Origin of the sequence: Advenella sp. FME57 (genome assembly GCF_014897675.1) — a bacterium.
GTDB lineage: Bacteria > Pseudomonadota > Gammaproteobacteria > Burkholderiales > Burkholderiaceae_B > Advenella.
In genome coordinates this window covers 57,672-104,476 of record NZ_JABUXU010000018.1, presented here as the reverse complement: position 1 = coordinate 104,476, position 46,805 = coordinate 57,672, and the positions used below count along the sequence as shown (strand labels likewise).

Annotated in this window: 49 protein-coding genes, 1 tRNA gene and 1 riboswitch (1 of these 51 only partly in view); of the genes, 22 read left to right on the top strand and 28 right to left on the bottom strand. The window is 51.5% G+C overall.

What is annotated here, in order from left to right; all coding sequences use genetic code 11:
- Nucleotides 1–127: 127 nt before the first annotated feature.
- Entirely contained in the window at nucleotides 128–823 is a 696-nt protein-coding gene (aqpZ, locus tag INT32_RS18440; protein ID WP_193090169.1) for an aquaporin Z, read from the top strand.
- Nucleotides 824–1,191: 368 nt separating this feature from the next.
- Here the strand turns inward: aqpZ and INT32_RS18435 are convergent, their stop codons facing one another.
- Entirely contained in the window at nucleotides 1,192–1,428 is a 237-nt protein-coding gene (locus INT32_RS18435; protein ID WP_193090168.1) for a hypothetical protein, read from the bottom strand.
- A gap of 259 nt (nucleotides 1,429–1,687) precedes the next feature.
- On the bottom strand, nucleotides 1,688–2,227 hold the full coding sequence (locus tag INT32_RS18430) for a lipocalin family protein (RefSeq protein WP_193090167.1): 540 nt from the start codon (nucleotides 2,225–2,227) through the stop codon (nucleotides 1,688–1,690).
- A gap of 512 nt (nucleotides 2,228–2,739) precedes the next feature.
- Here INT32_RS18430 and INT32_RS18425 point away from each other — a divergent pair.
- On the top strand, nucleotides 2,740–2,919 hold the full coding sequence (locus tag INT32_RS18425) for a hypothetical protein (RefSeq protein ID WP_041709350.1): 180 nt from the start codon (nucleotides 2,740–2,742) through the stop codon (nucleotides 2,917–2,919).
- Nucleotides 2,920–3,404: 485 nt separating this feature from the next.
- Here INT32_RS18425 and INT32_RS18420 read toward each other — a convergent pair whose 3' ends face one another.
- On the bottom strand, nucleotides 3,405–3,674 hold the full coding sequence (locus INT32_RS18420) for an I78 family peptidase inhibitor (protein WP_193090166.1): 270 nt from the start codon (nucleotides 3,672–3,674) through the stop codon (nucleotides 3,405–3,407).
- A gap of 137 nt (nucleotides 3,675–3,811) precedes the next feature.
- A complete protein-coding gene (locus INT32_RS18415; RefSeq protein ID WP_193090165.1) occupies nucleotides 3,812–4,450 on the bottom strand; it encodes a class I SAM-dependent methyltransferase in 639 nt (212 codons plus the stop codon).
- Nucleotides 4,451–4,798: 348 nt separating this feature from the next.
- Nucleotides 4,799–4,965, top strand: a riboswitch (FMN riboswitch).
- A gap of 169 nt (nucleotides 4,966–5,134) precedes the next feature.
- On the opposite strand from INT32_RS18415, the gene INT32_RS18410 reads away from it, so the two are divergent.
- Nucleotides 5,135–5,641, top strand: coding sequence for a 6,7-dimethyl-8-ribityllumazine synthase (locus tag INT32_RS18410; RefSeq protein ID WP_193090164.1), 507 nt, complete (start codon nucleotides 5,135–5,137; stop codon nucleotides 5,639–5,641).
- Nucleotides 5,642–5,705: 64 nt separating this feature from the next.
- On the opposite strand, the gene INT32_RS18405 is transcribed toward INT32_RS18410, so the two are convergent.
- Nucleotides 5,706–6,332 (bottom strand): glutathione S-transferase family protein, encoded by a 627-nt coding sequence (locus INT32_RS18405; RefSeq protein ID WP_193090163.1) that lies wholly within the window; start codon nucleotides 6,330–6,332, stop codon nucleotides 5,706–5,708.
- 514 nt (nucleotides 6,333–6,846) lie between these two features.
- Between INT32_RS18405 and INT32_RS18400 the strand changes: the two genes are divergently transcribed.
- Complete coding sequence (locus INT32_RS18400; RefSeq protein WP_193090162.1) at nucleotides 6,847–7,068, top strand: hypothetical protein; 222 nt, start codon at nucleotides 6,847–6,849, stop codon at nucleotides 7,066–7,068.
- A gap of 220 nt (nucleotides 7,069–7,288) precedes the next feature.
- Nucleotides 7,289–7,714: a GNAT family N-acetyltransferase gene (locus INT32_RS18395; protein WP_193090161.1), complete on the top strand. Its 426-nt coding sequence runs from the start codon at nucleotides 7,289–7,291 to the stop codon at nucleotides 7,712–7,714.
- 51 nt (nucleotides 7,715–7,765) lie between these two features.
- Here the strand turns inward: INT32_RS18395 and INT32_RS22435 are convergent, their stop codons facing one another.
- Together INT32_RS22435 and INT32_RS18385 are read right to left on the bottom strand one after the other, a co-directional pair.
- Entirely contained in the window at nucleotides 7,766–8,014 is a 249-nt protein-coding gene (locus INT32_RS22435) for a GFA family protein (protein ID WP_193090160.1), read from the bottom strand.
- An 18-nt stretch (nucleotides 8,015–8,032) separates the two neighbouring features.
- On the bottom strand, nucleotides 8,033–8,434 hold the full coding sequence (locus INT32_RS18385; RefSeq protein WP_193090159.1) for a GFA family protein: 402 nt from the start codon (nucleotides 8,432–8,434) through the stop codon (nucleotides 8,033–8,035).
- 274 nt (nucleotides 8,435–8,708) lie between these two features.
- Between INT32_RS18385 and INT32_RS18380 the strand changes: the two genes are divergently transcribed.
- The 9 genes from INT32_RS18380 (at nucleotide 8,709) to INT32_RS18340 (ending at nucleotide 15,830) form a co-directional block, all read left to right on the top strand.
- Entirely contained in the window at nucleotides 8,709–9,041 is a 333-nt protein-coding gene (locus INT32_RS18380) for a YciI family protein (RefSeq protein ID WP_193090158.1), read from the top strand.
- A gap of 146 nt (nucleotides 9,042–9,187) precedes the next feature.
- Nucleotides 9,188–9,556, top strand: coding sequence for a hypothetical protein (locus INT32_RS18375; RefSeq protein ID WP_193090157.1), 369 nt, complete (start codon nucleotides 9,188–9,190; stop codon nucleotides 9,554–9,556).
- A gap of 395 nt (nucleotides 9,557–9,951) precedes the next feature.
- Entirely contained in the window at nucleotides 9,952–10,281 is a 330-nt protein-coding gene (locus tag INT32_RS18370) for a hypothetical protein (RefSeq protein ID WP_193090156.1), read from the top strand.
- A 945-nt stretch (nucleotides 10,282–11,226) separates the two neighbouring features.
- The gene (locus INT32_RS18365; RefSeq protein ID WP_193090155.1) at nucleotides 11,227–11,871 is read left to right on the top strand and encodes a TetR/AcrR family transcriptional regulator; all 645 of its coding nucleotides are present in this window, start codon (nucleotides 11,227–11,229) and stop codon (nucleotides 11,869–11,871) included.
- Nucleotides 11,864–12,958 (top strand): Gfo/Idh/MocA family protein, encoded by a 1,095-nt coding sequence (locus INT32_RS18360; RefSeq protein WP_193090154.1) that lies wholly within the window; start codon nucleotides 11,864–11,866, stop codon nucleotides 12,956–12,958. The genes INT32_RS18365 and INT32_RS18360 overlap by 8 nt, the downstream gene beginning before the upstream one ends.
- A complete protein-coding gene (locus tag INT32_RS18355; protein ID WP_193090153.1) occupies nucleotides 12,955–13,938 on the top strand; it encodes an LLM class flavin-dependent oxidoreductase in 984 nt (327 codons plus the stop codon). The genes INT32_RS18360 and INT32_RS18355 overlap by 4 nt, the downstream gene beginning before the upstream one ends.
- A gap of 470 nt (nucleotides 13,939–14,408) precedes the next feature.
- Nucleotides 14,409–14,594 (top strand): type II toxin-antitoxin system HicA family toxin, encoded by a 186-nt coding sequence (locus INT32_RS18350; protein WP_193090152.1) that lies wholly within the window; start codon nucleotides 14,409–14,411, stop codon nucleotides 14,592–14,594.
- Nucleotides 14,595–14,671: 77 nt separating this feature from the next.
- Nucleotides 14,672–15,091, top strand: coding sequence for a type II toxin-antitoxin system HicB family antitoxin (locus INT32_RS18345; RefSeq protein ID WP_193090151.1), 420 nt, complete (start codon nucleotides 14,672–14,674; stop codon nucleotides 15,089–15,091).
- Between the two features lie 406 nt (nucleotides 15,092–15,497).
- Nucleotides 15,498–15,830, top strand: a complete 333-nt coding sequence (locus tag INT32_RS18340; protein ID WP_226817272.1) for a VOC family protein — start codon at nucleotides 15,498–15,500, stop codon at nucleotides 15,828–15,830.
- Nucleotides 15,831–16,026: 196 nt separating this feature from the next.
- Here the strand turns inward: INT32_RS18340 and INT32_RS18335 are convergent, their stop codons facing one another.
- Nucleotides 16,027–17,658 carry a Hint domain-containing protein gene (locus tag INT32_RS18335; protein ID WP_193090150.1) on the bottom strand — a complete coding sequence of 544 codons (1,632 nt, stop codon included), beginning with the start codon at nucleotides 17,656–17,658 and terminating at the stop codon, nucleotides 16,027–16,029.
- 757 nt (nucleotides 17,659–18,415) lie between these two features.
- On the opposite strand from INT32_RS18335, the gene INT32_RS18330 reads away from it, so the two are divergent.
- From INT32_RS18330 to INT32_RS18295, 8 genes are all read left to right on the top strand, one after another.
- Nucleotides 18,416–18,835 (top strand): tyrosine-type recombinase/integrase, encoded by a 420-nt coding sequence (locus INT32_RS18330; protein ID WP_370540256.1) that lies wholly within the window; start codon nucleotides 18,416–18,418, stop codon nucleotides 18,833–18,835.
- A 331-nt stretch (nucleotides 18,836–19,166) separates the two neighbouring features.
- Complete coding sequence (locus tag INT32_RS18325; protein ID WP_193090148.1) at nucleotides 19,167–20,429, top strand: integrase family protein; 1,263 nt, start codon at nucleotides 19,167–19,169, stop codon at nucleotides 20,427–20,429.
- A gap of 207 nt (nucleotides 20,430–20,636) precedes the next feature.
- On the top strand, nucleotides 20,637–20,852 hold the full coding sequence (locus tag INT32_RS18320; RefSeq protein WP_193090147.1) for a helix-turn-helix domain-containing protein: 216 nt from the start codon (nucleotides 20,637–20,639) through the stop codon (nucleotides 20,850–20,852).
- Between the two features lie 145 nt (nucleotides 20,853–20,997).
- Complete coding sequence (locus INT32_RS18315; RefSeq protein WP_193090146.1) at nucleotides 20,998–23,094, top strand: AAA family ATPase; 2,097 nt, start codon at nucleotides 20,998–21,000, stop codon at nucleotides 23,092–23,094.
- A gap of 279 nt (nucleotides 23,095–23,373) precedes the next feature.
- A complete protein-coding gene (locus INT32_RS18310; protein ID WP_100697216.1) occupies nucleotides 23,374–24,078 on the top strand; it encodes a hypothetical protein in 705 nt (234 codons plus the stop codon).
- Nucleotides 24,079–24,112: 34 nt separating this feature from the next.
- On the top strand, nucleotides 24,113–24,601 hold the full coding sequence (locus tag INT32_RS18305) for a DUF5681 domain-containing protein (RefSeq protein ID WP_197707272.1): 489 nt from the start codon (nucleotides 24,113–24,115) through the stop codon (nucleotides 24,599–24,601).
- 2 nt (nucleotides 24,602–24,603) lie between these two features.
- Nucleotides 24,604–24,993 (top strand): hypothetical protein, encoded by a 390-nt coding sequence (locus INT32_RS18300; RefSeq protein WP_193090145.1) that lies wholly within the window; start codon nucleotides 24,604–24,606, stop codon nucleotides 24,991–24,993.
- Nucleotides 24,990–25,163 (top strand): hypothetical protein, encoded by a 174-nt coding sequence (locus tag INT32_RS18295; RefSeq protein ID WP_193090144.1) that lies wholly within the window; start codon nucleotides 24,990–24,992, stop codon nucleotides 25,161–25,163. Before INT32_RS18300 ends, INT32_RS18295 begins: the two co-directional genes overlap by 4 nt.
- A gap of 446 nt (nucleotides 25,164–25,609) precedes the next feature.
- On the opposite strand, the gene INT32_RS18290 is transcribed toward INT32_RS18295, so the two are convergent.
- The 20 genes from INT32_RS18290 to ispG all read right to left on the bottom strand — a co-directional run.
- Complete coding sequence (locus INT32_RS18290) at nucleotides 25,610–26,221, bottom strand: hypothetical protein (protein ID WP_193090143.1); 612 nt, start codon at nucleotides 26,219–26,221, stop codon at nucleotides 25,610–25,612.
- Between the two features lie 102 nt (nucleotides 26,222–26,323).
- Nucleotides 26,324–26,587 (bottom strand): hypothetical protein, encoded by a 264-nt coding sequence (locus INT32_RS18285; RefSeq protein ID WP_193090142.1) that lies wholly within the window; start codon nucleotides 26,585–26,587, stop codon nucleotides 26,324–26,326.
- Between the two features lie 121 nt (nucleotides 26,588–26,708).
- Complete coding sequence (locus INT32_RS18280; RefSeq protein WP_100697222.1) at nucleotides 26,709–27,695, bottom strand: hypothetical protein; 987 nt, start codon at nucleotides 27,693–27,695, stop codon at nucleotides 26,709–26,711.
- 252 nt (nucleotides 27,696–27,947) lie between these two features.
- Nucleotides 27,948–28,024, bottom strand: a tRNA-Ile gene (locus INT32_RS18275).
- Nucleotides 28,025–28,193: 169 nt separating this feature from the next.
- Nucleotides 28,194–30,689: an RNA polymerase sigma factor RpoD gene (gene rpoD, locus INT32_RS18270; protein ID WP_226817271.1), complete on the bottom strand. Its 2,496-nt coding sequence runs from the start codon at nucleotides 30,687–30,689 to the stop codon at nucleotides 28,194–28,196.
- A gap of 157 nt (nucleotides 30,690–30,846) precedes the next feature.
- Nucleotides 30,847–32,739 (bottom strand): DNA primase, encoded by a 1,893-nt coding sequence (gene dnaG, locus INT32_RS18260; protein WP_193090139.1) that lies wholly within the window; start codon nucleotides 32,737–32,739, stop codon nucleotides 30,847–30,849.
- A 9-nt stretch (nucleotides 32,740–32,748) separates the two neighbouring features.
- Complete coding sequence (gene rpsU / locus INT32_RS18255; RefSeq protein WP_014750883.1) at nucleotides 32,749–32,961, bottom strand: 30S ribosomal protein S21; 213 nt, start codon at nucleotides 32,959–32,961, stop codon at nucleotides 32,749–32,751.
- A gap of 70 nt (nucleotides 32,962–33,031) precedes the next feature.
- Nucleotides 33,032–33,574, bottom strand: a complete 543-nt coding sequence (locus INT32_RS18250; RefSeq protein WP_193090138.1) for a phosphoribosyltransferase — start codon at nucleotides 33,572–33,574, stop codon at nucleotides 33,032–33,034.
- Nucleotides 33,575–33,587: 13 nt separating this feature from the next.
- Nucleotides 33,588–34,892: an adenylosuccinate synthase gene (locus tag INT32_RS18245; RefSeq protein ID WP_193090137.1), complete on the bottom strand. Its 1,305-nt coding sequence runs from the start codon at nucleotides 34,890–34,892 to the stop codon at nucleotides 33,588–33,590.
- 60 nt (nucleotides 34,893–34,952) lie between these two features.
- Complete coding sequence (locus INT32_RS18240; RefSeq protein WP_193090136.1) at nucleotides 34,953–36,116, bottom strand: ATP phosphoribosyltransferase regulatory subunit; 1,164 nt, start codon at nucleotides 36,114–36,116, stop codon at nucleotides 34,953–34,955.
- Nucleotides 36,117–36,254: 138 nt separating this feature from the next.
- Entirely contained in the window at nucleotides 36,255–37,175 is a 921-nt protein-coding gene (gene hflC / locus INT32_RS18235) for a protease modulator HflC (RefSeq protein ID WP_193090135.1), read from the bottom strand.
- A gap of 11 nt (nucleotides 37,176–37,186) precedes the next feature.
- Nucleotides 37,187–38,512, bottom strand: coding sequence for an FtsH protease activity modulator HflK (hflK, locus tag INT32_RS18230; RefSeq protein ID WP_193090134.1), 1,326 nt, complete (start codon nucleotides 38,510–38,512; stop codon nucleotides 37,187–37,189).
- Nucleotides 38,499–39,587 carry a GTPase HflX gene (hflX, locus tag INT32_RS18225; RefSeq protein ID WP_193090133.1) on the bottom strand — a complete coding sequence of 363 codons (1,089 nt, stop codon included), beginning with the start codon at nucleotides 39,585–39,587 and terminating at the stop codon, nucleotides 38,499–38,501. Before hflX ends, hflK begins: the two co-directional genes overlap by 14 nt.
- Nucleotides 39,588–39,653: 66 nt before the next feature.
- A complete protein-coding gene (gene hfq / locus INT32_RS18220; protein WP_193090132.1) occupies nucleotides 39,654–39,896 on the bottom strand; it encodes an RNA chaperone Hfq in 243 nt (80 codons plus the stop codon).
- Between the two features lie 128 nt (nucleotides 39,897–40,024).
- Entirely contained in the window at nucleotides 40,025–41,098 is a 1,074-nt protein-coding gene (hisC, locus tag INT32_RS18215) for a histidinol-phosphate transaminase (protein ID WP_193090131.1), read from the bottom strand.
- 3 nt (nucleotides 41,099–41,101) lie between these two features.
- The gene (gene der / locus INT32_RS18210) at nucleotides 41,102–42,565 is read right to left on the bottom strand and encodes a ribosome biogenesis GTPase Der (protein WP_193090130.1); all 1,464 of its coding nucleotides are present in this window, start codon (nucleotides 42,563–42,565) and stop codon (nucleotides 41,102–41,104) included.
- Nucleotides 42,562–43,719, bottom strand: coding sequence for an outer membrane protein assembly factor BamB (gene bamB, locus INT32_RS18205; protein ID WP_193090129.1), 1,158 nt, complete (start codon nucleotides 43,717–43,719; stop codon nucleotides 42,562–42,564). Before bamB ends, der begins: the two co-directional genes overlap by 4 nt.
- Before the next feature lie 2 nt (nucleotides 43,720–43,721).
- The gene (locus tag INT32_RS18200; RefSeq protein ID WP_193090128.1) at nucleotides 43,722–44,363 is read right to left on the bottom strand and encodes a tetratricopeptide repeat protein; all 642 of its coding nucleotides are present in this window, start codon (nucleotides 44,361–44,363) and stop codon (nucleotides 43,722–43,724) included.
- Between the two features lie 73 nt (nucleotides 44,364–44,436).
- Nucleotides 44,437–45,699: a histidine--tRNA ligase gene (gene hisS, locus INT32_RS18195; protein ID WP_226817270.1), complete on the bottom strand. Its 1,263-nt coding sequence runs from the start codon at nucleotides 45,697–45,699 to the stop codon at nucleotides 44,437–44,439.
- A gap of 59 nt (nucleotides 45,700–45,758) precedes the next feature.
- Nucleotides 45,759–46,805, bottom strand: the 3' portion of a protein-coding gene (gene ispG / locus INT32_RS18190) for a flavodoxin-dependent (E)-4-hydroxy-3-methylbut-2-enyl-diphosphate synthase (RefSeq protein ID WP_193090127.1). The gene runs 255 nt beyond the window's last position; the window shows 1,047 of its 1,302 coding nt (coding positions 256–1,302); its start codon lies beyond the right edge, outside the window; the stop codon is at nucleotides 45,759–45,761.

The following is a 46,805-nucleotide window of genomic DNA, read 5'->3' as shown; positions in this document are numbered from 1 at the left end:
TGCTCATAATAATCTCCATCTGTGAGTATTATGAGGCTTAAAAGTGTCTAGTAAACCCTGGCCGATTCACTGGTTAGCCAATTGATCGCATAATTTGCTCACAACCCATACAACAAAGGAAAGAGAAATGATTAAGCAATGTAGTGCAGAAGCATTTGGAACATTCTGGCTGGTCTTCGGCGGTTGCGGCAGCGCGGTGCTTGCTGCAGGTTTTCCGGAATTGGGGATAGGATTTGCCGGCGTAGCGCTGGCTTTCGGTTTGACGGTACTCACAATGGCCTACGCAGTAGGCCATATTTCTGGCGGTCACTTTAATCCAGCCGTTACGCTGGGCCTCTTCGCTGGCGGACGCATCCCCTTCAGCACTGTGGTGCCATACATTATTTCTCAAGTGATAGGCGGCATTATTGCCGGCGGCGTGCTGTATCTGATCGCCAGCGGCAAAGCAGGATTTGATGTGTCTGCAAGTGGATTTGCTTCCAATGGCTATGGCGAGCATTCCCCGGGGGGCTACTCACTAACGGCGGCAATCATTGCCGAATTCGTACTGACGGCGTTCTTTCTGATTATTATTCATGGCGCCACCGACAAGCGTGCACCGGCAGGATTTGCTCCGCTTGCCATCGGCCTGGCGCTGACACTAATTCACCTGATCAGCATCCCGGTAACCAACACGTCTGTAAATCCGGCTCGAAGCACTGGCGTTGCCGTCTTCCAGGGAGATTGGGCGCTATCACAACTGTGGGTCTTCTGGCTTGTGCCAATTGTTGGCGCCATTGCCGGCGGCCTGATCTACCGTTGCCTTCTGTCCAAGGATGAATAGTAAATACTAGTTGGGTAGTCCACGAGATCCAGAAACGTCCCAGGCTCTAACGACAAGACCCGCTACGGCGGGTCTTGTTGGTTTTGCCGAACGAGACACTGCCCCCGCGGGTATTTGTAACGGTAATCACAACCATTTTTGCCTGGCCTTGGAAGGCCTAGGCCGAAATGAAATTCTCGATTTCTACGACAGGGAGAACGGCTATCGACAGAATGTAAACGGATCACGCAACATGAAGGACTATTTTCAGTAAGGCATTACATTTGTTATGAAGGCCCACGCAGCATCTGCCCCTGCGGCAATGCCGTTGTTACCAACACGCCGCGTAAGCGCCGGATGATGGTGAGAAAAACCTGACTAGCAACTACTTACCAGAACCAGCCGCCGCCCAGCTGCGAAGACTGGGCTCTATTCAGTCTTGCCGCTTCCTCTTCGGCGTAGTCTTTCTCATCGGCATCATAGGGCCCTTCATAGGAACAACTACCACGATACCAGGCGCACTCGCCACCTAAGGCAGAACCGATACCACCGCCTCCTGAACACCCCGAAACAAACACGGCCAAGCACATCATTAGGCTAAGTCGACAAAGACGGTTGATAGGCATTGGGCGCACTCCTGCAGAATCAAAAAAAACCATTTTATAGCAGGCTCACCGAGAGCGGGCGCACGAAATCACGAAATCACGAAAACATGAAAACATGAAACGCGAAAATCGGCTGCGCCTATAAAGGACGTTGCGGCGCCGGTATCTCTTTTATGTTGAATGCAATTTGGCACCGAAATCAACGCGTTGAGGTCAGGCAACACCTTGCCTGCTTGCTGGCAAGCCGGGGTTCAGGATATTTGCGGATCGCCTTAATCAATTACTGGGATGTTCTGGTGATATCCTGAACAGCAAAGCCATGGTTCGCAGCATACGCAAGCAGCTCGTTGACAACACGCTCATCTGCCTGCTTTTCCCGGGAAAGAACCCACAAAAACTGACGATTGGGCGTGCCCACCAGTGAATATTTATAATCCCCATGAATTTTCATTATCCAGTAGTCGCCCCACACCATTGGAAGCCACGACGTCCACTTGGGCGCAAATCGCACCTGCAATTTTGAAAAATCTGGGGCCGTTGCATTGGCAGCAAGTCGCCCTTCTGCCTGTGCTGTTTTCACGCTGCCATCTTTTTGTTTGCACTGGTTAACCACTTTGATTGTATTGCCCGGCAGCAACGTGTAATCAGCACGTACATCGCTTACGCAGTCTCGCTGAAAGCGGTTCGGTAACCGTGCCTGTTCATACCACGTCCCCATGTATTTATTCAAGTCCACATTCGCTTGAGTCGGCAGTGCGGGATCCGAGCTTGCACATCCTGACAATGCAGCAACGCTGGCAATATAAAAAATGATCTTCATGAGTATTTCTTCCTTATTATTGACATCCAGAATAACCTGATTCGCCCCGCCGTAACCGGTTTGGGAAGAAACTTAAAAAAGTGCCAGACTATGCAAATGGCAACCTGGGTAATCACTAGCAGGAGAGGACCGCTTGCTGGCAAGCATTGCCTTTCCAAGCGGAATCTGTCGGAAAACAAAATATCCATATTGCATGTGCGATGACGGCTATGAACGCCTCCATCATTGTGATGCATATGCCAGCGGCGGCGGCTGAATCCTCTTTGCCGAAAAGAAATATTGTAATAAATTGTATTAATATTTGATACTGTCTGCTCAAATTTGGCGTTGCTGCCGGCATTTCATTTGTATTATGCAGTCAGGCTGGCGCACTACGATTAGTTGAAAAATTACGACCTTAGGTAACCGAATATGTATTTTGTTAGATAAATGTTATATTCACAAAAGGAAATTTACGCAAGGGTTCCTTGCGCCTTGATGCTGTACCGTGAACCGCCCACAAGGAGGCCAGGATGGACGATTTAAGTCAACAAAATATACATTATCTAAAAACCTTAGAGAGCGACTTTCAACGCGAGGAGGCGGAGCTGCGCAGGTGGCTGGACACTAATGTCACAGACTTGGCATCGCGCAAATGGTACCTGGAGCGCCAGCGCGAAGATCATGCCGCACGGGGCAGAAAGTACGTTTGACGGGTGCAGAAAGCGCGCGCAAGCGAAGTAGGATTTCTCGTACTTCGCCAATTAGAAATGCTGCGCTAGTATTCACACTTGTGATGCTTTCCAATTTGGCCATGTCGCCGGCGCTGGCTCGAAACCATCCATCCTTAGGCGCCAAAGGCGACATATCCCATTGCCAGGGAAAAACGTTTATATGCAATGACGGGTCTGTGAACGGGCCAAAAAAGTATTGCTCGGCATCACACGGACATGGCAACACATCCGCCGCACAGCTATTTTCCAATAATCGCAATATGAGCCCTTCTGTCAAAAAAGACGCCGGGTGTCGTTGTCGCAGCGGCAATTATTGCACCGGCCCCAGAGGCGGGCAGTTTTGCTACAGCGATTCCGGGCGCAAGAGTTATTTAAGAAAATAACCCGTTGCTACTGAGCGAGGCTCACCCCCTGCCCCGCCGAACTACGTAATGAAGCAGCATAGCCGGCCCGTGCTGTAGCCCCTAGCCGCAAGTCACACGACTGATCTTCCCGTTCTTACCCACATGTATATTCAAGCGTTGTGCCGAATAGTCCATAGTGACGGCTGAATCTGGATGAATGATACGGGTAGCCTTGGGTAAGGTGGATTTGTTCAGAGCCGTTTCCTGTGTTCCAACCAGGCTTTGACGGCTACTGGCACCGCATTGATCTTCTGTCTGGGCCTGCCCAGGTGTTGGCGTCTGGCAGGCAGCCAGCACAACTAGCGGGATGGCGGCGATAAGTTGTTTCATAAAGGCTCCTTTGAATCGACCCCTACATTTATACACTAATTGGGCCTTTCACTTTGTCAAAATATATTATTCGGGTATGTTTGCAACCCGGTCGACAAGCCAATCCTTGCGTTACTCGGCCAGTGTTCCAAGCCTGCTCAAGGGATATGCAAAGTGTACTCAAGCGCCCAGAAATACTCCCACTCCAGATAATTGCAAGACTCCGAATATAGCGACACCGCGGCAAGCAATTGTTCACGAGTCGGGAAATTTTTGAGTACCCGATGCATTGAACCATCATCCAGCGTACGAAGTTGATAGGTGTTGCCAGCACTGTCGCAGTTCGCTATGGGCGTGCTGCTACCGGGCACAAAACGATTATCAAGAAAGACAATCCTGGCGCCTGGCTCCAGCGCCTTATGAAGGCCGGCGAGAAACCCGGCGAGTTGTTCATGTGGAATATGTGACCACCAAAACCCGGCAAAAGCGGCATCGAAAGGCGCATCGAAAACGGGCAGTTCATATGCATCCCCCTGCATCAGCTGGACATTGTTCGTGGTGATACGCCCAGCAGCAATGTGCAGCGTCTCCTTTGCAGCATCGAGCGCCATGACCCGCTCTGCCAATGGCGCATAAAATTGAGTCCAATAGCCGGTGCCACAAGCGATCTCCAGAACGGACCGGTCAGCAAACAAGGCAGGCAGCCATATTTGCAGTTTTCGAAGGTCGGCCTGTCGTTCAGGCTTTGAATAGATTCTGTCGTACTCGTTAGCGCGCGCTCCGTAATAGTCTTTCATCCACTGTCCTTTTCAAACGCCACATGTAAATTACGCTCGATTTTAATGCCGATTCTTGATTTAATCGGCTGTTGCAGCGATAGCGCAAACAATGGTGTTCTCCCAGGATCATATCGTCGGTAAGGTCAGTGACCGCCTGATCGCCACCTATGTTTGCGCTTCCCTGTTGAACGCCAAGGCAAATTAGGACATTGTTATAGAGTGGCTCTGTGAATACAGGGGTGCCCGAGTTTCGTACATAGCCCCCCGGATTTCTTAATACACGCTCCCCGCGTAGCCCTCCACACACGCAAACCTGGTGCTACAATTCGTGCGCGGACTTTTCTTCGGCACTGCCGACAAAGCGCCGCACGTTCTCAGGGCGGGGTGTAATTCCCCACCGGCGGTAATGGCGTACTAGACGCTAAGCCCGCGAGCGCTTGCCTGTGCAGCAGTTCCTCACGCATCGGCAAGGTCAGCAGACCTGGTGTGATTCCAGGGCCGACGGTCATAGTCCGGATAAAGAGAGAGCGGGATACCGCTGGCCATGCCAGCGTGCCTGGCTTTGCATTCGTTGCAGCCGGTTTGCTCTGTTGTGCCGGTCCATGATTTGGCATGCAAACCCAAGATCTTGCAATGCGCACGCCATGCATCTCCTGTCTATCCATGCCCTGTTTTTATATGTTCAAAAACAGGAGTTTTACCATGCTCACAAAAGTTATCAACCAGCCCCTTCCGGTGCTCGCATCCCGTCGTATCGCCTTCATTGAAGCCGGTTGGCACGGCGATATCGTGGAGCAGGCAAGGCTGTCATTTCTGGAAGAAGTGTCGTGCCTTGGCCAGGATGCATCCTGCGTCGACATCGTCAGTGTCCCCGGCGCCTTTGAAATTCCGCTGCATGCCAGGCTGCTGGCTGAAAGTGGCCGCTACGCCGCAGTGGTTGCTGCCGGGCTGGTGGTCAACGGTGGCGTCTATCGCCATGAGTTTGTGGCCCAGGCTGTCATTTCAGGACTGATGCAAGTTCAACTGGAAACGCGCGTACCGGTATTGTCTTGCGTGCTCACACCACGTGAATTGTTTGAAGGCGAAGATCAGCATCGATTTTTCTTCGAGCATTTCCGGATCAAAGGCAAGGAAGCGGCGCAGGCGTGCATCGCAACCGTCGCTTCCCTGGAGAGCCTGAGCCGTTCAGCGCTTTCACAACAACGGTAAGGCACGGCAACGCCCCCTTGCTTTAGCGAAATGCAGTCCACTGCCCTGCCTTTGGACTGCACTATTAAAAAATCTTCTGCAATCCCTCGTCCTGCAACGCTTTCTGCACACCAGTATCCTGCTCCATTTTCCCCATAAAGCCGGTCAGATTGGGCAGATCATCAATCTTCACGCCCACGTTCTTGGTCCAGCGCGTCATGACATACAGAAGCGGATCGGCGACAGAGCGTGTGCCAGTGACCCAGTCCTGCCCCGTCAGCTGCGCATCCATTATTTCAAATAGAGTATGCACTTTCGTGCGTGCATTGGCCTTGGTCATGTCAATCGCAACCTCGTCACCCAGATAAGAAGTCGTGCCAAATAACGGTTTGAATGTCGGATGAATATCCGAGGTCGCTATGCCCAAAGCATAATTGATCTGCGCACGGCTCCTGGTACTGCCATCGCCATTGAGCTTCGATTCTGGAAAGCTGTCAGCAAGGAAATTCAGAATCGCTACGTTCTGCGTCAGCACCCAATCATCGATTTCGAGCACCGGGACCGCACCGGCAGGAGTCAACTTTCTGAATGCCGGCTCTTTACGTTCGGCGCCGGAGTAATAAGCAATGTCATATGGCGCACCGATCCATTCCAAAACAATATGGCTGGCTAGCGAACAGGCACCTGGGGACGCGTGTAATTTAAGCTTCATTGTAAATAATCCAAATATAAAATTGAAATAGAATAGACAACTGCGAAATAGCGCATCAGTAAAATAGTTCGAGAGACTACAAGACATACAGGACGTACTTATAACACCTGGATACGCCACAAAATTGACTTTTTTCGCTACAAAATCAATTTTTCAGTTGCGCCGGAATAGACGCAGCAAAGGATAAAGCCCCTCAGCAGGGAACCAGGAACATTTATTGCTGGCCTGTTTATCTTCGTCAATGCAGACCCTACCTCCAGTGGCATGCTATCACCTTCAATAGTCATTAGAACAGAAAACCCTTCTTGCATCAGGACGGTTTGCGCAAAAGATACTGGATATCGTTGTTTCGGACAGTCGGCAAAAGCATCGATTTATTGCAGTTGTAAAACGTGTCTTACCTGGCTGCTTCAGAAAGGCGCGAGCGCCGACCGCGGTTACGGTGTCATTTCTTTGACTGTTACTGTTTAGGCCGAAGTACAATGAATCATCAATCCAACCAGGAGGATTCTTTATGGACATCACATATTCAAAGGTCGGCGGGCCACCTGAAATAATTAACGCCGATGAAGATCTAGACGATGCCGAACCATTAACCTTGAAAAAGGAACTTGTGTTCGCATTGAGACTACCTATGGCGGACACGAAGGAAGATAGCCTCACGTTGGAGCAGAAACTTGATGCGATACTGAAAGACGCAGGCATCGATCCCGCATCTGTTAAATTAATCGGTTGACTACTGCTGAATGCAAGATCGGGTTGCAAAGGTAAGCAGGTGAGGCAGGTCGATACGGTCTAGTGAGATGCCGTGTCCACACTGATACGGGTCTTACTTTGCTGCGTGTCGTCTGCCAGGCACATGTGGGCATTTAAGTTGCGCCCTCCTTCTGAACGACTTAATCGTGTTTATTGATGTAGCTCCCTCTAAACCTCAAACTGAATATTAGCAATAGAGAATGACTAAGCACACCGTAGAAATCACCAATGAAATTACAGAAGAAATGAGCGAAATAATCGGCGCTGGCCTAAACGCCTACAACGATGAAATAACAAAATACAACGACAGAAAATCGCTCGCTATTGTTGTCAGAGATAAGCAATCCGGCCAATTGATTGGTGGAATGCTGGGGCGATCATCATTGGGATTGTTATTCATAGAGCTGGTTTATCTGCCAGAGGAATTACGAAACAGCGGGCTAGGCTCCACGATACTGAAGCAGTTTGAACAGGAAGGACGCAACCGAGGCTGTTCTGCCGCCGTTCTGTACACCATCAGCTTTCAAGCGCCGGGCTTTTATGAAAAACATGGGTGGGAGCGGTTTGGAGAAATCCCGTGCAGTCCTCCTGGTACCAGCAGGATATTTTTGACTAAGAAGCTCTAAAGAGAGTGTTAGAAATTTTGTGTCATTCCAGGCGGATTGTCCAGAATTCAACTATGGTCCTTCCTGGTGCTGCGGTAACCCATCATCGAGTAATAGCCATGGCTGCTTGCTCGACATCCAAATATGGCATGTCGGATCAAATCGCTCGGGATTATCTAAGGTTCCGAGCGAAACACCAACTACGTTTCTACTTTTGCGCTCTGAAAATAATGTAGACCCGCACTTAGTACAAAACCCGCGTCTTAATCCACTTTTCTCTGTTATTCCTAATGCGGCGGCTCGTAAGTCCTCCTGCCTCATTTAGACGAGTTTTCGCCACTATAGGCCTTCGTCATATTTCGGTAAGCGATCGGTAATATCGTGCCATGGTGCTTTGTCACTGACGTACACATGCAACTCAGGTTTGATACCTGGATCAGCATCCAAGCCTCCTAGCGGCAAGCCATAGCAAGACTTATCGTCATCGAATTTGCTGAATATGGGAGAGCCGCAGATGCTGCAAAACCCGCGATGAGTTCCTGGCGAAGATTCGTAAAATTTCACCAATTCCTCACCTTGCAAAAATTGAACATCTCGCGCCTTCACCCTCGCCCGACTTCGAAAAGCCGACCCATGCGCCTTACGACACATAGAACAATGGCAATTCAGTGCCCCTGTTAACGGCCCGTTTATTTGATATCGAACACCGCCACAGAGGCACCTTCCTTGAAGCTTGGTCATTTGGTCCTCCTGCCAATTAATTAATAGTAGCAGGCTAATAGGAACCAGTGTCGATCAGGCCTGACATGTACTGTCTGATGTGCTGACGTTCAATCCGCAACCATCGCCCTTGTCCACCAGCTACCGACCGGTACAATCACCTGCTCATCAGAGCATTCAGCGTGCGCCAGTGATTGCGCGCGTTGGATCGGATGCGCCGTTGGTGTTGATGTATGATTTATGGTACGCGGCTTGTAGACAAGCCCATACCTTAGCTAACTACAGGAGACGACCTATGCCCAAATTTGTAACGATCGGATATGGGGATCGGGAAGGCTACGATCGCACCGCAGTTGAAATTCGAAATGCAGCCCACGCACACGACGCGAAATTGCAGGAAGCCGGCGTATTGATGGGTATCGCGAGCCGCCCGGTGCAAGTTCGCAACGCCGACGCGACCCAGGTCGTGACAAAGAGTGAGCCGTTCATGAAATCATCCATGCCGGTGGCCGGGTTCGCCATTATCGAGGCTAAAGACATGGCCGAGGCCATAGAGATGGTGTCAAGAACCCCCTGCGCTGTCGCACATGGTGTCGTAGAGGTCTGGCCACTGGAACAGCCGTCGTAACCCAGGCTCGATGACGCAGGAAACGTTCAGACACGATTGCGTGCGCTTGGGCCGGTATCAGATATATGATGGCATACCGTTTGCTTTAACTGCGGGTCGCATATAAAATCTCGGATCTTTACCCTTCCCCACCAGATGTTAAAGCGATGAGTGCATTTTGTGTATTCGGCATGACAGATGTCATTGCCAGACAATCGGCAAGCAAGAAATCTCCTCCTCCCGAATGGAATGCCTCCACACAGGCTTTCTACGACGGCTATGAAGAACAGATATACAAGACCGGCGCCCATCGGCAGGTATCGCTCACCTTTGATGCCCCGCAGTTTTGCCAGGACTGGATCGATCTTGCCAAGAAGCATATGCGCACACGCGGCCTTAAAATCATGTATCGCGGCCAAGTGACCGACAAACATGGCGCGCCCCGAATCAATAAGAAAACCAATGAGCCGGTTATGGGCTGGGTGCCTTATGATGGGAGTTGGGAAACGCGCCCAAAAACAGGTGCCTTTTTATAACCTGGCGACTATTTACCATCATCAGGAAAAAATGCATTTATTTTATGCGATTGCTTTAGTTAACGGCACAACAAAATCATGCCTGATTTGCTCTGCTTGCCATAGATTATAGTCAGACTGCATACCTGCTCATAACCCACTGCTCGTTCCAAGCAGAATAGAAAGACGCACAACCATATCTGCCGAAATTGCTGCCTTGCCAGTTCCCGTTGATTCTAACGCTCCACTGACCTCACTCAGATAATTAACAATCCTTGAATATCCCCTATCCTGCCAGGCTTTATAATTGACCTGTCTCCTCACCTGCTATTTGGGTGATTTACCAGCCTTGACGGCTGGTTTTTTTTGCCTATAGAGAACGGTGTATAGTGGTTACTTAAACAAGGAGATATGCGGTGAATTTCTTTCAATGGGCGAATCAACAGTTGACCCGATCCCCTAACCTGTATGTGGGGAGATATCGGAAGGGGCCTCAATATACAATGCCGTCGGTGCAAGGAGATATATTCAAGTTTTATCTCAACAGTGGCGGAACTGTCACGGTCTATGAATCAGCGTTCGAAGCTGACACTTTCGCCCTCGATGCAGCATTCCTGAACCTGTGCGAGCAGAATAATTCCCAACATTTCAAAATCAATGATGAAGGCACGTCATTGGATAAACTTCCAAATGGCGGGAGCCGGGCGATATCGAGCAGTTATCGTGAGACCCATGAGTTGGGATAGATAGCAAATTAAGACCCACCATCAGTTGGCGGGTTTTGATCGGTCTCTCAGCGATGTTTCCACTTTTCTCGTTGGTTTTTTCTCATTTTTCCCTGGTTGATATCGTGCTCGCGATTGGAAGCAGTCCAATATAATCTGAATTTTCGCCATTCCAGACAACAAAAGCCGCTTAATAAAACGGCTTTTTTTATTGATTCTAAAGGCTTTCTTTGGTCCCCGGCTGGACTCGAACCAGCGACCAAAGGACTATGAGTCGTATTTATTGCAAAGCGCTGTAAACCATTATCCATTTAAGTTTAATGACCTACAAATTAACGCACTGATGCGATATGCAGCATTTTTGCGATCAATTTCCATTGTTTTCAGCCACTCATGACACACTTATGCCACACCTGTTTTGTCGTGCTTACTGACAGTTACCGAGTCATTACCGGAATTCACGAAGGATTACGCACTCATTCTTTGACCTTACCCAACGCCTTCTCGCAACCCCTACTCACTCGAAAGCCTGAAAAACATCATAGTGAACGAAATTGGTCCTTTTTTCATAAAGAACTTTAGCATTTTTAGTCCACTACCTGAGACTGTTTTTTGGACCATGGGGCAGGTCGAAACAATAATGAAGCAGTTTAGGTCTCAGAAAAATACATTGAATGGCTGAATACAACGCCTGTTTAGGAGAGACCCATTAAAAAATCCTACGGTTTCACGTCGATGGAAAGGACTGCAAGGAGCGTCTTACAAAACTTGGTGCGCCACAGAATTAGCTATCGGCGTTAGTCAGGCCTATACAGTTCCGTGCCGTCGGCGTTCACTCCCTTTGATTGCATCAGATTGACACGGAGGTGGTCTCCGTTTATTATACGGAGACTATCTCCATATAATAAACGTGCTGCCTGGAGCATGTCTCTATTTACCTGCTAGAGTGTCGAAAGGGACCTACCTATGATCACGAATCGGCCCGAAGAGAAGGGCTCACTGCGCGCAGATGCGCGGCGAAATCGCGACAGCATTCTCAAAATTGCGGCGCGGCACTTTGCTGCGCATGGCGTGAATACGTCGCTCGACGAAATTGCGCGGGAAGCGAAGGTTGGACCCGGCACGCTGTATCGCCATTTTCCGACGCGCGAACACTTACTGTGCGAGGTGCTGCATCAACGGCAGGAGGAGCTCCTGTCCCGTCGCGATGAAGCCTCAGCGAAGCCGTGCGCGCAGACTGCGCTTCGCGCCTGGATGATAGCGCTCAAGGACTATCTCAGTGCCTTCAACGGTCTGCCTCAACCGTTAATAAACGCCTTCGAAGCCCAGGCGTCGCCTTTGGCCGTCACCTGTAGCACACTCGTCTCGATAACGGCCGAGTTTCTCTCACGCGCCCAGGCCGAAGGCGCAGCCAGGCAGTCGGTTTCCGCACCCGCGCTGTTTCTAAGCGCAGTGGGCTCGGCTTTCGTCCGCGATAAGGCCGGCAAATATGGCGCAACCCCGGAGCAAATAGAGGAGATCCTCGCCTTCGGTTATCTCAATAGCGGAACGGTCCAGGATGCGGCCAATCTGCCCTACCCCATTAGCAAAGCTGGAGCACCACATGACTGACAAGCCAATCCGTGTTGGATTCATCGGCCTTAATCCGGGCATTCACTGGGCCGCCACGGCCCATATTCCGGCGCTGAAGGCCCTACCGAACGACTTTGTCGTCGCTGGCGTCGCGAACACCAGCCTTGCCAGCGCCAGGAACGCCGCCGAAGCATTCGGCCTGCCGCATGCATTTGAGAATGCACAAGCGCTAGTCAATTCGCCCGAGATCGACCTGGTCGTCGTCACCGTCAAGGTACCGCATCACCGCGAACTGGTGGCAGCGGCGTTGAACGCGGGTAAGCACGTTTATTGTGAATGGCCGCTAGGCAACGGCCTTGCCGAGGCGCGGGAATTGGCCGATCTTGCAGAAACCAAGGGCGTTGTCGCGGCAGTCGGTACACAAATGCGCGTCGCCCCAGAGATTGAGTACCTTCGCCAACTCATCGCTGACGGTTATGTTGGCGAGGTGCTCTCGACGACGCTTGTGGGCAGTGGTCGCTCATGGGGCGGCGAAACCGACGCAGCCCATGCCTATCTTTATGATAAGAGCAATGGGGCAACCCTGCTCAGCATCCCCTTGGGACATACGCTTGCCGGTATGCGCGAGGTACTGGGTGGTTTCGGCGGCTTGTCCGCACGCATGATCAACCGCCGCAATACAGTGTATGTCACCGATACGGACAAGATGATTCCCTCAACCTCGCATGACCAGATCCTCGTACATGGCGCGCTTGAGAGCGGCGCGGCATTCTCGATCCATTATCGCGGAGGCATGTCCCGCGGCACCAACCTGCTGTGGGAGATCAACGGCACGGAAGGCGACATCCAGGTAACAGGCGCTAATGGCCACGGACAGATGGTTCAGTTGACCATCCGCGGCGCCAACGGTGATACGAGCGAGCTTGCACCGTTGACGCCGCCCGCCTCGGCCTATAGCGACTGGCCAGATAACTCGGTCGCCCGCAATGTCGCCCGCGTCTATGCCTTGATCGCGCAGGATATACGTTCCGGCACACGCTCGGCGCCCAGCTTTAGCGACGCCGTCGCGTTGCATGAGACAGTCGATGCGATCGAGCATTCCGCTGCCGGGAAGGAGTCGAAATGACGGCCCTCTCGCTACTGGAACTTGTCCGAGTCACGCAGGACACCGACGCCCGGATGGCGCTCGACAACGCGCGAGACCTTGCATCTCATGCGGAGAAATGGGGCTACAAGCGCATCTGGGTCGCCGAGCACCATAACATGGTGGGGATTGCCAGCGCCGCAACCTCGATAGCCATCGCCCACATCGCCAGCGGCTCCAGGACGATCCGGGTCGGCGCCGGCGGCATCATGCTGCCGAACCACGCGCCCTACATCATCGCCGAACAGTTCGGCACGCTGGAGCGACTCTACCCTGGACGCATCGATCTGGGACTGGGCCGCGCGCCGGGCACCGATCAGATCGCAGTGCGAGCGATGCGGCGCTCTGCCAGCGCCTCCGAACAGTTTCCGCAGGATGTGCAGGAACTCCAGGCGTTTCTTGCGCCTGCCGCTCCAGATCAGCGCATTATTGCCGTGCCGGCGGCCGGAACCAACGTGCCGCTGTGGATACTGGGTTCGAGCAATTTCGGGGCGACGCTGGCGGCCGAACTCGGCCTGCCTTACTCCTTCGCTTCGCATTTTGCACCGGACATGCTGCGACCTGCCCTCGACATCTACCGCAGCCGCTTCAAGCCTAGCAAGCAACTTGACCGGCCCTATGCAATGGTCGGCATCAACGTCATCGCCGCCGATACGGACCACGAAGCAAAGCGGCTCGCCACCACCCAGCAGATGTCGTTTGCCGACATGTTCCGGGCTCGGCAAGGGGTCAGCAAGCCGCCCATCGACGATATCGAAACCTACTGGTCGCCTCAGGAAAAGGCACAGGCCATGCGCATGCTGGCGCGTTCGGTTGTCGGTTCCGCAGATACCGTGCGCACAGGTCTGCAAGCGTTTATTGCCGAAACGAGTGCCGACGAGTTGATGATCGTCTCCGACCTCTACGACCATCAGGCGCGACTGCGTTCAGTCGAACTGATCGCCGAGGCGATGAAGTCATAGACCAGGATTGCTCGCAGCAGCCGAACTGGCCGGGCGTTGGCTTAAATTCATGCGGGATGCCGAGACTTCCACTTTCGTGGGTCGAGCGGCCCAATCAAACCGCCGGTGCTCTGCCGGCCCTTCCTGCTTCTTTGGGGCGTTCCGCCGCGTCCTGATGACGGCTTTGGCTGGCCCCTTAGTATGAAACGCCAATTCTGGGGATATGCCCCGTCCCAGGTACAAACGATTACCAGTGAGCAACGCTCGCATGGACAAGGCGCTGAATAACTCCCTATCCTGGAAACGCTGACGGTACACGGACGTATGGGTGTGCCTGCCGACGGCTGGCTTGAATGGACGGGCGCGAAAGGCTACCAGCAGCCCGTGGATATAGACAACGCCCGAAAAACACAACATATTTATTTAATTTTATATTAAATTATATTACATTTTTGTTGTATAATTTGTTTATCAAATCATACAGAGCGACTATGAAGTACAGCGAGTTCCGAAAGTGGTTAGAGAAACAAGGTGCAACTTTTCAAATGCACCGCTCCGGATCTAGCCACCTCAAGGTAACGCTTAATGGGAAAACAACGATTTTTCCAAATCATGGATCAAAAGAAATCGGTACCGGTTTGGTTCATAAAATTAAGAAGGATCTTGGAATTAAATAGTACTTGAGAGGCTCGAAAGCGCCTTCTACGATCGGACATAGCCCTGGAGTTTTTAGAAATAATTGTAGGAGTTCACCATGCTAATTTATCCAGTCACGCTCACGCCAGACGATAATGGCACTTTACTGGTCGGATTTCCCGATATACCAGAAGCAAACTCTGTCGGGGACGATGAACAGGAAGCGTTATTGAACGCTGAGGAAGCGCTGGTAGCAGCGCTTGAAATCTATTTCGACGAAAAACGTCAGATTCCAATGCCTTCCAAAGTAAAAAAAGCTCAACCTGCAGTCACCCTGCAGGCTTTGGTAACTGCCAAAGTTTTGTTAATGAACGAAATGCTCGGCCAAAAAGTACGAAAAGCAGAATTGGCACGTCGCCTTGATGTTCATATGCCCCAGGTGGATCGCCTTTTTGATTTACAGCACTCGACAAAATTGGAGTTCATCGAATCTGCGTATCACAAACTTGGAAAGCAGATAAGTATTAGCATCGTATAGAGATGACCCGCCTATAGGGCGGGTTTCTTTTTAGAACAAGCCGACCAGTTCACGCCAACCGAACTAGGAAAGGCTCGAAGTCTGAGTGGACGCGCCATGAACCTGTTGTTAGCTGAAGCCGGGTGACAGCACAAAATAGGGACTCACTGGACGCCGTGGTTTCTCACTTTTGTTACGGCCCGTGAAATTCAGTCACGATTTAGCCACGGTGGCGAAGTAGCCCCCTCCTCACTCGAAACGAGCTGTTAAAGATCCGGGACGCTATTTATAGCGGGTAAGCTCTGGCACTTTCACTATATATTTACGCAGGGTCGGCTGCACTCAACTCAGGTATATTTCGAATTTTGGAGCAATGATGGTGAGTACAAATTTTGGCAAAGCTATACCGGTCCTCGCGTCGTTGGACATGAAACGCACTCGTTCATTCTACAAATCGGTGCTCGAATTTAAGACCTCTCAGATACGCGATACATGCGACATTGCGGCTCGAGGAGAAACTGAACTCCGTTTTTGGAACTGTAGCGACAGAAATATTGCAGAAAATACTTCCTGCTATCGGCGTGTTTCAGATATTCAAGCAGTTCATAGTGAATTAAGCGCCAAGCTATCGTCTTTGGGAGACATTGTAAACACTGCGTGGTGTATGGATGAACTTTACGTTTTCGATCCCGACGGCAACCTGATTAAATTTGGACAAGAACGAGCGGATCTGACCCAGCGTATTTCAAACCCAGAATAGCGGATAAGCGGCACCGCGCGAAAAGAATGTATAACAAAACTTGAGGATATGCTTGATGTGCTGAAGAATCAGCCAGAGCCGTGAGTCGGATCGATATTCTGCGACGAGATCCAAGGATATGCGTGGCCTGTATGTGTAGAAAAAGCTGCACAAGAGTGCGGCTCTCCTTATAGCCGATTGCTAAATGCGTCCACTGTCAGGCTGCTTTTCGTGCTTTTAGCTGCTCGCCGGACGTCCAGTACATATTTGTACGCAAGACACTCAATTCCAAGACCATAGAACCTTTTGATGCCGGCACTAGGTTTGCCGGAATTACTGCCTCGCCCGTCGTCCAGCGCATATTTGTGTTGTTCACCTCCTGAACATCGTGCAAGCCCGTAAGGTACTTATCTGTAATATCAATTTGATGACGAATACCATCTACAACCAGAACGATCTCGTTCAGACCAACACCAACTATGCGCATATCGCGACGGCTGTTGAGCGATGTCTCACGTATGACAGTTGAGTTCGATAGGATGCGGATGTCAGATTGCAGTCCTGTGGGGAGCTCGAAACGATACACTCCGCGTTTAGCGCATGGAGTCAGTGAAGCGATCATTACACCATTTGCCTCAATACGCAGATTGGCGTCACCTGAGCGCGTTGCACCAGTCAATGCCTGTACACGACCGAACAGTTCCTGGCGAATGGGTTGAATGATTTCAGGTGTAATTTTCTGAACGTAATCAGGCAGAACAACACGCTCAGGCGCAGGCCCGAAATCAGGATGCGCGGCAACGGTATGGGCGTTTTCAAATGATTGGCGATAATCGCCAACGTCCAGATAGCTTTCTGCAGCAGCGCCTTCGGCAAGTAGCATGTCGAATTTTTCCAGCTCAACGTGATAGTACTCGAACTGCTGAACATCGAAGTCCTGGATGATTGTCAGGCCATTGACTAGGGACAGGGCGGGAACCAGGGCACCATCAAAGTTGAACCGGTGGCCAGGAGAGACGGTCAGATCACGGTGGGGAGTATTTTCAGCGAAAGCGCCTTTACAAATACGAATTGGAGAAGCGCGTAAAACGTGAGATTCGGGGATGCGGTTTCTGTTCAGTTTGCGAAAACCCAGCCATTTGACTGTGGCAACACCACCAGTAGCGGTCAGTACTTTATCACCCGCTTTTAAGGTTTCGACTTTGACTTCCCCGTCGGGTGTCGCGATGTGTGTTCCTTTTAAGTAACATGTGATTGTCAGTATGTCACCTTCCAATTCCATAGGGTCATTCAGCCATGGGGCTTTGAAATTACCAACGATTTCACCATCACTGTTTTTGAAAGTAAGCACATCATCGATATAACTATAACTATCAGCGCCGATAACCTGTAATTCGGAACCAGGCTCCATAACATCTAAGTGAATCACTGAGCTGGACTGATCAATATTGGTTCCTGTCGAGTCATATATAAGCTTGCTGCTCCCCAAAACCCGAATATAAAAAGGGACTTGCCCACTGGATAGCAACTCTGGGGTAAGTTCAAGCGTGGAACCATTATCAATCCTTAGATAGGGCTCAATATCCGTCGATGCATCATACGCAACAAGTTTGACATTAGCACCATCGTCTAAAAATAAATTGGTAGGCTGGATCAGGTGAAGCTCGGGGTCTTCCTTCAAGACTGTCAACTTGAGCGCGTCAGGAGAATCGGACGAATTTGTGATTATTAAATCGCCAAGATAAAGGCTCCTAACCCCCACCTGCACATTAAGCGTACCGTCTACTTCGTAGTCAGCTTGATCAACTGTCAGTTGATCTATGGAATCATCAATATATATATCTGCCATGGTTCACCTATCCTGTTAATTGGTTTATTTGATGGGTGACTTAGCTTATTCACCCTTACGTTTGTAAATAATTGAAATATTTTATAGACAAATTATTAACAGATGTCAGTAGAAAATCAATGATTTTTAAATAAAAACAATGGCATATGAAAAATATTGAACTAATTGTCAGCGTAGACAGGAATCGGCGACAGTCTGTGCAATCACTATTGGGATAGTGACTCAAGTTGGCTGGCGGTAAGAAAAGCGTCACACGACAGGTCTACGATGTCTGTTACCAAATTATGACCGATCAGAGGCATGCGCTATGTGGACGTGTGTAAATTGCGGCTTGGACATCATGTTTCAAGCTGTTGAGGTGGAAATAAACAGGGACGGCTGTTTTTTCATCTGCTCGGGATGCCAGGAGCGAAACAAGCTGATTAATGTGGCTCAGCACGGCGATGAGGCTATTTGCCTGGCGCAGCCGTCTGGTCCGTCGTAACTATTTCTGCCCAGTCCTGCAGCGCATTCAGCTGCCGGAGCGCCTGATCCCCCTCAATAACTATTCCGATAAGATCTTGAGAAACCTGTCCGTCAATGTCGGCCCGTGTCGTTCCATTGTCTATGCTGGCGCTTTATGGAGCGCGTACCCTACACATAAGCTGCTGAGAGGGCTTATGATAAAAGTGCTACTAGCGAAAACTCTTCCAATTGTCATGGCTATCTTTTTGTCGACCATAATTCATTTTCAAATGGGTACCGTCCGATCAATTTTGTGGAAGCATTTCCTAGGTGGCACCGTCCTGAAAATGGCCGATCACGCCCTATGCCGTTGAACAGTGAAGCAATCGCCCTCCTTGAGGAAAGAGAAGCGGCCGGGACTGAGCATTGTTTCACACGCGAAAGTGGCATGCGTGTGACTCAAGTAGACAAGCGCACGCTAGATCGCGCGGCCATTTTATCGAGCATCAAACCGCTCAAATTCCATGACTTGCGTCATACCTGGGCAAGTTGGCATGTCCAATCGGGCACGCCGCTCATGGTGCTCAAAGAATTGGGGGGATGGGAAACGATCGAGATGGTGCAGAAGTATGCCCATTTGGATGCTGGCCATTTGGCAAATTACGTCAATGCGACGGAATTTACGCCACACTTACGCCACACCAAGGACTCAGACAAGAAAAAAGCCGCTTGACGGAGCGGCTAATTGCTTGATTCTAAAAGATTTCTTTGGTCCCCCCGGCTGGACTCGAACCAGCGACCAAAGGATTATGAGTTACCTGTATAGGGTATTTAGGTAGCAATGCTTGCATATGTTTCGACATATTAAACTATAATAATCAATGTCTTATGGCGAAATACCCCTATATTGAAATATGCATAACTATGTTTGTACTGCTTACAACGACGCTTACATAAAATTTTTCGCCATATTTGAGCATACGAGTGGTGATAACCATAGCGATGTCAGGGCGAATATGTGCCAACAATCCTATGCACTTTTATAAGAAAGGAATCACCCCAAAATGGCAACATTCAAAGCGCTTACCAAACTGGCAATTGACGCCCTGCCCGTGCCAGAATCTGGTCAACAATTTTACTGGTACGAGGGGTTAACGGGTTTCGGGGTCCGTGTAACCGCCAACGGTGCCAAGAGCTATATTGTTCAGGGTCGCGTCAAGGGCAAGACCTGCCGCTATACCATAAGCAACTGTAAGAAAATGGAGCCTCGTGTAGCAAGAACTGAGGCCCAAGGCAAATTGAATGAAATGAACTCGGGAATTAACCCGTTTGCTAAAGAAAAAAAAGAGAAAGCAGAGGAAATGACCCTTCGGGCAGTGATGGAAGACTACATCAAGAACAAACGTACAAAACATGGCCCGCTACGACCCAGCAGCAAAGCCGACATCGTTAAGTGCGTGACAAAGACGCTGTCAGATTGGGCCGATAAACGGGTAGCCAACATTACACGTGAGGCATGTGTAAAACGCTTTCGGTTGCTATCGGACACCGCACCGACTACAGCTAACCAGACCTTTCGTAACCTGCGGGCCCTGTGCAATTGGGCTCGTGAGATAAATGTCGCGCCAGATGGCAGTTACCCTATCCTCCCGGTCAACCCTGTGGTCCAAGCCTTCAAAATCGTTCAATGGAATAAGGAAGAAACCAAAGAGGAATTTGTGCCGTTAAACAAAATCGGGGAAGTGTGGAATCTATTGGTTGGGCGCACCAGTACCGAGCGCTTTGTGCCTGCTGACAATGCGGCTGCACACCTTGTCATGTTCCTGATCCTGACTGGTGCTCGCATTGGCGAGGGGTCAGCGCTGCGGTGGTCAGAAGTCCACTTGGATGAGGAGCCGCCCTACTTTGTATTGAAGGAAACGAAGAACCATAATGTGGTCACGATCCCCATGAGCACACAGTTAAAATCGCTGCTTGATGCCCGTCTTGCATGCCGTAGTAAGAACGAAGAATATGTGTTCCCGTCCCGCGCTGGGTCGAAGGTCCCCCACATGCAAGATGCGCGGGGCACTATGGGGCAGGTCAGTGAAATTGCTGGCATGCACCTTCACAATCATGATTTGAGGAGGACCTTTATCGCCATCTGCGTTCAATGCAAAGTCGAATTATGGAAGGCAGAGATATTAACGAATCACCTCCCTGCCACTGTTACCCTTAAGCACTACACACAGACTCGCGACCTCCGATATTTGCTGCCCGAAGTTCAGGATGTTGCGGATTGGATAATCAGGCAAGCCCAGGAATTTAAAACCCAAAATAGTTCTTGATCCTAGCCTTGTGACAAATAAAAATTTCCGCTATGCTTAAGTATACCCAGCCAGTAACAACACTGGTTGTCACTCAGCTTCTCCGCTGCGCAGGCCGTTTTCTTCCTAGCTTCCTGGCCTCCGTCATAAAAATAATCGTAGGGTCGCCCTTCTTTCACTGCCAATAACATAACCAGTGCAGTGAAAGAGATTCAGGAGCCGTACGTAATGTCAAACCTGTCAACACTCACCCCTTCCGACCGTATCAATCGTCGTCAAGCTGCCGAATATCTCGGTATCTCATTCAATACCCTTACCTGTTGGGCCAGCGAACGCAAAGGCCCCGCCTTCTACAAGCCCGGAAAGCAGTGCATGTACAAGGTTGCTGATCTGGATCAGTTCCTGGAATCGCGGCGTATTTCGTTCGAACAGGTTCCCCTGTAGACCATGTTCACTCCGAAAATAATCCAAGCGCATCACGCACTTAGCTATTTCGAATACGTGACGTGTACTTGCGTCGTAAGCACTACCAAGAAAAAGCCCCGACATAAGCCGGGGCAAGAATGAGCAACCACATTCAGGACAAAATATGATTGAACCCAGTGTAGCGCATGGGACAGAACCCGTGCAGCAGTTAGATAGTGAATATACTGACCACAATGTATTACCGCCGACACAGGCCACGCAAGGTAGCGATCAATACCCACGCGACACCGACAGTACAAACGTGGCCCCTGCCGTCGCACAGCCCGAGCTGCCCACCTTCTCGCAAATGAAAAAAGCGAAGCGCTGGCTTCTTGCTTCTCCAAAGAAAATACCGTACTACATCAATGGGCAGAAAAGGAGTGGAACACTTGATTCTAACGATGATCGGACGCAATTCGCTTCCTATGATGAGGCCAAAACCGCACTAACGACACGTGGGGGAAATTGGTATCTTGGTTTTGCTCTTGGGCCTGACGAAAATGGCGGGCACTGGCAAGGCATCGATCTTGACGATATTCCAGATAATGAACTCTCAGATGTAGCAAATATAGTCCCCGGCTATGTTGAAATAAGTCCTAGTGGCACCGGGGCACATGCAATCGGATACGGGCGACACTTTCCTACTCTGGGATCGAACGGTACCGGTATTGAGGCATACGCTGGCGGCAGATTTTTCACAGTCACCGAACGCCCTATCCGGGATAAAGGTTTTACCTGCCTAGCTAACTTCATTGGACAGAAGTTAGCACCTCGTTATGACAAAATAAGCAGCCCGGCATTGCCTGCAACGGCACCCGAAATTATCTCGGTTGATGCTAAGACCGTAACAGAGTTGCGTTCCGCTCTTTATAGCCTTCGCTCTGATGACTATCACCTTTGGACTAACATGGGAATGGCACTACGTGAACTTGGTGACGTTGGTCGCGGACTCTGGCTGGATTGGTCTGCCACCTCTGAAAAATATAACGCTCAAGAAGCGTCGAGAAAATGGGACAAACTGGGCGGGAATAGAAGCAGCTACCAATCTGTATTTGCACAGGCTCAAAAACACGGGTGGGCGAATCCTGCAAGCAATGCAGCCCGTATTGATAGCATCAACAGTCCACGTAAACTTGTCGGACGCTCTCTTAATGGGGTTTTACCACGTGCAATTGATTGGCTTTGGACCGGATGGATTCCAAAGGGTTATATCACCATTTTTGCAGGTGAAACAGGAGCCGGAAAATCTACTGTGCTCGCTGACATAACCGCCAGGGTTACAACTGGTCAGTGCTGGCCGGGTGAATTTAGCAATACCCATACTCGTCCAGCCGGTCGTGTTCTCTGGTTGGGAAGCGAAGACGGTATCGAAGAAATGACTGTCCCACGGCTTATGGCTTGTGGAGCAAATCTGCACAATGTCATCGAAATCCAAGGCATCGCCCAGCAAGGAAAACGCAATACATTTTCAATGCAGGACGATCTTGATGGTGTGAACGAATGGCTTAAAAGTGCCCAAAACGAGGGGCAACCTTTCGAAATGCTTGTTATTGATCCAGTGACAAGCTACCTCCCCGGCCAAAAATTGAGAAAGGTTGATTTAAACGATGCGGGACAGCTACGCACAATTCTAGAACCATGGCTCGCCCTGGCGCAGGAGCATCGAATTGCTATTGTCTGCGTGACCCATTTTGCAAAGGATACTTCACGCGCTATGCTTCATCGTGTTGTCGGCTCTGCCGCCTTTGCTCAAACCTGCCGCAGCCTTTGCGCCGTCATGGAAGATCCGACCAGCAACGATAACGGGCAAGGAGTACACGAAAAAGTGCTTATGCAAGTAAAGGTTAATTTGCCTGAACATCCGGGCGGAGCATGGAAGTTCCGAACAGAAAAGGTCGACGTTGACACTGACCCACACAACGGAAAGATCATTACCGCCACACGTCCGAAATGGGATGAACTCGATAGCGCCTTAACCCCGAAAAGCGTAGTCGGCAGCGCTCGTGGTCCAGTCGGTAAAAATGAGCCAGCATTTGGCATCTGGCTGAAAGCACAGTTCGAGAATGTACATCCGGGATATACATTGCCACTAAGTCAGATTAAACAAACTGCTTTATCGGCCGGATTCAGCGAACGCTGGTGGGCCGAGCACAGCGGCAGATACATTGAGAAGCAGAATATCAGCGGAGTTTGGTACTGCCGTCCCAAGACGGTTAGTTAAAAACTACGTAGTGTGGGGATACTCCGTATGGTGGGTATAGTGGGGAATGTGGGCACCAGTGCCCACTATACCCACCCACCCACCATACGGGGTTTCGTGCAGCGCTCTGCCCGGCTCTTCACCTCCGTATTCAAATATTAATTACAGATAGCACTCGACCATATAAGTATGAACTACCTGTTCAGCGGACGTATGTAATTGATCAAATTGCGGAATTTGCTTGTTTTTCCCATAATGCAAGCAGTATGTAACTAACAAGTCAACTTTGGAGATAAAGCAATGTCCCTTGAAATCAATACCGCCGTCAGCCCCTCATTCCATCCAGAGAACGTTAAGAAGATTGACGGATACAACGAAACCAGCGCTCCCTATTTGGGTCCAGCAGAAGAGTTGATGCAAGACACCTATAACACCCTCGGCAAGCTGCACGAAGCTCGCAAGGTAGCATCAAAGAACCCAACATGGAACGAACAACAGCAAATCCTTCACGTCAGTGATACTGCACTTTCGCAGCAGCTTCGTCTTACCAAAAAATTCGATAGCGCGGTCGCCACGATGGATAAGCAGATCAAGAGCATGGACGAGATGCTCACTTCACCTTTAGTGCAGAAAGCAGGCACGGGGAATTTGAACACAGAGATTCGCAAGCATGTGGCAAGCATGGATATTAATGGTCGTTATAAATTCTTGCGACAAGCAATTGACAAGAATGACGTAACGACCCTTACCGCTCTGCTCGGTGCGCCCTCATACCTAAGCGGCATGTCTGATACCGAGCATTCAATTTATACCCGTCAATATCATGAAATGGTAAGCCCCGATACTGCCCAGCGGTTAAAAGCCCTTCGTAATGCTAAAGACTACCTCGAAAAACGTGGCTCCGCTCTTTTATTGGAGATTGAAAAAGCAATGGGATCAAACTGGAGACAGGTAGCTTCAATTCGAGAGGCGCATTCAAAAGCAACACAAGCGCTCAACCTGTGATCGCACAAAGACAGACACTTATCACAAGGACGACATGACCAGCACGAAGCCAAAACCTCCCAATAACGACCTCGTACAGCCGGAGTGGTTGAAGAATTTCAAACCAGTTCCCGTCACCGGCAATGAGCAGTGGCAAAAGGGTATGCGGTCGCCGAACCCAAAAGGTAGGCCCAAAGGCGTTATCGACAAGCGCGCCAGACTCGCATATCGAATGATGGAAAACGCTGGTGGCATTGTAGATAAGATGGTGGAGCAGGCACTGGAAGGTGACGCGCAAGCGGCGGCGCTGATCCTGACCCGTGTAATGCCTGCCCTGCGTGCGCAGACTGAACGGGTTGAATTTAATCTGAACGTAGCAGCACCCATTGCGAAACAGGTAGAGCAGGTACTGGATGCTATTTCCCGTGGATTAATCGCCTCAGATGTAGCAAAGCAGATTATCGACGCGATTGGCACATTGGGGCAAATTCGATCCACTGAAGAACTTGAAGCCCGTATTGCGGCATTGGAAAACAAGGAATAATTATGATTAACGTGTGGTCAAAAAACAAAACGAACCGTGTGACACTATTTGAAGCACAACCGACCGATAGTGTGGTTATGGTACAGGTGGACGATGATCGGTCGTATATGCATATCTCACAACACGCTGACGCTATTAAAGAAGCGTTGCAAATCGCCGATCAAAGAACGAGACACCAGATAAACGTCATACCCTTAGACGTAGACCGCTTTATAGAATTAAAAACGGGCAAGCCCGCAAAAGATTTCCAATTGTCCCTGACGGCTGATGAGCGCGAAGAGCTGCGACTTTTGGCTATTGATGCATGCAAGGACGTGCTTAAGAATTGCCCGGACCAAGACTTGCGAGTTAAAGCGGCAAACGCTCTTATTGAACTTGGAGTTTTCCAATGAACGAAGATATTAAAAACGCCCTTACCGAATCTGATCGCAAAGCGCTAGTACAGCGGCATTTTGACGTAGCGTATGAACAACTGATTATGCGCGAACTAAATTTTTTAGCCGCCCTGGAGCTTGGACAACGACTGACAGCGCTGGACAGCACAGAGCATGAACACAAGTAATATCCGCACTCTGCTCGCTCGCGTCAAACGATTGGAACATATTGCGAATCCAGTTTCGGAGTCCATGTATATGGAAACTGCCCACAGTTTTGACGAAGCAATTGCCAACGGCAGTATGTGTGCAACGGATGGACCTATTATCCGCGACTGTGTGCTTATGTGGTTACGGGACCCTGCCAAGTACGGCTTGATAGGAAGACGATTCAGTTAAAGGCACCAACGGCACCGACGGCCGCCAACGTGGTTAAGCACACCGACCCACGCTAAATATATCGGGTGCAGCTCGGGCAAAGAACCCCTAGTTCTATCTCCTTTCTTTGTGACCCAGCCTTCAACGCCCTGCAATTTTCATTCCGGGGCGTTGTCGTATATACGGCTGCAGGGCGATAGCGGGCGGCACAGGCCGCGATCACCACAGGGTCAGTACGTTGCGTTAGCTAACCCTTTCAAGTATCGTAACTTCGTTTACGGCCAGCATCAGCCTCACTCAAAAGCTTCATTGCTGTTTCGCATACATCGTGAACTTGCTTTGCGAATTTAGCCGCATCATCTATGTCACCATTGAGCTTTGATTTTAAATATATGCTGATTAGATCAGACCAAAGACTTTTTTTAACTTCCAAGTCGATCAATTGTATATGCAATTCTTCCGGTATCGACTTTAGGTGCGGGCCGAGATCAGACGGGATAAGCAACAAGTTCAAGCGCTTGTACAGTGGGAACAACCCATTATTAAATTTCACAGCTTCTTCAGCATCGTCGTTTGCCATGTGGAGTTTCTCTAAAAAACCACGGGCATAATTTCGAATATGATTAAGCTGGGTAACTAAATAAAAATTTGCTACTCTTTTTTCAGTGTCGATACGATCTTGCTCTCGTCTATCAGCACTGAACGAGAAATACAAAGCGACAACAACCGCACCTACAGTGCCAATTGCAGTAAATAACGCTATAAGTCGATCTTCGAAATCCGAATGGTTATTAATAAACAAAATATTAATAACCATCGCAACCGCCACGCCAAATAAAAAATAGAGTACTTTGCCGTTTTTACCCATTTTTATTGATCTCCAAGAGCCGGAGCTATTTTCCGCGAACAGCTACGCATTAATAAAACCAAGATATCAATCTCAAATAATTGCCACCCCGCGCTCGGCATTTCAAGATAGAACCTCCACCGGCCATTTATAGTAGCTATAAAGGTACTGCCCTCCATCCTCTCGGTCGGTCAGAGTGGCGCGAATCTTGAATCGTGTTCCAACAGGATAGTCGGCAGATAATTTTTTCGAACATTCAACGTGCAGGAGAGTGGAATACTTGCCACCTACTACTGGCCTGATATGTACTTTACCGCGTAAACCAGAAGTCGACTTCGGCAAATAACTTTCAACCTCCACTATTTCATACGGATTGTCCTGAGCCATCAGAAACTCCTTTTCGCGAACAGGTAACATCAAATTAGTTCGTCTTAAATGCTAACCACATGAATTCAAGGGAATTACTATTTCCAACATTAAATATGTACTTGATATGTAAGCAAAGCGTTCAGAACGGTATATCTTCGTCAAAGCTGAATGCGTCCTTCACCGGAGGTAATGCACCGTTCGGTAAGGGTAAATTAGTCACAATAAAAAGATTAAGTATGTCGTCACGATCCATGAACATGATCTGTGATCGTTTAGTCGCATCGAGGTGATTTCCCAACCAATTCCTTGCCTGTTTTGTTATCTCACCTCCAGCAACGATAAATGCGTGATCAACCAATACGCGACGGTTAAATTCGGGGTCGAATATTTCATGCCCCAACATCATAGTAACTTGGTTCAAAATCTCACCAATATTCCTAGACCCTTCTTTACCCATGCCCGCAGAATCAAGTTTCCCCTTCTTGGCTTGAATACCAAAATACAAGACATGTAGAGTTGGTAGCGTATATTTCATCCATATATCTTTACCATATTCTAAGGCTTTGTCCTTGTGACCAGCAGCGGTAATCCGGTGAAAACCCAGTTGCCGAAATAGCGGCAGCAATATTTCTTCAATTAGTTCGTCTTCTGAACACTTTTCAAGATACACAATTAGTTGATCACGGCGAGTCGACTCTGCCGGTGTCAACGGGCGATGTGGGTTAGCAGGCTGAGCAATAGTGTTCGTAGCGATGTGACGTAGCTGCCCTACTCCGTGATTATCATAAAAGGCCTCCCAACCTTCACGAGCAAGGACAATATTAATTGCTGAAAGAGCAGCACTTCTGTCTGGATCGCCATCTTGAGCCTCCCCTTTATCCAGAACCGAGCGTATTATTCGCACGAATGCATCGGGAGGACTTGAAGGCCCCGTATGGGGCATCGCCAACACCTCCTCCAACCTCTCTGCTACCCATATTCGCCGAGTGGAGCCATCATGAACAAACTCAAGATCGCAATCCTGAAAAAACTCGGTAATATAGGTGCTCGAACGATAGTGAAAGTGGTCCGCATCGCCACATATAATGTTCGCCAATTCTCGAAGGTTCCTACTTTTCCATTTCATAGCCGCGAGCCCGCTCTAAACACGAATAGCTCTATTGTGACATCTGTTTGCTAACGAAACTAGATATTACTGTCAATAAGTATGCATCCCCGATTTTTATATGCATCGAGCATAACGGTCGTGGCATAAATACACAGGTTTAAACCCTAGCGACAGCAACAAAACGGCTTACATAGTGCTTACTTACAGGCTAGGCAAAGAAAAAGCCGCTTATGTGAGCGGCTTTAACATACTGATAAATAAGGTATTTTTTGGTCCCCCCGGCTGGACTCGAACCAGCGACCAAAGGATTATGAGTCCTCTGCTCTAACCAACTGAGCTACAGGGGGTATCCATTATTTTGGCCGCCTGTCAGACTATCTTGTGTATAAAACACCTGACAAATGCGGCCAATTTCCGGCTTTTTTCTTGCTAACTACATTTAAATTTGGCCTGCGCTTAACGTCTAACTAACGCCAAGTATTTCTTCAAATACCCACGCGCGATCGGCAAATTTAATTACTGGTTTTCAAGAAAGCTTTTAAGTTTATCAGCTCTGCTTGGATGACGCAACTTGCGCAGGGCCTTGGCTTCTATCTGACGGATCCGCTCGCGAGTCACGTCAAACTGTTTACCCACCTCTTCCAGCGTTTGGTCTGAACTGATGCCGATACCGAACCGCATGCGCAGCACTTTGGCTTCACGTGGCGTCAGAGAGTCAAGCACTTCCTTGAAGGCATCGCGCATGGAGCCATACAGTGCATTGTCTGATGGCGCCAGGGTAGCGTTGTCCTCGATGAAGTCGCCCAAATGCGAATCGTCATCGTCACCAATCGGCGTTTCCATGGAAATGGGCTCTTTGGCAATTTTGAGGATTTTGCGAATCTTCTCTTCCGGCATATCCATTTTCTGCGCCAGTGTTGCAGGATCGGGCTCGGTGCCTGTTTCCTGCAAAATCTGACGATTAATACGGTTCATCTTGTTGATGGTTTCAATCATGTGAACCGGAATACGGATCGTGCGCGCCTGGTCGGCAATCGAACGCGTAATGGCCTGGCGAATCCACCATGTGGCGTACGTAGAAAACTTGTAGCCTCGACGGTATTCGAATTTGTCCACGGCTTTCATCAGGCCGATATTGCCTTCCTGAATCAGATCAAGGAACTGCAGCCCGCGGTTGGTGTATTTCTTGGCAATAGAGATAACCAGCCGCAAGTTGGCTTCGATCATTTCGCGTTTGGCTTTCTTGGCCTTGGCTTCACCGGTGACCATGCGCTTATTCACGTCTTTCAGGTCTTTGAGGGGCAGAACAACGGCATTTTCCAGGTCTATCAGTTTTTGCTGAATTTCATGGATATCAGGAATGGAACGCTCAAGCGTTTCTGCGTAGGCAGCGTTCTTGTTCACTTCATCCTGCACCCAGTTCAGATTGGTTTCCTGGCCGGGAAATACTTTAATGAAGTAAGAGCGTGGCATGCCGACACGATCGACGCAGGTGTGCAGGATGGCGCGTTCCAGCTGACGCACTCCTTCAACCTGGCTGCGCAGCGTGTCTGCAAGGCGCTCGACCATTTTGGCTGTAAAGCGCACGCCCATCAGTTCCTCAAGAATGGCTTCCTGAGAGCGGATGTAATCGGGCGTACGATAGCCACCTTGCTCGTAAACACTGCGCATTTTGCCGAACCATTTTTCAACGGAATCGAATTTTTCCAGCGCCTGTTGACGCAGCATTTCCAACTGCTTGCTGCTCATGCCGCCGGCCGGGCCGTCGTCACTCTCGTCTTCTTCCTGCACGCCTGAACCGGCATATTCTTCGCCGTCCTCAGTGACAAGGCCATCGACGACTTCGTCAATCTGGGCCTGACCATCGCGAACACGCTGGATGTGGTTCAAAATTTCCTGGATCGTAGTCGGGCAGGCAGCAATGGCCATAACCATATGCTTGAGCCCTTCCTCAATACGCTTGGCAATTTCAATCTCGCCTTCACGTGTCAGCAACTCAACCGTGCCCATTTCGCGCATATACATGCGGACTGGGTCGGTGGTGCGCCCAAAGTCGGAATCCACAGTGGTGAGCGCAGCTTCAGCTTCGTCTTCCACGTCGTCGTCGGATGACGCTACGGGTGCGTTGTCGCTCAGCAGCAGCGCTTCTGCATCGGGCGCCTGGTCGTAGACAGAGATGCCCATATCGCTGAAGGTACTGATGATGCCGTCAATAGCCTCTGCATCCACCAGATCATCGGGAAGATGGTCATTGATTTCGCCGTAGGTAAGGTAGCCCCGTTCCTTGCCCAGTTTGATGAGCAGTTTAAGACGGTTACGCCGCGCTTCCTGTTCTTCAGGCGAGACCGGGCCGCGACTTGATACCTCTTTGGTATCTTTCGCACCACGTTTGCCGCGCTTGGCTGGTTTGAAATCTGGCACCTCTTCTACTTCGCCGTCTTCGGCTTCGAGGAATTCATCATCTTCGTCATTGCTCTTGTTTTTTGACGGACGACCAGGCTTGCGGCCAGTTCCTACTTTGGGCTTGCGTTTACCGGCTTTTTCCTGATCCAGATCGGTGTCGTCCAGATCGAGGTCCGTGTCATCCACGGCAGCTTTTGCCTGCGCTGTTTTGGACGCAGCCGTTTTGACTGGAGCCTTTTTGGCAGCCGGACGGGCCGATGCCGTTTTGGCACCTGCCTGGGCAGCGACAGTTTTTACAGTTTTGACTTCTGCCTGCGCAGCTGTCGCCGTTTTGCTGGCCGGTGCCTTTGTCCCGGGATTAGCCGAAGGCGCTGACTTGGTTACTTTTGCAGCAGTATCTTTCACATTCATTTCCGGTTTGGCGGCCTTACTGACTTTGCCTGAAGCCGCCGTTTTTTTCACTGAAGGACTTGCCTTGGTCTCTGCTGGCACCGTCTTGCCTTTTTTCAGGGCAGACCTGGCTGGTGCTATGGTTTTAGAAGAAGACTTTGCGGTCACTTTCTTAACTGCTGTCTTGGAAGGAGTTGGTTTACTACTGGATTTGGTCATAGTCAGTTCCGGCAATCTCAGATCAACACAAACAAAACAAAAACAACAAAACCACGCACTGCTTCGCCGCTTGTTATTTTTTATTTAAGCAGCAAAAGGAGGCGCATATATAGAGACGAGCAAACTTTACATTATACACGAGTAATTTATAAAACCCTTATTTTAACAATCTGATACGGGCATTGATGGCCTTGTATCGTTCGCGATCCACTGCCGTTGTCAAACCGCCAGCAACCAGGTTTTCCTTATCCTGGTTCAGGCGTTCGAATTCAATTTTGCGCAGCGCATCATTCCACTCTGCGGCGGGGTCGGGTAAGGCATCCTCGTCGAAAGAGTCAATTGTCAGACCAGTCAGCATATTGGCTATTTCGGATCCAGGTTCGGCGCGCTGTATGAGCGCCGCAAGGTGTGTTGCCTGAGTGGTCTGAGCAAATGCAATAAATTCCCTTACATAAGCAAACTGGGGGCTAAACCCCAAAACTTCAAGCTGCTGATCGGTTATTTTATGAACTAGCTCCAGATTGGATGCCAGCAACTTGATGAGCCTGCGGGCCAGCGGCGTCACCTGGCGGCCACCCCGACGGCTGCCGGCACGCCCGTAACGGGCAGACGGCTTGGGCTCAAACGAGGCTGGCGCCAGATCAAAGGGCGAGCCAAAGCCAGAACCAAATGGAGAACCATCCTGGGCGGCGCCCTGGTTTTTCTCGGGCGCTTCGGGCAGCGATTTTTGCCAGTCCTGGCGCTTTTGGGCCGCTTCTTCAAAGCGAGCAAGGTCGGTCAGTAACTCGGCAGAGGTCAATGACACCAGTTTGGCAAAATCATTCTCGATCTGCGTTCGGATGCCCGAAGCCGGAATGGCCGAGATCAGGGGACGGGCTTCATGCAGGCAGGCTGCCCTGCCCTCGGCTTCGTTCAAATTATGGCGAGAAGCCAGCTCTTCAAGCAGAAACGTAGACAACACGCGTGACTGCGCAAGCTCTTTGTGGAACGCTTCCGGGCCCAGGTCGCGCACAAAGGAATCAGGATCGTGTTCATTGGGCAGAAACAGGAATCGCAAGGAGATATCGTCGCGCAGAAATGGCAAACACACATTCAGGGCTTTCCAGGCCGCACGACGACCAGCCCCGTCGCCATCAAAACTGAAAACGATGCGATCGCTGGTGCGTAGCAATTTCTGGATATGGGTCGGCGTGGTTGCCGTGCCCAGTGTGGCCACCGCAAATCCGATGCCCTGCTGCGCCAGTCCCACTACATCCATGTAACCCTCAACGACAAGCACACAGCCTTCTTGCCGGATACCCTGGCGGTTTTCCCAAAGACCGTATAGCTCCTGACCCTTGTTGAACAACGGGGTTTCCGGGGAATTCAGGTATTTGGGCTCACCCTTGCCAATGATCCGACCACCAAAGCCGATCAGGTTACCCTTCGCATTGATGATGGGAAACATGATCCGTTCGCGGAAACGGTCATAGCGCCTGCCATCATCGGACTCGATGACCAGGCCGGCTTCGGTCAATAACGGGTCATCATAGTTATCAAAAACCTGTTTTAGCCCGCTGCGATCATGGCCAGACCAGCCCAGCCCGAAAAGCTTGGCGGTTTTGCCGGTAATTCCCCGTTGCTTGAGGTAGGCAATGGCATCCTGGCTTTCCCTGAGCAGCGCCAGATAACGTGCCTGGGCTTTCTCAAGTACCTGCTGGTGTCGATTGACTTCCGCCTTTTGTTCGCGCGCGCGCACCTGTTGCTGTGGGCTGCGCTGCTCTTCGGGCACGACCATACCCACATTCGCAGCCAGAGACCGCACCGCTTCGGGAAACGAGGCCCCGGTGTGCTCCATAAGGAATGTGATGGCAGTACCATGCGCGCCACAGCCAAAGCAGTGATAAAACTGTTTGGTGGGACTAACGGTAAAGGATGGCGATTTTTCGTTGTGAAAGGGGCAAAGGCCGAGTAAATTCGCTCCGCCCTTTCTAAGTTGAACGTACTTGCCAACAACATCGACAACGTCGACCCGTGCCAGCAAGTCCTGAACAAAGCTGTCAGGAATCAACTGTGCACATTAATACATGCGTGGAGGCAATTGCTGGCTACGGATACGTTTGTAGTGACGTTTAACCGCAGCAGCGTGCTTGCGTTTGCGCTCTGCTGTTGGTTTTTCGTAGAATTCGCGTGAGCGCAGTTCTGTCAGCAGACCGGTTTTTTCGATAGTGCGTTTGAAGCGGCGAAGTGCGGCTTCAAATGGCTCGTTCTCTTTTAAGCGTACGTTAGGCATGAATTGTAGGCGTGTTCTTTAAAATTGGAAGAAAAAAATCTTGGATAATCAAGGATTCTAGCACACAATCTTAAGATTGTGTACCTTTTCTTACCCAGGCCTCCAGCTGATGAGGCCGCAAACTGTCGTAATCTTCAAACGGCTGATGAATCCACGGATTAGTGGGCAGCTGGTCGATGTAATAATCGGGTTCCGCCTTGGCGTGGCCTTTCCACCACAAAACGGCAGATCGCAGCTCTGTAATGGCAGGATATTGCGTCACCAGGTGCTCCTGGACTCGGGCAAAGGTCAACCCGGTATCAACCATATCGTCCACCAGCAATACGCGGCCGTCGAGCGTGCCGCGGGTGATAGTAATGAATTTGGCGATATCCAGCTGGCCCTGAACGGTACCGGCCGCTTCCCGATAGCTGCTTGTGGCAAGAATGCCCAGCGGTACATCGAAAATGCGGGATAGCACATCGCCAACCCGTACCCCGCCCCGCGCCAGGCACAGGATCTTGTCGAATTTCCAGCCGGATTGATGAACTACCAGGGCAAGCCGTTCGATCAGCCGGTTATATTCATCCCAGCTGATCCACAAATGTTTGTCAGAATTTTCTGGCGCACTCATGTTCTGTTGTCCTTCAGGCTGTCTGATCCAGGAACGGATGGCGACGTAAAATGGTCTCCATGCGGTCCGGCCCGGTGGAAATAATATCGACTGGCACTTCACAGATCTCTTCAATACGCGTCAGGAAACGGCGAGCATTTTCCGGCAGTTTATCGTATTCCTTGACGCCGACAGTGGAATCGCTCCAGCCCGGCATGGTTTCAAGAATAGGTTCGGCCCTTTCCACTGCTTTGTAGCCATATGGCAACAAATCGATTTTCTTGCCGTCCAGCATATAGCCGGTGCACAGGCCAATGCTTTCCAGCCCGTCCAGCACATCAAGCTTGGTGACACACAGGCCGCTAATGCCGTTGATGATGACCGAACGCTTGAGCGCGGCGCCATCAAACCAGCCACAACGACGTGGACGGCCGGTTACCGCGCCAAATTCGTTGCCGACTTTCGCAATGCGGGCCCCGACTTCGTCCGTCAGTTCGGTCGGGAACGGGCCGGAGCCGACACGGGTGGTGTAAGCCTTGGTAATACCCAATACATAATTGAGGCGTTGCGGGCCCACGCCGGCACCTGCCGATGCCGCGCCGGCAATACAGTTGCTGCTGGTGACAAACGGATAGGTGCCGTGATCGACGTCCAGCAGCGCGCCCTGCGCGCCTTCGAACAGCAGCTGCTGCCCTTCTTTCTCCGCCTGGTACAGCAGCGCGGAGACGTCGGCCACCATGGGCTTGATCACCGGGGCCAGCGCCAGCGCCTGGTTTTTCACTTCGTCAAAGGATACCGGTTCGGCGCCCAGGTACTGGGTCAGAATGAAGTTGTGGTACTCCAGCACTTCCTTGAGTTTTTCATCAAAGACATCAAGATCGTACAGATCCTGCACGCGCAGGGCGCGACGCGCCACCTTGTCTTCATAGGCAGGGCCGATTCCGCGCCCCGTCGTGCCGATCTTGTTCTCACCCTTGCGGGCCTCACGGGCCTGGTCCACCGCCACGTGATATGGCAGGATCAGCGGGCACGCTTCGGAAATGCGCAAGCGACTGCGTACGTCCAGGCCAGCCGCTTCAAGCTCTTCAATTTCCTTGAGCAGCGCCTCGGGCGACAGCACCACGCCGTTGCCAATATAGCAAATGGCGTGAGGGTGCATAATGCCTGACGGAATGAGCCGCAGGACGGTACGCTTGCCATTGATCCAGAGAGTATGACCGGCATTGTGACCGCCCTGAAAGCGCACAACGCCCTGTGCTGACTCGGCCAGCCAGTCAACGATCTTTCCCTTGCCTTCGTCACCCCATTGGGTGCCAATTACCACTACGTTCTTGCTCATAAAAGTGACTTTGTACAAAAGTTCATCTCATTCCTGCTGAAACAAATCAGCAGGACCCGATTAGTTGGTACTTTTCAGCACCCATTGACCGTTGTCGCAAATCAGCTCACGGTCGAAAACAAATTCATCAATACTTTGCGTGGTGCCCGGAAAAAACTGAACCACCACATTGCCGTCCTGTCGAAGCTGGCGAATCTTTTCGCCCAGCGCGGGATCTGAATCCCACGGAGCCCGCACGGCCCGGGACGGTTCGGCCGGAGCCAGGCCGGCAGAAACCTTGCGCAGATCCAAACTGAAGCCGGTAGCCGCGCGCGCGCGCCCGAAGGAGGTGCCGGCATTGTCGTACCGACCACCGCGAACAATGGCGTCGGGCCAACCACGGCCAAAAATGGCGAAGCTGACGCCGGAATGATAATCATAGCCCTTGACGTCGGCCAGATCTATCCCGACCGCAGTCACGTCAAGCGTTTCCACCAGGGTTCGCAACGCCTGCAATGCGGCACGAATGCCAGGCAGATCGGGCAAGGCAGAGGCAGCCTCGGCAAGCACCGCGACATCGCCATACAACGACGGCAGGCGAATCAATGCAGCGGCAATATCATCCGGCACGCCGGGAGTAGCCTCAAACAACTGCCGCAGCCCGGGAACGTCTTTTTCCTTGAGCAGCGACAGCACTTCGCCAGCCTGATCCTGCAGACCCGCGGCTTCGATAAGCGCGCGCGATACGCCCGGATGATTCAGGTCCAGGCTGGCATTTTCTATACCCGCCAGGACGAGGCTGTCCAGTGCCAGCTGGATAATCTGCAAGTCTGCTTCGTAGCCGGCATAGCCATAAATTTCGGCGCCGATCTGCAACAACTCACGATCTGCCAATAAACCCGAAGGACGGGCGTGCAGCACGCTGCCGCAGTAACAAAGCCGGGCCACCCCTTCACGATTGAGCAAGTGCGCATCAATGCGCGCAACCTGCGAGGTCATGTCGGCGCGCACACCCATGGTGCGGCCCGAGAGCTGATCCACCAATTTATTGGTTTGCAGCTTAAGATCGTGGCTGTTGCCAACGAACAGTGAATCGGTATATTCAACCAGCGGCGGCGCGACCAGTTCAAAACCGCAGTTGCGATACAGATCCAGCATCGCACGACGCAGTTCTTCGATTCGGCGCGCTTCTGCGGGCAGAATATCGGATAGATGTTCAGGGAGTAGCCAGTTGCTTGTCGTCATGTCCGAAAATGGAGAAAACAAATAAAAATGCGACCCGGTTGCGTAAGCAGCCGAATCGCATAGATAAAGTGACTTAAAACTTACAGTATATTGTACTCTTTAATTAACTGTAAGTCGCGCAAATGGTTATTTTGCGAATTATTGTACCGGTAGCGGCTGGCGCGCTCCGCCCGCAGTCGAACCCTGTCCGCTGATGCCAGACTGGTTGAAATAACGGAAGAAGTCGGAGGCCGGATCAACAACCAGCAAATCGTTGCGGCTGCTGAATGCATTGCGATACGCGTCCATACTATTGTAGAAGCTGAAGAACTCCGGATCCTTGCCATAGGCTGTAGCATAAATCTCGGCCGCTTCGGCATCGCCCTGCCCGCGCAACACTTCGGCTTTTGCCTCGGCCTCAGCCAGTTCTACTCGTACCTTACGATCTGCTCCAGCCTGAATACGCTCCTTGTCGGCAGCACCGTTGGCGCGCAGGCTGTTGGCTTCTTCCTTACGCTCTGCCTGCATTCTGGCATATACCGACTCAGACACCTCGGGTGAAAATTCGATGCGTTTGAGACGTACGTCGACAACTTCGATACCTAGCGGTTTGGCACGCTGTTCGACATTTTTTACGATTTCATCCATCACAATATGTCGCTCTTGCGAAATCACATCACGAACAGTACGCGTATTCACCGAAGCATTCAATGCATCGCGAATTTGCGCACCCAGCCGGTTCTGTGCCGCATCAAGGCGATTACCAAAAGAAATGTAGTACCGCAGCGGGTCAATAATGCGCCATTTGACGTAAGAATCGATGATCAGGTTCTTCTTTTCAGAAGTCTGGATGCGCTCTGCATCGCCCGACTCAATTGTCTGAATGCGTTTGTCGAGCTTGACGACAGTTTCCATGGGCGCTGGCCATTTAAAATGCAGTCCGGGCTCGGAAACCGTACGTTTCCATTGCCCGAGTTTGAACACCAACGCTGTATTGCGTTCACTCACGGTATACACCGACGAGGAAAAAAGAAATGCGGCGATAACAAAGACGACCGCCCCGAAAATTGTTTTATTCATGATAAGTCCTCTTACCTGCTGCGGTCAAAATCATCACGGCGCAAACGATTATCGTTGCGTGTTGCCGCGGTATTGCCGGTCGACGGACTGTCCGTCGACGAATTTGACGAGGATGAATCATTGTCTGGCTTGCGTGGCTGTTGCTTCTGCCCGGTCTGACCCTCGAGGATCTTGTCTATCGGCAAATACATCATATTGTTACCATCTTTGGTATCAAGAAGCACTTTCGAGGTATTTTCAAATACCTCTCGCAGCGTAGAAATATAGATCCGTTCGCGGGTTACTTCCGGCGCCTTCGCGTACTCGGCCTGAACGCTTTCAAAACGTGATGCCAGACCTTTGGCCTGCGTCACGATTGCTTCGCGATAGCCTTCGGCACTTTCAACCAGACGCGAGGCACGACCTCGAGCCTCAGGAATAACCTTACTGGCGTAAGCATTACCTTCGTTTTTCTGCCGTTCGTTATCCTGACCGGCCTTGATCGCATCTTCGAATGCCGCCTGCACTTGCTCTGGAGGCTGCACGTTCTGGATCGCGACAGAAGTCACTTCGATACCGGAACGGTAGCGGTTCAGAATCTGCTGCATCAACTTCATGACGTTGTTGGCCGCCGCTGTACGACTTTCGTACAGAATATTATTCATAGATTCCTTACCCACGATTTCGCGCATTGCAGTCTCACCGGCCTGGCGTACTGCCTCGGTAGGATTGACCATGGAGAACAGGAAATCGGCTGCAGGTGAGCGCTGTGTCACTGCGTCTGGAGTCAGTTCGGTTTTAAGGCGATAATGCACTGCAAATTGCACCTCAACGATATTCTCCTCCTCAGTCAGCATGAGAGATTCGGCCGGTACCTTGTTGCTCAGGTCGTTTTTATAGCCAAATGTAAAATTACGCACACTTGAAATATCGACCTTTTCAACGCCTTGAATAGGCGTTGGTATATGCCAGTGCAAGCCTGGCAGTACCGTGGCTTGGTAGCGACCGAACTGCGTGACCACGCCCACATAACCCTCACGGACGATGTAGAAGCCGCTTACCAGCCATAGCGCCAGCGCGGCAATGATGATGAACACGATACCCAGCCGTGTCGCCTTTGGCGAAGGGGAAAACCCATTATTTTGCGGAGGGCGGTCGAACCCGTTATTGCCACCGCCCTGCTTCTTGCCGAAAATGGATTTGAGCCGTTTGTTAAAATCATTCCAGACCTGATCGAGATCTGGCGGACCCTCATTGGGCCTGCCAGGACGCTTCGATGGGTCGTCGGAATTATTGTTATTCTGGCTTCCTCGACCCCAGCCCGGATCATTAAGATTAAAAAGATTAAAGAATCGCAACTTCGTTTCCTATTGAAGGCCTGAACTCAGCGATTGCCCCGCGCAACCCATCCAGACCAGTTCGTTGTAGTGCACTCACAAATATACGGGCCGGTTCGCCCTTTTCGTTTCTTTCTACTTGCGGTTCGTAGCCCGCTTGATCTATTTTATTGTAAATAAGGATACAAGGGATCTCATTGGCCCCAATTTCTTCTAAAACTTTATCAACTTCGGCAATCTGCTCATCTCTTTGCGGACTTGCCGCATCCACCACGTGCAGTAAAAGGTCTGCATGCACCGTCTCTTCAAGTGTCGCCTTGAAGGCGGCAATCAGCGTCGTGGGCAGATCTCGGATAAAGCCCACCGTATCGGAAATAACTACATTGCCGGCGCCCTCGATCCATATTTTCCTGGTCGTGGTATCGAGCGTGGCAAAAAGCTGGTCGGCCGCGTAGGCATCTGCTCTGGTCAGGGCATTAAACAGCGTACTTTTACCGGCGTTGGTATAGCCGACCAGCGATACCGACAATGTATTGCTGCGGACCCGCGAGCGTCGCTGCGTCTTGCGCTGACGCTCTACCCGCGCCAGGCGCTCGCGCAGCACCTTGACCTTGGAGCCAATCATGCGACGGTCCATTTCCAGTTGGGATTCACCAGGCCCGCGCATGCCAATACCACCCCGTTGTCGCTCAAGGTGGGTCCACATTCGTGTAAGACGCGTAACCAAATGCTGCAACTGGGCAAGCTCAACCTGCAGCTTGCCCTCGTGACTCTTGGCACGCAAGGCAAAAATATCCAGAATAAGCGCAACCCGATCTACCACGCGTCGTTCGAATGCGCGCTCCAGATTGCGCTGTTGTGCCGGGCTCAGCGGCTGATCGAAAAGAATCAGCTCAACGTCCTCGGCCTCGGCCATGGCCACCGCATCCTCGAGCTTGCCTTTACCTATGTAGTAGGCTGCGTCAGGTTTGTCTCTTTTTACGGTAAGGGTGCCCGCAATATCTGCGCCCGCCCCTTCGGCCAGCATTTGAAATTCTTCGGCATGTGCCGGATGATCCAGATCGCCTGAATCTACACTAATAATTAATACGCGCATAGCGTCCTGAAAAACAAAAGGCCCGCACAAGAGAGCTTGGCGGGCTTTTGCGAAAACCTGAGGTTGTTATTCCTGTTCAGCTGGTGTGTCAATTTGAAAACTGACGGCCCTTGCGGGAACAACTGTTGAAATAGCATGCTTGTAGACCATTTGCGTTACCGTATTGCGCAGCAATACGACGTACTGGTCAAAGGATTCGATTTGCCCTTGCAATTTGATTCCATTTACTAGATAAATGGAAACGGGAACATGTTCTTTACGTAACGCGTTCAGGAAAGGATCTTGTAGTGATTGCCCTTTAGTGCTCATTGGCTAGGCTCCATATGTTATTTGGGTTTACAACTGAAAACGACTTTACTGATTTACCTGATTATTGATCAGCCACAAAAGACAATACAGGATCAATCAGAAAAAAAGCAGTAATTTGCTATATTAGATTAAGAAACTATTTCAGACAATGACTTAATGAGTGTTTCGCACTGTTTTTTTGTGCCAATCGTAACACGTAGAAATGAAGCGATACGCGGGTGGCGAAAGTGGCGCACCAAAATGGCGTGAGACCGCAATGCCGTCAGCAGCTGTGCTGCATCATGCCGCGGATGCGATACGAAAACAAAATTCGCCTTGGACGGCAGCACAACGAAACCCAGCTTGTGCAATGCCTCGGTCAGCGCGTCACGCGTGGCGGCAACTTCCCGTGTTGTTTGCTCAAAGTATGCCTGATCGTCAAACGCTGCAATGGCGCCCGCTTCGGCAAGACGATCGACCGGATACGAATTAAAACTGTTCTTGACGCGGACCAATCCCTCCAGCAGTTCGGGCTGGCCCAGCGCAAAGCCAACCCGCAAGCCAGCCAGCGAGCGGGATTTTGATACCGTTTGCAGCACCACCAGATTCTTGTATTTTTTGATCAGCGGCACACATGACTCTGCACCAAAATCGACATAGGCCTCGTCAACGGCAATCACCCACTGCGGACGCTGGATCAGCAACTGTTCGATCTCGGCGCATTTAAGCGCAATGCCGGTTGGCGCATTCGGGTTGGGGAAGATGACGGCACTGACAGACTCGGCCGGCAACGCCAGATAATCCTGAATACGAATACTGAAGTCTTCCGCCAGCGGGACATTCTGATAATCAATGTCATAAAGCCGGCAATAGACCGGATAGAAGCTGTATGTAATATCGGGGAACAGGATCTGCTTGCCATGATGGCGGAACAGGCTTAGGAAAAGATGCGCCAGCACTTCGTCGGAGCCATTGCCGGCAAACACATGGTCTACCGGCAAGTCGTAATACTTGCCCAGAGCCGTGCGCAGGCGGTCGCTCTCAGGACTGGGATACAGGCGCAGTTGATCCGCCGTTGCCTGGCGGATCGCCTCAAGAACCGCAGGTGACGGCGCAAAGGGTGACTCGTTGGTGTTGAGCTTGATCAAATCCGTCTGTTTCGGTTGCTCGCCAGGCACATAGGGATCCAGCGTTTTGACAAAATCACTCCAGTACGCACTCATTTTTTACTCTGCTTTCTTGTATGGATTTTTGGAAGATTTGAACTCGATCCGTAGCGGTGTCCCCTCCAGCTTGAATACAGTACGCATTCTGGATTCGAGGTAACGACGGTAGGATTCCGGAATCGCATCCAGCGCATTGCCATGAATGACAATGAGTGGCGGGTTCTGTCCGCCCTGGTGCGCATAACGCATCTTGGGCCGGAAAATCCCCTTGCGCGGCGGTTGCTGCTGCTCGACTGCGGCATGCAGTTCGCGGGTAAGCTTGGGTGTTGACAGCTTGGCAAACGCGGCAGCATGCGCTTCATGCACTGAACGCATCAATTGCGTAATGCCTGCGCCTTTGAGCGCGGAAATGGTATGCATTTTGGCAAATGACAGGAATCGCAGCTTGCGCTCAAACTCGCGTTCGATCCAGTCGCGTTTATCGCGATCCAGGCCGTCCCACTTGTTGATGGCCACCACCAGCGCTCTGCCGGTCTCAAGCACGAACCCGGCAATGTGTGCATCCTGTTCTGAAATCTCGCTTTGCGCATCAAGCATGAGCACGACCACATTACTGGCTTCAATCGCCTGCAGCGTTTTGATCACCGAGAATTTTTCGATCGATTCGAACACTTTGCCGCGCTTGCGCAGGCCTGCTGTATCGATTAGGGTATACAGACGACCGTTGCGTTCAAATTCAATTTCAATCGCATCCCGCGTGGTGCCGGGCATATCAAAGGCGATAACTCGCTCTTCGCCCAGCAGCGTATTGATGAGCGTGGATTTGCCAACGTTGGGGCGCCCCACAATAGCCAGCTTCAGACGATGATCGGTAAAATCGTCAGGCGTGGCTTCAGCCTCGTCCTCTGTTGTGTCGGCTGTCGCCAGCACCTGGGCAATCTGCTCGTCAGACAGCTCCACCTCATCGGCTTGCTCGTCTTGGCCAGCTTCGCCCTTATCCGCAGGCTGACTCTTTGCCAGCACGTCGGCCAGCGCAGTCTCGATAAGATCGACGACGCCATCGCCATGAGCCGATGAAATCGCATAGGGCTCGCCCAGGCCAAGCTCATGAAAGTCTGCCGTGGCTACGCCATGGTTCATGCCTTCGGCCTTGTTCACGGCCAGAAAGACATGCGCCCGGGTCTTGCGCAACAGGCGGGCGATCTCATGATCGTGGGCATTGACCCCGGCGCGCGCGTCAACCAGGAAGATCACGACATCAGATTCAGAGATGGCCAGGCTGGTTTGCCTTGCCATTTCCATGAGGATGCCACTTTTGGCTACGGGTTCGAAACCGCCGGTATCCACGACTAGAAACGGAATCTCGCCAACCCGGCCTTCGCCATAGTGCCGATCACGTGTGAGACCAGCATAGTCGGCCACCAGCGCCGCCCTGGAACGCGTCAGGCGATTAAACAGGGTTGACTTGCCAACATTAGGCCGGCCAACCAGCGATACCACGGGTTTAAAGGAAACAGTACTCAACGTGCACCAAGCATAACAAGATTACCCGCACCGGTTTGCACCAGGATACCCTGGGCGGTGACGGTCAGCGGCGATAACATCGGATCGCCGCCAAATTCGGATCTGCCAAGCAGATGCCCATCGGCATCGGACAGATAATGTATATAGCCTTCATAATCACCAACAGCAACAACATTGCCGTTGGACACTGCATTGGTCAGGCCCCGGTTTTTCAGAACCTGATTGATCCATTGCTGCTGGCCGTTACCCAGTGCCATGCGGACGACTTCACCGTGTATGCCGGTGGCATAAAGCGAATTATTGTTCAGTGTGACGCCTGTCGCACTGGAGAATGGCTGCGACCACAATGCCTGTCCGTCGCCGCGGCCGGGTGTGTAGCAACCGGCATTGCCTTGATAAGTAGCCACGCACACACCATTGCCGACCAGCACCGGTGCGCCCACAACGTCTGTCACACTATCGAGATCGGTCACGCCGCGAATGGGGCCGGCCAGGACATCCCACTGCAACCTGCCGGTTTTCAGGTCCAGTGCGACCAGCCGACCGCTGGGAACAGCAACCAGGACATTGCCCTTGTCGATAATCATGCGGGAAACGGCGCGCAGTGCCAGCGCAGCATTGGTGCGCTGGTAATTCCACAGCAGCTCGCCGCTGCCGGCATCAAAACCCTGGACACGATAATCGTCGGCCCGCACCACCACGACGCCCTGCCCTACAGCAGGTGGCGTTGACACCCGTGTACTGGCTTTAGCGGTCCATAGTGGTTTGCCGGCCATATCCAAGGCGGTAATCTTGCCGTCCGGGGCGGCAACAACGGCGATATTGCCATCTGATCCCACTCCGGCAGACAAGGCATCGCCTACTGATGTTTTCCACTGCACTGCGCCATTGGACAGCGCAACCCGTGCCACGGACCCATCCGGCGTTGCGGCCAACACACTGTCGCCAGCTACTGCAGGAGCGAACCCGACGCCGCTGCCAGAACCGATTGATGCGCTCCATGCTGCAGCAGGAACCGTGGTCTGGGTATATTCGGTCAGATCGACTGGCTCAAATTGCGACGGAGTCTCAAAAAGGCTGCAGCCGCCGAGCGCCAGCGCGCCGACCAGCACCGTAAGTTTCAGAAAACGACGAGGCATATGTTGAAACATCATGATTATTCTCCACCTAAAGCACTGATTTTCAATTGAATGGTGTTCACAAATGCTGCCGGTAATTGCTGGACGGAAAGCGCTGCTTTCCACGCTGCAACCGCCTCCTGCTTCTTGCCCTGGGCGATCAGCACATCACCTTTACGATCATCGTAAAGCGCCTTGAAAGCTTCTGGCGGATTATTCAATTGTGCCAGCGCCTCGTCGAACTTTTTCTGGTCAGCGTAGACACTGGCCAGACGCAACTTTGCCACAGGCAACAGCTCAGGGAAATCACTGCCGCGTCCGGCCAGCCAGGTAAGCTCCTGCTGCGCCTGGTCATAATGACCGCCACGTATATAAAAATCGGCCGCCAGCAAAGCGCCACGGGCTGCGTAGGCCGTATCGCCATAACTCTTCTTGAGTTCGGCCGCTGCCTGATCCAGCCTGGCCTGACTGTCTGCATCAGAAGACACGGCCGAGGTTTGGACGATTTCATAATAGCCAAGCGCCTGCTTGACCTGCGAGGACTTATACCAGCTCCAGCCGTACCATGCCAGTATGCCCAGCATGACAACAATAATAGCGGTCAGAATTGTGTTGCCGAAACGATCCCACCACCCCTTTAGCGAGTCGATCCGTTCCTGTTCTTCGAGGTCAAAAGCCATATTCTTCAACTATCCTTTACTGATTTTCAAGCCGATCACGTAACGAGACTGCCTGCTGTTGATTGTTAATTATTTACTGAGCCCGGAGTTTATCCAGCAATGCGTTTGCCAGCTCGCTTTGCGCCACGCTAAACTGCGGTGCGGTCGCGCCTTGGGCATCTGCCCGCAAAAACTTCACGGATGCCGAATGCTGAGTCATTTCGGATTCCCCTAAAATTACCGCAAGGCGCGCGCCGCTGGCATCGGCTCGTTTAAATTGCGATTTGAACGAGCCCATGCCAGGATGCACAATACAGCGCACGCCAAGATCTCTGGCAGATTCAGCCATGCCGGCAGCCACACGGGCCGATTGCGCATCGCTATGGACGAAATATACATCACATTCGGGCATCATCTGCACTTTCGCATCCTCCAGCCATAATGCAAGCAATCGCTCCAGCCCGATGGCAAAGCCGATGGCTGGCGCCGTTTTGCCACCCAGCAGATCAAACAGGCCATCATAGCGCCCGCCCCCGCAGACGGTTCCCTGGGCGCCAAGCCTGTCGGTCACCCATTCAAAAACGGTCAGATTGTAGTAATCGAGTCCGCGCACCAGTCGCGGATTCAGAGTATAGGCGATATCGGCATCATCCAGTCTCTGGCATAGGGCATCAAAGTGCGCCCTGGATTCGCTGCCCAGAAAATCGAACAGCTTGGGCGCGTCATTGGCCATCTGTTGCATCGCCGGATTTTTCGTATCCAGCACCCGCAGGGGATTGCTGTACATGCGGCGCTGTCCGTCAGCGTCCAGAACCGCTTTATGCTTTTCCAGATGCGCGATCAGCGCTTCACGATGCGCCCGTCGTTCCTCCAGTTGCCCAAGCGAATTGAGTTCCAGCCGGATGTCGTTGATACCCAGTTGTTTCCACAGACGTGCCAGCATGATGATCTGCTCGGCATCGATATCAGGCCCGGGAAAGCCCAGGGCTTCGACCGAGATCTGGTGAAACTGCCGGTAGCGTCCTTTCTGTGGCCGTTCATGCCGGAACACCGGCCCCATGGTATACAGACGCTGCGCGCGGTCGTACAACATATTGTGCTCAATCGCGGCCCGCACGACGCCCGCAGTAAACTCCGGGCGCATCGTCATCAGTTCCTGCCGGTCAGCCGACATGCTGAAGGTATACATTTCCTTCTCGACAATATCGGTGACCTCGCCAATGCCGCGCGCAAACAGACGAGTCTGCTCCAGCACGGGGGTGCGTACGTTCTGATAGCCATATAGACTTAGCCACTGCCGGAGCATGGCTTCCAGCTGCTCCCAGTGCGCCGACTGGCCTGGCAGGATGTCGTTCATTCCGCGTAAAGCTGTGACCTTTTGGAATGCGGTTGTGTTACTCAAAATAGTTACTCTTGTCAGTTCAAATTATTGCTGTTCTGTCCGGATACATCCGAACCCTGTGCGCCATAACGCTTGTGAACGTAATCACGCACGATTTCCTGGAATTCTTCGGCAATCGCCTCGCCCTTCAGGGTAACGCTGCGCTGCCCATCGATAAAGACCGGGGCTGAAGGAACCTCTCCGGTACCCGGCAGACTGATTCCGATATCGGCATGGCGGCTTTCGCCAGGCCCGTTTACTACACAGCCCATGACCGCAACGTTCATGCTTTCTACGCCAGGATACTGCGCCTTCCATACTGGCATCTGCCGGCGCAGGTAAGACTGAATGCTATCGGCCAGCTCCTGGAAGTAGGTACTGCTGGTGCGCCCGCAACCGGGACACGCCACGACCATGGGGGTAAACGCCCGTAAGCCCATGGTTTGCAGTATTTCCTGCGCCACGATCACTTCGCGGGTGCGATCACCGCCCGGTTCAGGTGTAAGAGAAATGCGAATCGTATCACCGATTCCTTCCTGAAGCAGTACGGACAACGCGGCCGTAGAAGCCACAATGCCCTTGCTACCCATGCCGGCCTCGGTCAAGCCCAGATGCAACGGATAATCACAACGGGCAGAAAGGTTCCGATATACCGAAATCAGATCCTGAACATGGCTTACCTTACAGGACAGGATGATGGCATCACCGGCCAGACCCAGTTCTTCGGCGCGGGCAGCGTTGGTAATGGCAGACACCACCAGCGCCTCGCGCATGACAGCCGATGCGTCCCAGGGAACGCTGCGCCGGCTGTTGTCGTCCATCATGCGCGCCATGAGTTCATGATCCAGGCTGCCCCAGTTTACGCCTATGCGTACCGGTTTCTCATAGCGGCAGGCCACTTCAATCATCTGCGCGAAATTGTCGTCGCGTTTTTTGCCGCCGCCCATATTGCCCGGGTTGATCCGGTATTTGGACAGCGCCTGCGCGCACTCGGGAAACTGGGTAAGCAGCTTGTGCCCGTTGTAATGGAAGTCGCCCACCAGCGGAACCGAAACACCCATGCGATCCAGTTGCTCGCGAAT

What these genes read in the sequence shown, in the direction of transcription:
- INT32_RS18250 (WP_193090138.1), bottom strand. Translation starts at nt 33,574, where the DNA reads ATGAGTGCGCCAGAAAATTCTGACAAACATTTGTGGATCAGCTGGGAT.
- hisC (WP_193090131.1), bottom strand. Translation starts at nt 41,098, where the DNA reads ATGAGTGCGTACTGGAGTGATTTTGTCAAAACGCTGGATCCCTATGTG.
- INT32_RS18335 (WP_193090150.1), bottom strand. Translation starts at nt 17,658, where the DNA reads ATGGCAGATATATATATTGATGATTCCATAGATCAACTGACAGTTGAT.
- rpsU (WP_014750883.1), bottom strand. Translation starts at nt 32,961, where the DNA reads ATGCCTAACGTACGCTTAAAAGAGAACGAGCCATTTGAAGCCGCACTT.
- INT32_RS18315 (WP_193090146.1), top strand. Translation starts at nt 20,998, where the DNA reads ATGATTGAACCCAGTGTAGCGCATGGGACAGAACCCGTGCAGCAGTTA.
- hflC (WP_193090135.1), bottom strand. Translation starts at nt 37,175, where the DNA reads ATGAATAAAACAATTTTCGGGGCGGTCGTCTTTGTTATCGCCGCATTT.
- INT32_RS18325 (WP_193090148.1), top strand. Translation starts at nt 19,167, where the DNA reads ATGGCAACATTCAAAGCGCTTACCAAACTGGCAATTGACGCCCTGCCC.
- INT32_RS18320 (WP_193090147.1), top strand. Translation starts at nt 20,637, where the DNA reads ATGTCAAACCTGTCAACACTCACCCCTTCCGACCGTATCAATCGTCGT.
- INT32_RS18410 (WP_193090164.1), top strand. Translation starts at nt 5,135, where the DNA reads ATGCTCACAAAAGTTATCAACCAGCCCCTTCCGGTGCTCGCATCCCGT.
- INT32_RS22435 (WP_193090160.1), bottom strand. Translation starts at nt 8,014, where the DNA reads ATGAGGCAGGAGGACTTACGAGCCGCCGCATTAGGAATAACAGAGAAA.
- INT32_RS18415 (WP_193090165.1), bottom strand. Translation starts at nt 4,450, where the DNA reads ATGAAAGACTATTACGGAGCGCGCGCTAACGAGTACGACAGAATCTAT.
- INT32_RS18435 (WP_193090168.1), bottom strand. Translation starts at nt 1,428, where the DNA reads ATGCCTATCAACCGTCTTTGTCGACTTAGCCTAATGATGTGCTTGGCC.
- INT32_RS18285 (WP_193090142.1), bottom strand. Translation starts at nt 26,587, where the DNA reads ATGGCTCAGGACAATCCGTATGAAATAGTGGAGGTTGAAAGTTATTTG.
- INT32_RS18350 (WP_193090152.1), top strand. Translation starts at nt 14,409, where the DNA reads ATGAAGTACAGCGAGTTCCGAAAGTGGTTAGAGAAACAAGGTGCAACT.
- INT32_RS18290 (WP_193090143.1), bottom strand. Translation starts at nt 26,221, where the DNA reads ATGGGTAAAAACGGCAAAGTACTCTATTTTTTATTTGGCGTGGCGGTT.
- INT32_RS18340 (WP_226817272.1), top strand. Translation starts at nt 15,498, where the DNA reads ATGAAACGCACTCGTTCATTCTACAAATCGGTGCTCGAATTTAAGACC.
- INT32_RS18310 (WP_100697216.1), top strand. Translation starts at nt 23,374, where the DNA reads ATGTCCCTTGAAATCAATACCGCCGTCAGCCCCTCATTCCATCCAGAG.
- INT32_RS18395 (WP_193090161.1), top strand. Translation starts at nt 7,289, where the DNA reads ATGACTAAGCACACCGTAGAAATCACCAATGAAATTACAGAAGAAATG.
- INT32_RS18305 (WP_197707272.1), top strand. Translation starts at nt 24,113, where the DNA reads ATGACCAGCACGAAGCCAAAACCTCCCAATAACGACCTCGTACAGCCG.
- INT32_RS18280 (WP_100697222.1), bottom strand. Translation starts at nt 27,695, where the DNA reads ATGAAATGGAAAAGTAGGAACCTTCGAGAATTGGCGAACATTATATGT.
- INT32_RS18245 (WP_193090137.1), bottom strand. Translation starts at nt 34,892, where the DNA reads ATGAGCAAGAACGTAGTGGTAATTGGCACCCAATGGGGTGACGAAGGC.
- INT32_RS18365 (WP_193090155.1), top strand. Translation starts at nt 11,227, where the DNA reads ATGATCACGAATCGGCCCGAAGAGAAGGGCTCACTGCGCGCAGATGCG.
- INT32_RS18345 (WP_193090151.1), top strand. Translation starts at nt 14,672, where the DNA reads ATGCTAATTTATCCAGTCACGCTCACGCCAGACGATAATGGCACTTTA.
- INT32_RS18240 (WP_193090136.1), bottom strand. Translation starts at nt 36,116, where the DNA reads ATGACGACAAGCAACTGGCTACTCCCTGAACATCTATCCGATATTCTG.
- hflX (WP_193090133.1), bottom strand. Translation starts at nt 39,587, where the DNA reads ATGCGCGTATTAATTATTAGTGTAGATTCAGGCGATCTGGATCATCCG.
- INT32_RS18355 (WP_193090153.1), top strand. Translation starts at nt 12,955, where the DNA reads ATGACGGCCCTCTCGCTACTGGAACTTGTCCGAGTCACGCAGGACACC.
- hfq (WP_193090132.1), bottom strand. Translation starts at nt 39,896, where the DNA reads ATGAGCACTAAAGGGCAATCACTACAAGATCCTTTCCTGAACGCGTTA.
- INT32_RS18405 (WP_193090163.1), bottom strand. Translation starts at nt 6,332, where the DNA reads ATGAAGCTTAAATTACACGCGTCCCCAGGTGCCTGTTCGCTAGCCAGC.
- INT32_RS18420 (WP_193090166.1), bottom strand. Translation starts at nt 3,674, where the DNA reads ATGAAACAACTTATCGCCGCCATCCCGCTAGTTGTGCTGGCTGCCTGC.
- INT32_RS18360 (WP_193090154.1), top strand. Translation starts at nt 11,864, where the DNA reads ATGACTGACAAGCCAATCCGTGTTGGATTCATCGGCCTTAATCCGGGC.
- INT32_RS18425 (WP_041709350.1), top strand. Translation starts at nt 2,740, where the DNA reads ATGGACGATTTAAGTCAACAAAATATACATTATCTAAAAACCTTAGAG.
- INT32_RS18300 (WP_193090145.1), top strand. Translation starts at nt 24,604, where the DNA reads ATGATTAACGTGTGGTCAAAAAACAAAACGAACCGTGTGACACTATTT.
- aqpZ (WP_193090169.1), top strand. Translation starts at nt 128, where the DNA reads ATGATTAAGCAATGTAGTGCAGAAGCATTTGGAACATTCTGGCTGGTC.
- bamB (WP_193090129.1), bottom strand. Translation starts at nt 43,719, where the DNA reads ATGATGTTTCAACATATGCCTCGTCGTTTTCTGAAACTTACGGTGCTG.
- INT32_RS18385 (WP_193090159.1), bottom strand. Translation starts at nt 8,434, where the DNA reads ATGACCAAGCTTCAAGGAAGGTGCCTCTGTGGCGGTGTTCGATATCAA.
- INT32_RS18200 (WP_193090128.1), bottom strand. Translation starts at nt 44,363, where the DNA reads ATGGCTTTTGACCTCGAAGAACAGGAACGGATCGACTCGCTAAAGGGG.
- INT32_RS18400 (WP_193090162.1), top strand. Translation starts at nt 6,847, where the DNA reads ATGGACATCACATATTCAAAGGTCGGCGGGCCACCTGAAATAATTAAC.
- INT32_RS18430 (WP_193090167.1), bottom strand. Translation starts at nt 2,227, where the DNA reads ATGAAGATCATTTTTTATATTGCCAGCGTTGCTGCATTGTCAGGATGT.
- INT32_RS18375 (WP_193090157.1), top strand. Translation starts at nt 9,188, where the DNA reads ATGAGTGCATTTTGTGTATTCGGCATGACAGATGTCATTGCCAGACAA.
- INT32_RS18295 (WP_193090144.1), top strand. Translation starts at nt 24,990, where the DNA reads ATGAACGAAGATATTAAAAACGCCCTTACCGAATCTGATCGCAAAGCG.
- rpoD (WP_226817271.1), bottom strand. Translation starts at nt 30,689, where the DNA reads ATGACCAAATCCAGTAGTAAACCAACTCCTTCCAAGACAGCAGTTAAG.
- hisS (WP_226817270.1), bottom strand. Translation starts at nt 45,699, where the DNA reads ATGAACGACATCCTGCCAGGCCAGTCGGCGCACTGGGAGCAGCTGGAA.
- INT32_RS18380 (WP_193090158.1), top strand. Translation starts at nt 8,709, where the DNA reads ATGCCCAAATTTGTAACGATCGGATATGGGGATCGGGAAGGCTACGAT.